Annotated in this window: 50 protein-coding genes and 1 riboswitch; of the genes, 17 read left to right on the forward strand and 33 right to left on the reverse strand. The window is 48.7% G+C overall.

Annotation, left to right across the window (positions count from 1 at the left end):
* Positions 1–173: 173 nt before the first annotated feature.
* The 8 genes from ACE41H_RS22535 to ACE41H_RS22570 all read right to left on the reverse strand — a co-directional run bounded on the left by ACE41H_RS22535 (position 174) and on the right by ACE41H_RS22570 (position 9,892).
* The gene (locus ACE41H_RS22535) at positions 174–2,480 is read right to left on the reverse strand and encodes a glycosyltransferase family 2 protein (RefSeq protein ID WP_375357812.1); all 2,307 of its coding nucleotides are present in this window, start codon (positions 2,478–2,480) and stop codon (positions 174–176) included.
* Positions 2,481–2,516: 36 nt separating this feature from the next.
* Positions 2,517–3,974, reverse strand: coding sequence for a glycosyltransferase (locus tag ACE41H_RS22540; RefSeq protein WP_375357813.1), 1,458 nt, complete (start codon positions 3,972–3,974; stop codon positions 2,517–2,519).
* A gap of 16 nt (positions 3,975–3,990) precedes the next feature.
* Positions 3,991–5,331 carry a glycosyltransferase gene (locus ACE41H_RS22545; protein WP_375357814.1) on the reverse strand — a complete coding sequence of 447 codons (1,341 nt, stop codon included), beginning with the start codon at positions 5,329–5,331 and terminating at the stop codon, positions 3,991–3,993.
* A gap of 26 nt (positions 5,332–5,357) precedes the next feature.
* Positions 5,358–6,164: a glycosyltransferase family 2 protein gene (locus ACE41H_RS22550; RefSeq protein ID WP_375357815.1), complete on the reverse strand. Its 807-nt coding sequence runs from the start codon at positions 6,162–6,164 to the stop codon at positions 5,358–5,360.
* A 197-nt stretch (positions 6,165–6,361) separates the two neighbouring features.
* Positions 6,362–7,078 carry an ABC transporter permease gene (locus ACE41H_RS22555; RefSeq protein WP_375357816.1) on the reverse strand — a complete coding sequence of 239 codons (717 nt, stop codon included), beginning with the start codon at positions 7,076–7,078 and terminating at the stop codon, positions 6,362–6,364.
* A complete protein-coding gene (locus tag ACE41H_RS22560) occupies positions 7,075–8,004 on the reverse strand; it encodes an ABC transporter ATP-binding protein (protein ID WP_375357817.1) in 930 nt (309 codons plus the stop codon). Before ACE41H_RS22560 ends, ACE41H_RS22555 begins: the two co-directional genes overlap by 4 nt.
* Before the next feature lie 149 nt (positions 8,005–8,153).
* Positions 8,154–9,221, reverse strand: coding sequence for a HAMP domain-containing sensor histidine kinase (locus ACE41H_RS22565; protein ID WP_375357818.1), 1,068 nt, complete (start codon positions 9,219–9,221; stop codon positions 8,154–8,156).
* Positions 9,218–9,892, reverse strand: a complete 675-nt coding sequence (locus tag ACE41H_RS22570; protein ID WP_375357819.1) for a response regulator transcription factor — start codon at positions 9,890–9,892, stop codon at positions 9,218–9,220. The genes ACE41H_RS22565 and ACE41H_RS22570 overlap by 4 nt, the downstream gene beginning before the upstream one ends.
* 147 nt (positions 9,893–10,039) lie before the next feature.
* Between ACE41H_RS22570 and ACE41H_RS22575 the strand changes: the two genes are divergently transcribed.
* The 4 genes from ACE41H_RS22575 to ACE41H_RS22590 all read left to right on the forward strand — a co-directional run bounded on the left by ACE41H_RS22575 (position 10,040) and on the right by ACE41H_RS22590 (position 14,138).
* Positions 10,040–10,630 carry a TetR/AcrR family transcriptional regulator gene (locus ACE41H_RS22575; protein WP_375357820.1) on the forward strand — a complete coding sequence of 197 codons (591 nt, stop codon included), beginning with the start codon at positions 10,040–10,042 and terminating at the stop codon, positions 10,628–10,630.
* A gap of 145 nt (positions 10,631–10,775) precedes the next feature.
* Positions 10,776–11,402: a DNA-3-methyladenine glycosylase I gene (locus tag ACE41H_RS22580; RefSeq protein ID WP_375357821.1), complete on the forward strand. Its 627-nt coding sequence runs from the start codon at positions 10,776–10,778 to the stop codon at positions 11,400–11,402.
* 152 nt (positions 11,403–11,554) lie between these two features.
* Positions 11,555–13,564 (forward strand): rhamnogalacturonan lyase, encoded by a 2,010-nt coding sequence (locus tag ACE41H_RS22585; protein ID WP_375357822.1) that lies wholly within the window; start codon positions 11,555–11,557, stop codon positions 13,562–13,564.
* 103 nt (positions 13,565–13,667) lie between these two features.
* On the forward strand, positions 13,668–14,138 hold the full coding sequence (locus tag ACE41H_RS22590; protein ID WP_375357823.1) for a hypothetical protein: 471 nt from the start codon (positions 13,668–13,670) through the stop codon (positions 14,136–14,138).
* Between the two features lie 623 nt (positions 14,139–14,761).
* On the opposite strand, the gene ACE41H_RS22595 is transcribed toward ACE41H_RS22590, so the two are convergent.
* The 3 genes from ACE41H_RS22595 to ACE41H_RS22605 form a co-directional block, all read right to left on the reverse strand.
* Positions 14,762–15,238: a hypothetical protein gene (locus ACE41H_RS22595; RefSeq protein WP_375357824.1), complete on the reverse strand. Its 477-nt coding sequence runs from the start codon at positions 15,236–15,238 to the stop codon at positions 14,762–14,764.
* 281 nt (positions 15,239–15,519) lie between these two features.
* The gene (locus ACE41H_RS22600) at positions 15,520–16,701 is read right to left on the reverse strand and encodes an MFS transporter (protein ID WP_375357825.1); all 1,182 of its coding nucleotides are present in this window, start codon (positions 16,699–16,701) and stop codon (positions 15,520–15,522) included.
* A 73-nt stretch (positions 16,702–16,774) separates the two neighbouring features.
* Positions 16,775–17,053, reverse strand: a complete 279-nt coding sequence (locus ACE41H_RS22605; protein WP_375357826.1) for an ArsR/SmtB family transcription factor — start codon at positions 17,051–17,053, stop codon at positions 16,775–16,777.
* A gap of 223 nt (positions 17,054–17,276) precedes the next feature.
* Here ACE41H_RS22605 and ACE41H_RS22610 point away from each other — a divergent pair, with 223 nt between their 5' ends.
* On the forward strand, positions 17,277–17,966 hold the full coding sequence (locus ACE41H_RS22610; RefSeq protein WP_375357827.1) for a FadR/GntR family transcriptional regulator: 690 nt from the start codon (positions 17,277–17,279) through the stop codon (positions 17,964–17,966).
* Positions 17,963–19,171, forward strand: coding sequence for a CynX/NimT family MFS transporter (locus ACE41H_RS22615; RefSeq protein WP_375357828.1), 1,209 nt, complete (start codon positions 17,963–17,965; stop codon positions 19,169–19,171). Before ACE41H_RS22610 ends, ACE41H_RS22615 begins: the two co-directional genes overlap by 4 nt.
* Before the next feature lie 76 nt (positions 19,172–19,247).
* On the opposite strand, the gene ACE41H_RS22620 is transcribed toward ACE41H_RS22615, so the two are convergent.
* The 6 genes from ACE41H_RS22620 to ACE41H_RS22645 form a co-directional block, all read right to left on the reverse strand.
* A complete protein-coding gene (locus ACE41H_RS22620; protein ID WP_375357829.1) occupies positions 19,248–19,400 on the reverse strand; it encodes a hypothetical protein in 153 nt (50 codons plus the stop codon).
* 90 nt (positions 19,401–19,490) lie between these two features.
* A complete protein-coding gene (locus ACE41H_RS22625) occupies positions 19,491–19,715 on the reverse strand; it encodes a hypothetical protein (protein WP_375357830.1) in 225 nt (74 codons plus the stop codon).
* The gene (locus ACE41H_RS22630) at positions 19,702–20,208 is read right to left on the reverse strand and encodes a hypothetical protein (RefSeq protein WP_375357831.1); all 507 of its coding nucleotides are present in this window, start codon (positions 20,206–20,208) and stop codon (positions 19,702–19,704) included. Before ACE41H_RS22630 ends, ACE41H_RS22625 begins: the two co-directional genes overlap by 14 nt.
* 288 nt (positions 20,209–20,496) lie before the next feature.
* On the reverse strand, positions 20,497–21,918 hold the full coding sequence (locus ACE41H_RS22635) for a helix-turn-helix domain-containing protein (protein ID WP_375357832.1): 1,422 nt from the start codon (positions 21,916–21,918) through the stop codon (positions 20,497–20,499).
* A gap of 199 nt (positions 21,919–22,117) precedes the next feature.
* The gene (locus ACE41H_RS22640; RefSeq protein WP_375357833.1) at positions 22,118–23,446 is read right to left on the reverse strand and encodes a helix-turn-helix domain-containing protein; all 1,329 of its coding nucleotides are present in this window, start codon (positions 23,444–23,446) and stop codon (positions 22,118–22,120) included.
* A 267-nt stretch (positions 23,447–23,713) separates the two neighbouring features.
* Positions 23,714–24,610 carry a helix-turn-helix transcriptional regulator gene (locus ACE41H_RS22645; RefSeq protein WP_375357834.1) on the reverse strand — a complete coding sequence of 299 codons (897 nt, stop codon included), beginning with the start codon at positions 24,608–24,610 and terminating at the stop codon, positions 23,714–23,716.
* A gap of 267 nt (positions 24,611–24,877) precedes the next feature.
* Between ACE41H_RS22645 and ACE41H_RS22650 the strand changes: the two genes are divergently transcribed.
* Genes ACE41H_RS22650 through ACE41H_RS22660 form a run of 3 tightly spaced genes read left to right on the forward strand, consistent with a single transcriptional unit; the run spans position 24,878 to position 27,954 of the window.
* A complete protein-coding gene (locus ACE41H_RS22650) occupies positions 24,878–26,179 on the forward strand; it encodes an ABC transporter substrate-binding protein (RefSeq protein WP_375357835.1) in 1,302 nt (433 codons plus the stop codon).
* Positions 26,180–26,198: 19 nt separating this feature from the next.
* On the forward strand, positions 26,199–27,071 hold the full coding sequence (locus ACE41H_RS22655; protein WP_375357836.1) for a carbohydrate ABC transporter permease: 873 nt from the start codon (positions 26,199–26,201) through the stop codon (positions 27,069–27,071).
* Entirely contained in the window at positions 27,061–27,954 is an 894-nt protein-coding gene (locus tag ACE41H_RS22660) for a carbohydrate ABC transporter permease (protein ID WP_375357837.1), read from the forward strand. Before ACE41H_RS22655 ends, ACE41H_RS22660 begins: the two co-directional genes overlap by 11 nt.
* Positions 27,955–28,112: 158 nt before the next feature.
* Here ACE41H_RS22660 and ACE41H_RS22665 read toward each other — a convergent pair whose 3' ends face one another.
* Positions 28,113–28,382 carry a hypothetical protein gene (locus ACE41H_RS22665; protein WP_375357838.1) on the reverse strand — a complete coding sequence of 90 codons (270 nt, stop codon included), beginning with the start codon at positions 28,380–28,382 and terminating at the stop codon, positions 28,113–28,115.
* Positions 28,383–28,441: 59 nt separating this feature from the next.
* Positions 28,442–29,290, reverse strand: coding sequence for an AraC family transcriptional regulator (locus ACE41H_RS22670; RefSeq protein ID WP_375357839.1), 849 nt, complete (start codon positions 29,288–29,290; stop codon positions 28,442–28,444).
* A 161-nt stretch (positions 29,291–29,451) separates the two neighbouring features.
* Here ACE41H_RS22670 and ACE41H_RS22675 point away from each other — a divergent pair, with 161 nt between their 5' ends.
* Positions 29,452–30,735 (forward strand): Gfo/Idh/MocA family oxidoreductase, encoded by a 1,284-nt coding sequence (locus tag ACE41H_RS22675; RefSeq protein ID WP_375357840.1) that lies wholly within the window; start codon positions 29,452–29,454, stop codon positions 30,733–30,735.
* Between the two features lie 309 nt (positions 30,736–31,044).
* Here the strand turns inward: ACE41H_RS22675 and ACE41H_RS22680 are convergent, their stop codons facing one another.
* The 3 genes from ACE41H_RS22680 to ACE41H_RS22690 form a co-directional block, all read right to left on the reverse strand.
* Entirely contained in the window at positions 31,045–31,434 is a 390-nt protein-coding gene (locus ACE41H_RS22680; protein ID WP_375357841.1) for a retropepsin-like aspartic protease, read from the reverse strand.
* On the reverse strand, positions 31,418–31,681 hold the full coding sequence (locus ACE41H_RS22685; protein WP_375357842.1) for a hypothetical protein: 264 nt from the start codon (positions 31,679–31,681) through the stop codon (positions 31,418–31,420). The genes ACE41H_RS22680 and ACE41H_RS22685 overlap by 17 nt, the downstream gene beginning before the upstream one ends.
* 93 nt (positions 31,682–31,774) lie before the next feature.
* Positions 31,775–32,116, reverse strand: coding sequence for a hypothetical protein (locus tag ACE41H_RS22690; RefSeq protein ID WP_375357843.1), 342 nt, complete (start codon positions 32,114–32,116; stop codon positions 31,775–31,777).
* Positions 32,117–32,243: 127 nt separating this feature from the next.
* Here ACE41H_RS22690 and ACE41H_RS22695 point away from each other — a divergent pair, with 127 nt between their 5' ends.
* A complete protein-coding gene (locus ACE41H_RS22695) occupies positions 32,244–32,456 on the forward strand; it encodes a helix-turn-helix domain-containing protein (protein ID WP_375357844.1) in 213 nt (70 codons plus the stop codon).
* A 173-nt stretch (positions 32,457–32,629) separates the two neighbouring features.
* Here the strand turns inward: ACE41H_RS22695 and ACE41H_RS22700 are convergent, their stop codons facing one another.
* Complete coding sequence (locus ACE41H_RS22700) at positions 32,630–33,058, reverse strand: hypothetical protein (RefSeq protein WP_375357845.1); 429 nt, start codon at positions 33,056–33,058, stop codon at positions 32,630–32,632.
* Positions 33,031–34,104, reverse strand: a complete 1,074-nt coding sequence (locus ACE41H_RS22705) for a transposase (protein ID WP_375357846.1) — start codon at positions 34,102–34,104, stop codon at positions 33,031–33,033. The genes ACE41H_RS22700 and ACE41H_RS22705 overlap by 28 nt, the downstream gene beginning before the upstream one ends.
* A gap of 261 nt (positions 34,105–34,365) precedes the next feature.
* Here ACE41H_RS22705 and ACE41H_RS22710 point away from each other — a divergent pair, with 261 nt between their 5' ends.
* The 3 genes from ACE41H_RS22710 to ACE41H_RS22720 all read left to right on the forward strand — a co-directional run bounded on the left by ACE41H_RS22710 (position 34,366) and on the right by ACE41H_RS22720 (position 37,601).
* Positions 34,366–34,632: an AbrB/MazE/SpoVT family DNA-binding domain-containing protein gene (locus tag ACE41H_RS22710; RefSeq protein WP_375357847.1), complete on the forward strand. Its 267-nt coding sequence runs from the start codon at positions 34,366–34,368 to the stop codon at positions 34,630–34,632.
* Complete coding sequence (locus ACE41H_RS22715) at positions 34,613–35,056, forward strand: putative toxin-antitoxin system toxin component, PIN family (RefSeq protein ID WP_375357848.1); 444 nt, start codon at positions 34,613–34,615, stop codon at positions 35,054–35,056. The genes ACE41H_RS22710 and ACE41H_RS22715 overlap by 20 nt, the downstream gene beginning before the upstream one ends.
* A gap of 790 nt (positions 35,057–35,846) precedes the next feature.
* Complete coding sequence (locus tag ACE41H_RS22720; protein WP_375357849.1) at positions 35,847–37,601, forward strand: DUF4365 domain-containing protein; 1,755 nt, start codon at positions 35,847–35,849, stop codon at positions 37,599–37,601.
* Between the two features lie 48 nt (positions 37,602–37,649).
* Here ACE41H_RS22720 and ACE41H_RS22725 read toward each other — a convergent pair whose 3' ends face one another.
* The 4 genes from ACE41H_RS22725 to ACE41H_RS22740 all read right to left on the reverse strand — a co-directional run bounded on the left by ACE41H_RS22725 (position 37,650) and on the right by ACE41H_RS22740 (position 39,314).
* Complete coding sequence (locus ACE41H_RS22725; RefSeq protein WP_375357850.1) at positions 37,650–37,805, reverse strand: hypothetical protein; 156 nt, start codon at positions 37,803–37,805, stop codon at positions 37,650–37,652.
* 144 nt (positions 37,806–37,949) lie between these two features.
* Entirely contained in the window at positions 37,950–38,141 is a 192-nt protein-coding gene (locus ACE41H_RS22730; RefSeq protein ID WP_375357851.1) for a HepT-like ribonuclease domain-containing protein, read from the reverse strand.
* A complete protein-coding gene (locus ACE41H_RS22735; protein ID WP_375357852.1) occupies positions 38,122–38,409 on the reverse strand; it encodes a nucleotidyltransferase family protein in 288 nt (95 codons plus the stop codon). Before ACE41H_RS22735 ends, ACE41H_RS22730 begins: the two co-directional genes overlap by 20 nt.
* Positions 38,410–38,528: 119 nt before the next feature.
* A complete protein-coding gene (locus tag ACE41H_RS22740; RefSeq protein ID WP_375357853.1) occupies positions 38,529–39,314 on the reverse strand; it encodes a helix-turn-helix domain-containing protein in 786 nt (261 codons plus the stop codon).
* Between the two features lie 106 nt (positions 39,315–39,420).
* Between ACE41H_RS22740 and pyk the strand changes: the two genes are divergently transcribed.
* Complete coding sequence (pyk, locus tag ACE41H_RS22745; protein ID WP_375357854.1) at positions 39,421–40,836, forward strand: pyruvate kinase; 1,416 nt, start codon at positions 39,421–39,423, stop codon at positions 40,834–40,836.
* A 99-nt stretch (positions 40,837–40,935) separates the two neighbouring features.
* Here the strand turns inward: pyk and ACE41H_RS22750 are convergent, their stop codons facing one another.
* The 3 genes from ACE41H_RS22750 to thiD all read right to left on the reverse strand — a co-directional run bounded on the left by ACE41H_RS22750 (position 40,936) and on the right by thiD (position 43,081).
* Entirely contained in the window at positions 40,936–41,319 is a 384-nt protein-coding gene (locus ACE41H_RS22750; protein WP_375357855.1) for a hypothetical protein, read from the reverse strand.
* 254 nt (positions 41,320–41,573) lie between these two features.
* Entirely contained in the window at positions 41,574–42,254 is a 681-nt protein-coding gene (gene thiE / locus ACE41H_RS22755) for a thiamine phosphate synthase (RefSeq protein ID WP_375357856.1), read from the reverse strand.
* On the reverse strand, positions 42,251–43,081 hold the full coding sequence (gene thiD / locus ACE41H_RS22760) for a bifunctional hydroxymethylpyrimidine kinase/phosphomethylpyrimidine kinase (RefSeq protein ID WP_375357857.1): 831 nt from the start codon (positions 43,079–43,081) through the stop codon (positions 42,251–42,253). Before thiD ends, thiE begins: the two co-directional genes overlap by 4 nt.
* A 102-nt stretch (positions 43,082–43,183) precedes the next feature.
* Positions 43,184–43,288, reverse strand: a riboswitch (TPP riboswitch).
* A 430-nt stretch (positions 43,289–43,718) separates the two neighbouring features.
* Between thiD and ACE41H_RS22765 the strand changes: the two genes are divergently transcribed.
* Both ACE41H_RS22765 and ACE41H_RS22770 read left to right on the forward strand, forming a co-directional pair.
* Positions 43,719–43,919 carry a cold-shock protein gene (locus ACE41H_RS22765; RefSeq protein WP_017813974.1) on the forward strand — a complete coding sequence of 67 codons (201 nt, stop codon included), beginning with the start codon at positions 43,719–43,721 and terminating at the stop codon, positions 43,917–43,919.
* Positions 43,920–44,023: 104 nt separating this feature from the next.
* On the forward strand, positions 44,024–44,239 hold the full coding sequence (locus ACE41H_RS22770) for a cold-shock protein (protein ID WP_375357858.1): 216 nt from the start codon (positions 44,024–44,026) through the stop codon (positions 44,237–44,239).
* Between the two features lie 118 nt (positions 44,240–44,357).
* On the opposite strand, the gene ACE41H_RS22775 is transcribed toward ACE41H_RS22770, so the two are convergent.
* Positions 44,358–44,777, reverse strand: a complete 420-nt coding sequence (locus ACE41H_RS22775; RefSeq protein WP_375357859.1) for an NINE protein — start codon at positions 44,775–44,777, stop codon at positions 44,358–44,360.
* Positions 44,777–45,148 (reverse strand): TM2 domain-containing protein, encoded by a 372-nt coding sequence (locus ACE41H_RS22780; protein ID WP_375357860.1) that lies wholly within the window; start codon positions 45,146–45,148, stop codon positions 44,777–44,779. Before ACE41H_RS22780 ends, ACE41H_RS22775 begins: the two co-directional genes overlap by 1 nt.
* Positions 45,149–45,853: the final 705 nt, after the last annotated feature.

Below are 45,853 nucleotides of genomic sequence, written 5' to 3' on the forward strand. Positions count from 1 at the left end.
ACGGGATAATCGTGCAAAGCTCCTGAAAAGCGAGTATCACATGTCTTGCCACGATCGGCTGGCGGCTTGACTGTCCAACACTAGAAGGGGATTCGAATTCCTAAGAACCCGGCAGTTACAAAGGTTGAAGTGGATTTGGGCTCTGCGAAAGTTGAGTTTTTAATATCTCCTCTTCATATCACGCGGTGGAACCATGCCAATGCATCCTGGTAATAAGGCTCATCCTTATAACATTCAACGAAAGTCTCCACCACGTCTGTCGTGTATTCAGGTGCAAAATGACGGAGATTCCATTCATACTGCGGCATTACGTAAGCGTGCAGGAGCCAATGCTTATCACGTTTGAACGCTTCCTCACTCAGACCCCTGCCGACAAAATAACCCAGAATGTTCAGATAGTTTCGGATAAAGACTTCACCCATGGTGTGTTCTCTTGGCTCGTTGGACGGACCGGCGAACATGACGGAATTGAAAATGGAAAACTTCGGATTGGTACTGCACAGAAGGAGTAATACAAAATAAAACTGACTCAGCGAGGTGCCGTTAAAACGCGTCTTGTCTTCAACCTTATGCCAATCCTCCCGCCGCAGAATCAAAGATGGAAGGTAGGTAGCGATAAAGCTGATCTGTCCCAGGTACGATTCCGCACCTTCTCCGCGAATGACATTGCCGTCTCCATTCAGCACATTAATATAGATAAGTCCGCAATCGGAGTTCCGCCGGATAAGGGACAGCAGCGACCAGATGCTGTTCTCCACAAAATAATTATCGTCTCCATGCAGCTTGATGAATAACCCGCGCGCCTCATCCAGCACCTTTAATATATTGCGGTCCGCCCCCAGGTTCTCATCATTGCGTGAATAACGCAAATTGGAGTACTGCTTCATATACCGCCGGACGATCTCAGGCGTCTCATCGGTCGAGGCATTATCGGACACATCCACTTCGATCAGCGGGGTATCCCCAATCTGCGAGAAAATCGACTGCAGACATTGATCCAGACAGGCGGCCCGGTTATAGGTAGGAATGCAGATCGACAAGAAGGGCTGGCCCCGGCGCTGCTCCAGCAGCATTTCAGCCTCTGCCTCATGGGCTGCGGTCACCCAGTCGCCCGGATGCGGCATGTAAACCCGGGTGATCCTGGCCGGATTGCCGGACACTTCACAATAATCGGGAATATCCTGCAGCACCACACTGTTCGAACGGATGATGCAGCCTCTGCCGATACGCAGACTGCCTTCCACCACCACGCCGCTGTCGATGAGTGTGTCTGCGCCAATGGTCAGTTCACCCGCCGGGCGGTCTTCATATCGCATGAGAAACGGATCATCCCGCAACTGAAACGGAATTTTATCCGTGATATACACGTTGGGGCCAATCATGATATTGCACTCCAGCTTGACGGAATGGGAAGCGTCCATGACCAGGCCGGAACTGATTTTGCATCCATCCCCAATCGAAAGCAGCGGCGGGGAAGTCTCGTTCCGGTCCGGGCCGACCCGCGCAGTCAACCAATAAGGAGCCTGCACCGAAACTTGACGGCCCATTGTTATATGCTCCGCCCCGTCCACCACACCGCCGGGCTGCACTTGCGTGCCTTCCCCAACCGCCTTGAATGCCGGCGGCGGACTCATCGCAGCCCCTTCTTCCTCTGCATCCTTTGAGGCCGGCTGGCTCGAATGCTTCACTTCCAGCGGCAAGCCTGCAAGCTCGTAAAAATTCCGTTCCACGTTCTTGGCCACAAAGTCTTCAACCGTGTCCACAAATGTGACTGCTCCGTTGCAGCGTCGGTTGTCGAGGTATTGGGGAACCCCGGCTTTTCTCAACCCATCGCTGAAAATCACATAATCATAGCGGCCGCTTTCATCGTCATAGCGCACATATCGTAAAAATTCGTTGCGGATGAAGTACGTGCAATGAATAACATCCACTTGAACCAATCCCTTGAGCGTCCCATAAAGGATTTCATAGTCCTGGGTGGACGGTTTCATATAACCGCTCTCATCGGCCTGATGATGAAAGTTGGCGTAGTGGCTTTGCGGTGTCTCAGCCACTTTTAATAAGGGTCCGATCACCGGCATTCTCGTAATCAGCAACCGTTCAATCGTATCCGGCGCAATGAAATTGTCGCAATCCGCCACAAAATAGTGAGTGCCCCGATCCATCGCCCACTGTACAGATTCTTGCCGGATCCTTCCCAACACTTTAAGCTTGAGGGGATTCCACTCACGGGGGCCGTAGTTCTGTACAGGCTCTTCCACATCACGATCGTCGAGGTAGACTTCATGATAAGCATCTTTCACTCGATCGATCCATGCTTTCAACATCTCTGTAGTGCAATCGTTATTGTTATTGGTCCGGATATAGAGATTTATTTGAGAGGAGGGATAAGTTTGCCGTTCAATCATATCCAAATACAAAGGCAGAACATGCGCTTTGTCCTTAGCCAATATGGCTACAGTTACGAATTCCTGAGACATGTAGCAATCTCTCCTTATTTAAGGTACGATTCCCGCTTATCCTACGCTGCGGAACCATGCCAGCACTTCTTGATAATAAGGCTCATCCTGATAGTATTCCGTGAAAATCTCCTCGAAGCCAGCCGTGAATTCCGGGGCAAACCGGCGGCGATTCGACGGATACGATGGCATCAGAAAGCTTCGCAGCGTCCGCTCTTTATCGTGTCTGATGCCTTCCTCGGTCAATCCTTTACCAGAAAAGAAACCTAATATATCCATATAATTTCTGACAAAGACCTCGCCCATGTTATATCCCTTCGGTTCATTGCCTGCATAGGTGAACATGCTAGAGTTCATCATAGCAAATTTCGGATTGACGCCGGACAATACAGCGAATTGAAAATAGAACTGGGTCAGTGAGGAGCCGATGAAGCGCGTTTTATCTTCAACCTGATGCCAGTCCGCTCGCCGCAGAATGATAGAAGTCATGAAGGTGGCGTTGTAGCTGAGGTGTGCCAGGAAGCAGTCCGCCCCCTCACCACGGATCACGTTGCCATCCCCGTTCAGGACATTAATAAAAATGAGCCCGCAATCAGAGTTCTGCTGGATGACGGACAATAACGGCCAAATGGTGTTCTCTACAAAAAAATCATCGTCTCCCTGCAGCTTGGTGAATGCTCCACGTGCTTCATCCGTGACCTTCAAAATATTGCGGTCCGCCCCCAGGTTCTCATCATTGCGGGAATAACGCAAATTGGAGTACTGCTCCATGTATCGCCGGACGACCTCGGGCGTCTCATCGGTCGAAGCGTTATCGGACACATCCACTTCGATCAGCGGGGTATCCCCAATCTGCGAGAAAATTGACTGCAGACATTGGTCCAGACAGGCGGCCCGGTTATAGGTAGGAATGCAGATCGACAAGAAGGGCTGGCCCCGGCGCTGCTCCAGCAGCATTTCAGCCTCTGCCTCATGGGCTGCGGCCACCCATTCCCCCGGATGCGGCATGTAAATCCGGGTGATTCTGGCCGGATTGCCGGACACTTCACAATAATCGGGAATATCCTGAACCACCACACTGTTCGGACGGATGATGCAGCCTCTGCCGATACGCAGACTGCCTTCCACCACCACGCCGCTGTCGATGAGTGTGTCCGCGCCAATGGTCAGCTCGCCTGCCGGGCGGTTTTCATATCCTATTAAAAGCGAATCTTTCTCCCATTGAAACGGAAATTTATCCGTGATATACACATTGGGGCCAATCATGACTCCACATTCCAGCTTGACGGAATGGGAAGCGTCTATGACCAGGCCGGAACTGATTTTGCACCTGTCCCCGATCGAGAGCAGTGGCGGAGAAGCCTCATTCCAGTCCGCGCTGGTCTGTGCAGTCAACCGATAAGGAGCCTGCACAGAGATCTGACGGCCAAGCGTTATCCTTTCCGCGCCTTCCACAACTCCGCCGGGTGCCAGTTGAGTGCCTTCCCCAAACCCCTTGAACGTTGGCAAACTCATCGCTTTCGCCTCTCCTTTACATCTCTTGGGCCCTGAGGGCGCGGATTTCTTGCAGAACCTGTTCGTAATATGGCTGATGATTGTAGCATGCCGTATAATAAGCTTCAAAGTCGGTAAAATCGGCATCCATCCTATTCTGCACAAACATTCTGTATATTGGCAGGATACTATGCAGCAACTGTCTGCTCATCTCTGCATCAATGTCAGCCCTGTCTAACCCGCCCCCCTCGAACTGGCTCAAGGCCTCCTCATAGTTGCGGATGCCTACCATTCCAATGTTATAACCTTCCGGTGAGGTGCCGGCGTACCAATATAGATTGAGGTTCAAGATACAAAATTTAGGATTCCGAGCCAGCATTCCATACTGCCAATAGATCTGGCTAAGGGAGGTGTATGCCCAGTGATCACGGTTCTCCAGGGACATCCAGTCCCTGCGGCGCATTGAGGTCTGGACCATGGCGATCGCATGAAGGGACGCAGCCGCCAAATACGCTTTCATGCCTTCCCCGGTCGTAACCTTTCCATCCGTGCCAGCGGGGTGCGTATGTATCAGGCTGCAGTCGGGATGGTTATGCAGGGTGGAGAGCAGCAATCGCAGTGTTCCAGGCAGAAAATAATCATCGTCTCCGTGGAGCTTAAGAAAGGTTCCCTGCGCCATCTCTCCTACCTGTACAATGTTTCGGTCGGCGCCGATATTAGTCGAGTTGCGGACGTAACGCATATTAGGGTATTGTTCCATGAAACGGGCCGCCACTTCGTGCGTTCCGTCGGGAGAGCAGTTATCCGATACAATCACCTCCACCAGATCGGTCGCTCCAATCTGGCTGAAGATGGAGTTCAGGCAGGCGTGCAAATGCCCTTCCCGGTTATAGGTGGGAAGACAGATCGACAAGAGGGGCTGATTCTTGCGCCGGGCAAGCGCTGCCTCTGCTTCCTGTGGGGTGCCCACATCCTCCCATGAGCATGTGGCTGGATCATAAACAGCGGTCACCACCGCCGGATTACCGGCTACTCTGCATGCCTCAGGCACATCCGAGACGACGACGCTGCCCGGCTGGATGACCGACCACCTGCCAATGTGAATGCTGCCGGCCACCGTTGCCCGCGCTCCGATACGCACGCGTTCTCCAATCCGCAGCAGGCTCTGAGCGGAAGAGGCCGGCTTCCCCGGCACAGGAATCCGTAACACTTCGTCAAGAGAGGCCGCATCACACAGCGAGACATAGGGTCCGATCTCGACATCATTCTCCATTTCAATGCGATTTGAAATGGAAATGACCAGCCCCGGTCCACTGCGGCATCCATTTCCGATCCTGATTCTGTCCTCATGCTCCGGTTGTGTGAGTGGAGCTAACATATCAACGCCTCCGTGTACAAATTATGTTATTTTATACATTCCATTCCCTGTAAGCCTGCAAACTCGTAAAAATTCGGCTCGACGTTCTTCTCCACGAAGTCTTGTGCTGTGTCCACAAACGTTAGTGCCCCGTAAACCCGTCGATTGTCGATATACTGGGGAATCCCGGCTTTTCTCAACCCATCGCTGAAGATCACATATTCAAAACGATAAGTACCATCATCATATTGTGCATATTGCAGAAATTCCTTGCGGATTACATAAGTGCAATGAATGACATCCACCTGAATCAGGCCCTTGACCGTTCTAAACAGAATTTCGTGGTACTGGGTGGATGGTTTCAAATAACCGTTCTCATCGGTCAGATGATGATAATTGGAGTAGAGGGCTTCCGGTGACTCAGCTATCCTTAATAACGGCCCGATTACCGGCATTCCGGTATTCAGCAAGGTTTCAATGGTATCCGGTGCAATGAAATTGTCGCTGTCTGCCACAAAATAGTGAGTGCCTCGATCCATCGCCCACTGTACAGATTCCTGTCTGATCCTTCCCAACGCTTTAAGCTTGAGTATGTTCCAGTCGTGGGGAGCGTAGTCCTGTACCGGCTCCTCGATATCGCTGTCGTCGAAGTACACTTCATGATAAGCGTCCTTCACCCGATCCACCCAGTTTCTCAGAACCTCTGCAGTGTGATCGTTGTTGTTGTTCGTCCGGATATAGAGCTTAATTCGGGAGGAGGGATAAGTTTGCTGTTCAATCATGTTCAAATACAGAGGTAAAGTATGCGCTTTATCCTTGGCCAGTATAGCTACGGTTAACAAGTCCTGGGACATTGGCTGTTCTCTCCTTATTTTAAGATGGGATCACCGGTTGATAATGCCTTAAGAGTTCATTATCACCCCTAATATATGCCCAGGATAAGGAGATGGTTCCCTGTTTCTGTATGGTCCGAACTCAGCCAACCTATATATGTCTGCCGACCGCATTCCGGGATGTTTTCATCAATCCGGTATTTCAGTTTTGCATTAATTTATCTCTGATCCGTATAACGCCACCATGCCAAGGTGCCGGCGAATCCGGCAGCTCCGGCCACGCAAAGAACGATATAGCTCATCATGTTCAATATCTCGGCTGCGGTTCCCCCGGAACTGAAATACAGCGTTTGCAGCGCCGGAATGGCCCATGGCACATAGGGACCGACCGGGCTCGGCCCAAGACTTAACGCCAATATTAATGTCAGGAAAACAAACCCGATCGGAGCCAGCCACCCGCGTGACCAACAAGCTATAAAAGCGACAGGTGTACACAGCAGCATATTGAAAACAGCAGTTGAGGCGAACATGCCAAGAGCTTGCCATAAGATGTCCCCTGAAAATCCCGGTAATCCTACAACAGCTCCTAAACCAAGTGCATAAACAAATACGATGATGGTGATCAATGTACACGCTAAGCAGACGGTTGCATATTTCGCGAGCACAATGTTTAATCGCGACACAGGCAAGGCCAGCAGATCTTTTATCGTGCGTTCCGCATATTCACGGCCGAATAACCAGCTTGTCAGAAAGCCAAAGCCGATGGACCCCAAAATCGTAAACCGGTAGACCGCTCCGCTCAGATAGGAATGCCAGTCCGCTTGGCCTGCTTCTTGTGAAACGACGGCCATGACAAACAGCAGCGTCAACCAGGGAACCAAAGAACGGCGTAATTTGTAAATCTCAACCCTGAAAGCAGCAATAAAATGGCTCACTTCGCATCACCTCCAATCATTCCGACACTTCTCAAAAAGTACGACTCCAGACTTTCTTCTTCTACCTTCAATAGCGATGGTGGCAGATCCGCATGCACCAACAGCTGCGCAATCTGTTCCGGATGCCGGATGGCTTGCTCACTCGTGACTTCAAGCCATCCATTTTCGGACAAATGAACGGTATAGCCTTCATCCGCCAGCCTTGCTCTTGCCGCTTCTTTTTGCCCGGTTTCTACCAACAGGCGCCTGTGGAATGCCTGGTTCAGCTCGCTTGCGCTCATTTCCTGAATCAGGCGGCCTTGATGGATAATGCCGATACGGGACACCATCTTGGACATCTCCTCCAGAATGTGACTGGATATAAAGATAGTGACGCCATGATTGCGGGCCAGATCCTGAAGCAATTGCCGAACTTGAAAGATGCCGGCCGGGTCCAAGCCATTGGTAGGCTCGTCCAGAATCAGAATATCCGGATTATGGATCAGCGCTTTCGCCAAGCCGAGCTTCTGCGCATTTCCCAGGGACAGGTCCTTCGCCTTCGTATGCTCATAGTAAGTCAGCTTCAGTTTCTCAAGGACTTCGTCAATGGGTTTCGTACCGGAAAGCTGCCGCAGACGGCAGATGATCTCCAGGTTCTCCCGCACGGTGAATGAGGGATAAGCATAAGGCGTTTCTACTAGATACCCCACACGCTGCCACAAGCTATGATCGCCGGTATCCACCGGTTTGCCGTTCAGCAGGACAACTCCGGAAGTAGGACGGATCATGCCCAATAAAAGACGAATGATCGTCGTTTTCCCTGCGCCGTTGAGCCCCAGAAAGCCGTAGATTTCGCCTTTTTTGACGGAAAGGGAAATGCTGTCAAGCACCTTCCGATCTCCATATTGTTTAATTAAGTTGCGGGTTTGAATCATGATTTCTGACATCGATCAGCTCTCCTTGTTGGTATTGGTATCTCTCCCGAATTCATCCTACAACAAGCGAGTAAACTGAATTTAAATCAAAATTTCCAAATAATTCATAATTATCACTCCTGTATGACTGACACTCTACATGACCGGCACTTATGTGGCGTTTAATTCGGCAAAGTGACCGTGAATGTTGTACCCGCACCTGGGGTGTTGCGCACACGAATATCGCCGCCATGCAAATCCACAATTTTTTTGGCGATGGACAGACCGAGCCCGCTGCCTTGATTCGAACGCTCTCTGGATTGGTCCGCTTTATGGAAACGCTCGAAAATACGCTGTTGATCTTGCTCAGAAATGCCTATGCCCGTATCCGCTACTTGCACCTCGATAGCTTCGCCGTGCTGATGTAATTCAACCCGTATCTTGCCGCCCTCGGGCGTAAATTTGATGCTGTTGTGAAGCAAATTGATCCACACCTGGCTTATCCGGTCTTCATCCAGCGTGCAGGTGACTTCGTCGAGAAAAGCCTCCATAACGACTTTTTTGCTTCTCCATAACGGTTCGCTGGCCAGAATCAAGTCCCTGAGCTGCTTATCCAGACGATAAGGCCGAGGCTGCAGGCGCATACTTTCCGATTCCAGAACAGCAAGCTGGAGCAGGCTGTCGCTTAGCTTGGACAAACGTGCGCTTTCGCTTTCAATAATGCTCAGATAGAGCTTTTTCTCCTCGGGGCTTAATGGATCATTGCTCTGCAGGACCTGGGCAAACCCGCGGATGGACGCCAGTGGGGACTGGATTTCATGGGATACATTGGAGATGAACTCCTGCCGCATGTTCTCCAGTTGCTCCAGGTCCGCAGCCATGTTATTCACGCTTTTTACCAGCTCGCCAAACGATTTGTGTTCATTGAATGGTTCCTTCAGCCTGGCTTTGTAGTCGCCTTTGGCGATTTTATCTAATACGTGGATGACGGTGTTAAATGAATCGATATGTTTGGTGATGTTTCCGTATTTCAGATAGTATCTGACCAGCAATAAGAGGGCTATCAATATCAGCCAAGTGAGGCTCTGTCCATAGATAGGTTCATCTGCCGGATCATGCCCTGTTGTAAATAAAATGATGCGTGTAAAAAGTCCAGCCAGCGCGCCGCAGCCAATGATAATGGCGAAAATGACAATGAACAAAACGAACCCCCGAAATATCGTATCTTTTCGCGAAAGCTTTTTTTTCACGAATGGACCTCCAAGCAGTAGCCAAGCCCCCGCACGGTTCGGATGGCAAACGAATGATCAGTGTCTGGAAAACGCTGCCGCAGCCGGTTAATATGCACATCCAGCGTCCGTTCGTTGCCTTCAAACGCGTATCCCCAGATATCCGTAATGAGTTGTTCGCGCGAAAATGTTTTGTTCGGATGGCTGGCCAATTTGAACAATAGCTCGAATTCCTTGAGCGGCAGAAACACGATGGTTTGACCTACGGTAATTTCATAGTTTCTGCGATTTATAAACAATTCACCAATTTGCACCGTTTGGGACGATACAATCTGATAACGCCGCAGCAATGCCTTGACCCGCATCACTAATTCCAGCGGCTCGACAGGTTTGACCAGATAATCATCGGTTCCTGATTGGAAGCCCTTCACCTTCTGAGAGATTTCCCCTTTGGCCGTGAGCATAAGCACCGGGAGGTCATAGTGAGTCCGCAGCTCCCGGCACAACTGCCAGCCATCCATATTTGGCATCATCACATCGAGAATGACCAGGTCAACTTTCAGGGTCTCCAGCAGGGCCAGCGCTTCGATGCCGTCAGAGGCTTCATACAGGTCACAGTCTTCCTTGTCCAAGACCGCTTTTACCAGTCTGCGAAAGTGAGGATCATCGTCGACGACCAATATTTTATTCATAATGGCTTGCAGCTCCTTTCTGTGATGCTATAAAGTACAAATTGTATGTTATTTCGAATGGATTATACACCTCGGATAAATAAAGTACAAGTTGTATGTTAAATGGTGTTATAGTGATTTCCAGAGACTGATTGGGAGGGTGTATGTATGGTCATGGAACGAAGAAGAGGAGAGAAGCTGGAGAAAGCGATTTTGGAGGCAGCCTATGAGATTATGCAAACTTCAGGTTATGAGCAGATGACCTTTCAAAACGTTGCCAAACAAGCGAAAACCAGCAGAACCGTCATCTACGGGCGTTATCATAACCAGGTGGATCTCCTGTATGCGCTGGTGCAATACAGATTGACGCAAGCGCTCGGCGGGAAAATGATTGATTTGGTGCAGGAAAAAGGGAGCCTGAGAGAGGACTTATCGGCTGTTTTAGAGCTGTATCAGCAATTTCTGGAGGCTGTCGGTCCGGAAATTATGAGCGCTATTTTGTTTGAGTTGAGCCAGAAAAATGAACAGTTCCAGCAGCTCTCGGTCCGGGGGCGTGAAAGTAATATTGCAGTGATGAAGAAAGTACAGGAATTTGCCAGACAACGAGGGGAAATCAGTCATGAATTTTCGGTCATGCAAATGAGTTTGCCGTTTGATATTCTGCGTTTTGAAAATATGGTGCGTGGCGGGAGAGTATCGAAGGAGTATCTGAGTCAGTTGGTTGATGAGGTGCTGATGCCGGTGTATGTGAAAGAATGATATTTGACAATTGGCGTATGTGTATATGATCGAAGGTGGTATCATAACGAAGAATAGTGAGACTGATATAACGTCTTGCGTTTGAAGCTTGCCGGGTGAACTCGTATACGAGCTTTGCACAGTTTGCACACTGAGGAGGGAATTTATGAACATGACGATAGCAGGACCCGACGGTCATCCTCGCTGCCGCTGGTGTGGTACCATGCCGGAGATGCTGCATTATCACGATACCGAATGGGGATTTCCGGTCAGCGACGATCACCGGTTGTTCGAGAAGCTAAGCCTGGAGGGCTTTCAATCCGGCCTGAGCTGGCGCACGATCCTTGTGAAACGCGAGAACTTCCGTGCAGCGTTCCATGATTTTGATTTTGACCGGATCGCGTGTTATACCGAGCGCGACATCGACCGTCTGCTTGGCGATGAAGGCATCGTCCGCCATCGCGGCAAGATCGAGGCGGTGATTAACAATGCGCGGAGAGCACAGGAGCTCGTCAAGCGGGAAGGCTCGCTGGCTAACTTTATCTGGCGGTACGAGCCTGACCGGAGCCAACTGGCTAAACCGCAGTCTGTATCCACTTCGGCGCAATCGATCGCGCTGTCGAAGGAGCTCAAAAAGCAGGGCTGGAAATTCGTTGGACCGACTACGATGTACGCCTTCATGCAAGCGATGGGGCTGATCAACGATCATGCCGACGATTGCAGCATCCGGGAAGAGGCTGAGCGTGTGCGCCAGCAGTTTCAGCGTCCCACGCACTCCATGTCGGATTTTTAAAGGAATTGGCCGGATTTTTAAACAGACAAGCGTAGCGAAGCATGTCTACAATGGATATGTAAGACTATTCCAATTACAGGTGAAGGGAGGAACGTTTGTTTTCCCTGATTTTGAAAGCGCTTTATTAACTCTTTTTAAGGAGGGAATAATCAATGCAAGGGAAGAAAAGGGGGCTCCGCTTCATATCCGCTATGCTTATATTGGCATTGTTGGCTCCGGCGCAGGCCGGATTGGCTTCAGGCTCAGCTACGATGCCCGAGGATCAGGCTGGTTCAGCCGATACAGCGCAGAATACGGTCACCGATTCGGTGTACGGACCGGGAATCAATGCTGCACCTTCAGCATTTCCCGCAAGACAAATGGAGCGGCTGAACCGCGCTCTTGTCGCCATCGCTACCGATGGTGGCGTGTTTGTCAGTTGGCGTTTGCTCGGCACAGACCCTGACCACGTCTCGTTTCATCTGTACCGGGACGGGGAGCAGGTAACAGAAAGCCCGATCACAGACAGCACGAATGTCCTGGACCCGGATGGTACAGCCGACTCAACCTACACGCTGCAGGCGCTCGGTGCTGGCAATGAGGAGCGGCTGACCGGTCCGGTCAGCGTCTGGGAAGCAAATTATCTTACGGTGCCCATTCAAAAACCGGCAGGCGGGGAAACACCCTCCGGGGCTTACACCTACCGTGCCAATGATGCGTCCGTCGGCGATCTGGACGGTGACGACCAGTACGATATCGTCCTGAAATGGGACCCGACCAACTCGAAGGATAATTCCCAATCCGGCTATACGGGCAACACTTTCATTGACGCCTACAACATAGACGGAACACGCCTGTGGCGCATTGACCTGGGCCGAAATATCCGTTCCGGCGCGCATTATACGCAAATGATGGTGTATGATCTGGATGGCGACGGCAAGGCCGAGGTTGCGGTCAAAACGGCGGACGGCACCATCGACGGCATGGGCAAAGTCATCGGGGACGCGGCTGCCGACTACCGAAATGGAAGCGGATACATTTTGTCTGGTCCCGAATATTTTACGATCTTTGACGGGGAGACCGGGGCGGCGCTTGTTACCGAAGGCTACGATCCGCCGCGTGGCAAAGTCAGCGATTGGGGCGACAGCTACGGCAACCGTGTGGACCGTTTTGGTGCGGTGATCGCTTATCTGGACGGGGAGCGTCCAAGCCTTGTCTTCCAACGCGGGTATTACACACGAATGGTCCTGGCTGCTTATAACTGGCGTGATGGAGAACTGACCAAGCTGTGGACGTTTGATACGAAATCACCGGAGAATGCGTCGTACTCCGGGCAGGGTAACCATCAGCTGAGTGTGGCGGATGTTGACGGTGACGGCAAAGATGAGATTGTGACAGGACCTGCCGCGATTGACGACGACGGAACAGGGTTATGGAATTCCGGTCTCGGTCACGGCGATGCCATGCACCTGGGCGACCTGGACCCGGACCGCCCCGGTCTGGAGCTGTTTGCCGTGCAGGAGAACAAGTCGGCCCCTTACTCAAATAACTTGAAGGACGCTCGTACCGGCAGCGTGCTGTGGGGGCTGCCGCAGCTTGGCAAGGATGTCGGGCGCGGGCTCGCGGCGGATATCGATCCGCGCTATAAAGGCGCGGAAGCCTGGTCGGTCGGCGGTGGCTGGGACAGTCCGAACGGTTTTCTGTTCAATGCCAAAGGGGAGCAGATTGCCAGCAGCATCCCGTCCGTCAACTTCGCCATCTGGTGGGATGGCGACCTGAGCAGGGAACTGCTCGACCACCGGTGGCTTGGTGATCCGCTGCGTGTCGGCATTCCGAAGATCGACAAATGGAATTACGCAACGAACCGGCTGGACAACCTGCTGACGATGGACGGCACGTATTCGAACAATGATACGAAAGGCACCCCGTCGCTGCAAGCCGATCTGTTCGGCGATTGGCGCGAGGAGGTGATCGTCCGCACGGAGGACAGCACCGCGCTAAGAATTTACTCGACCACGGATTTAACAGATTACCGGATTCATACGTTAATGCATGATCCGGTCTACCGCCTTGCAATTACGTGGCAGAACACGGGCTACAACCAGCCCCCGCATCCCGGCTGCTACCTGGGAACAGGTATGGACATGCCACCGCGACCGAACATCTACCTGGCTGGCAAGTAACCATAATATAGATTTGGATGACGGCTTTCGGCGTTTCCGGGAGCCGTCTCTTCATCAAGTCTCCTTCAATTACTATCTTTATGTCCGGGCACACATAGATAAGATGGCCACGATCGGTGAGCCTGAGTTTCATGTAGAAGCATTTAGGGCAAAGCGTCCAAAAGAGTATGAAAAAACTTGGGCACAGCTTGTTAACAAAACCGATTTCACATTCGAAGGATTGTACGATATCGTTAATACCGTTTTCAGTCAGAATAATCACGACCCGTCCAGTGTTGCATACATCGCAGCTTATTCTCAAAGTCAACATGAATTTATGCAGAGTACCATCTCTGATCTAAAGAACATGATTCACGAAAAGGAAGGGGCCATCGAGTGGCTGGCAGATGAACTGGTTAAATCCGAGAACGCAGTGTCTTATCTAATTGGAATCATTAAGAAGGTGAATGAGAATCTCTACCGTTATGTAAATGATAGACTCAGCTTTACCGTAAAGATGGGAACTCCCTTAAACTCATACTGGACAAGGGTACTTCTGGAAATAATCGTGATCTCAATTTGGACAGCGATGTAAATTATGCGGCCGTTGTCGCGGCGAAAGATGAAAAAGAACAGGCCCACTATAATACACCATATCCTGAAAGGAATATCGTAGCTTTCCGTATGACCATGCTGGAAGGGGAAACATGGGTGTGGTGTTTTCACTTCGATGATGATGACGAGCGCGCCTTGTCTCTGACACTAGGGAATGATATCTTGGAATCAAGACAGATTCGTAGAGTTATACATGCGTTTTGCTTAACTCTTCAAAAACGACTTCGGCGGAACCAACGGTGTAACTAGTTTGCTTCGGCAGAATATTGAGCGACTTGTTCAATTAACCAAATAAATAGACTGCGAAGCCCTTGGTTAAAACCAGGGCTTTCTTGTTTGATTAAGTGATTTTTAGGGCACACTTCATGGTCTCATGTCAGCCTCCTGGGCAGGTGGAATTGTTGGTATATTGCCCCAAATTTCGGTAAATATGCAGGTGGAGGGTCCTGATCATGGAAGATGTCAGGGATTTCGGTTTGGCAGTCCAGACAACTCCCATACATACAAATGACAGGTCCGGCTTGGACCTGTCACTCTTGTCGCTTTATGTTTTCAACCACCATTCAGTACAGCAGTTACACCTTTAGGAACAGGCGGTAAGTATTAATCTATGTCTTTGTATACTGTTCCACTGTAGGTTACTCTGACATAATTGCTGTATTGGACTACGTTCGTTCTCTGCAGCGTACCTCCCCAGCGTCCAGCTGAACCGTTGTCTTCCGCATACACAATTGAAGCGGGGATACTTTCATTTAAACCAAAATCTCGATATACCGAGACAAATTTTTGCTGATTCATAGTTGTAAAGCTGCTGTCTGAAGAAGTTTCCACCTTAGTAACATCGTTTTGCGTAAAGTGGGGAATCGGTGGAGCTGGAGGCTCTGTAATCGTAATAATGGGAGATTCAAGTGATGACTCGGCCGTTTCTCCTACAACAACGTATTCTGCGGTTTGCGATGATGGCTGAAGATCTGATTCATCAGATGCCCAGGCTACCCCGCCTGAGACGGAAACCGCAAGCAAGGATACGGCTAGCAGGCTCTTGGATGTTTTAATAGCATGTTCGCGTAAAAACTTCATAAAACACCGCCTTATATTATTATGAGTTACAATTCAGATGGTATACCATAATTTATGGAGAGACAAGCTTTTTTTACTTTTTTTGGGCCTGAATATACTGATATTTCACAAATTTGTGTCATGGAGGGGCATGTATTTACAGCGATTTCGTTCAGCAATTCACCTATCGTTGCAAGGTAGTGCCTAGTCCAAACCCCCAGGCCAAAACAAGAAGTCCAGGAGAGAAGGGATACACTCATTCCTTGGACTTCTTGTTGCTTACCCCTGACACACGGGAATATTCATTTACTTACAGAGCTGGAAAGGGACGACCTGCCAGACAGCATACGACTCAGAATGACGACTCCCACCGCGGCAATTGCTACGCCAAGGGCTGCAAACCAGGTTACTGAAGCGAGCGATACCTGCTCGATCAAGACTCCCCCCAGCCCGGCGCCGACAGCCATGGACAGCTGCATGGTGGACTGGTTCAGGCTGAGCATCACCCCGGAGGATTCGGGCACGAGGGAAGCCAGGTTATACTGCTGCGTAGGCCCGGTAGTCCAGGCTGCAAACGACCACAGGATCAGGAAAGCAAAGATGCTGACAGCCGAGTGAGCCATTGTAAGCAGAATCAGAGAGATGATGTGCAGTGTCATGCCTCCGATCAGGGTAAAAGAAACCCCTCGCTTATCTGCAGAGTAACCGCCTGTCTTCGAGCCGACCAGACTGGCGATCCCGAACACCAGCAGGGCTACGCTGAGCAAGGATTCATTTAACTTGGACACCTCAAGCAGATAAGGTGAGATGTAAGTATACGCCAGGGAGTAACCGCCCAGCCAAAAGAATGTAATCCCGAGTCCAAGAGCTACATCGGGTCTGGCAAGCAGGGCAAACTGTTTGCGAAGCGGAACCGGCTCATCCCCTTTGATTCTTGGGATGGTCAGGGCAAGCACGATCAGGGCGAGCATACCCGCGAGCGCAATGCCCAGAAAGACCGCCTTCCATCCAAACTGGGACGAGACGACCCGGCCGATAGGCACACCGATGATCAGCGAGGCTGTAAAGCCCATGATCACAGTGGCGAGGGCGCTGGCTTGCTTGCCGGGAGCGGCAATTTTGGTGGCAATACTCATTGCGGTGACAACGACAACCCCTGCTCCGAGCGCCATTACGATACGAGCCGCAATAAATGTGCCAAACCCGGGCAGAACAAAAGAAAGAACGTTAGCCACAATGAACAGGCCGAGGGCGTACAGCAGCAGCTTGCGCCGGTCCAACTGCGCGGTTATGGCCATCAGGATCGGGGTTCCGATCGCGTAAGTCAGGGAAAACACGGTGATGAGCTGGCCTGCCGCAGCAACGGATACGCCCAGCGTCTGTGCAATCTGATCCAGAATACCGGAGATGATATACTCCGAGGTTCCTACCAAAAAGCTGACCAACGCCAAAATGTACACCTTCCATGTGCTGTGGTTTACCACGTTGCAATTCACTCCTTCAAAATATTTGAATTAGTATATTTCTAAAAATATCGAAATATTAACGAAAAAAATTTTAGCTTAACAAGTAAGGGGCGTATTTCGCCGCCGTTTCTCTATCCAGGCTGTAATATATAAAGGTTCCCTCTTTACGGAATGTGAGCAGTCCGCATTCAGCCATCTGCTTCAGATGATGCGACAGCGTGGAAATGGCAACCGTTTTAAGCTTGTCACCGAGCACGGAGCAGCATTGGTCGCTTTCTTCTTTTAGCAGGAGCGCAATTTTGAGGCGGGTAGGTTCTCCGAGCGCCTTGTATATTTTCACGGCTTGCTGCATGTCGGCTGGTTCGTTCATAAGTGTTACCCTCCTCGCTAATATTTCGATATTTGTAGAAACATGATAGCACATCTATCTGAAGTAGTAAACCTGCTTTTTTGGTTACTGTTCCATTTACCAATAAACAGTACTTTAGATGATAACGAATGGGCTGGGAGTTGTCTCAATTAAATAAGTGTGATAGAATTCCAATTAACCAAACATCCTATGTTTGATAAATAGATGAAGAGAGGGTAGACATATGCTTCAGAAAACAAAGCGGCTGACGCTGGTTGAGCAAGTCGCACTGCAAATGGAAAGTCTGATCGAATCCGGCGAGTGGGCTGTCGGGATGCGCATTCCGGCCGAGCCGGAGTTGATGGCTGAGTTGAATGTTAGCCGCAATACATTAAGGGAAGCCATTCGGGCATTGATCCATGCGGGACTCTTGAAGACGAAGCAAGGGGACGGAACTTATGTCTGTTCTGCGAGCGTTTTGGGGGTCGTGCTGCAAAAACGCATTTTACGCTCTGATACGCTGCAAACGCTGGAAGTCCGGCATGCGCTCGAACGTGAGGCAGCCCATCTGGCTGCGCAACGCAGAACGAGCGACGAGGCGAATGAACTTCTTCTCCAACTGGAACGCTGGGAGGCGGCGGCACGCGGAGACATGGATGGCTTTGTAACGGAGGATATTCGACTTCACCAAAGCATCATCGCGGCGTCTCATAATGAAATCCTGATCGAATTATACAACCATATCACTGAAGCGTCACAAGATTTGATTACAAGCCTGACTCGTTATGAAGCCGGTGCGGATTTCTTGGAGATGCACCGGCAGCTGGTCGAAGCGATTGTCGATCAGGACGCCGATCGTGCTGTGGCAGCGGTTCACCGTTATATTGCGGAATCGAAAGCTGTTCTCGAAGTCAAAGGAGGGGAACGGCTATGAGCGTACAAAGCAATACAAAGGCAACGATCATGAAGAAGTCGTTATCGTCGGGTTGGCCGATTATCCTGGGCATCGTCCTGATCGCACTGACCATGCGATCACCGCTAACGTCGGTAGGCCCATTGGTTGGCTCGATTCGTGAATCCCTCGGACTGTCGAACACTGCGGCAGGTTTGCTCACAACCTTGCCGTTGCTTGCTTTCTCGCTTCTTTCCCCGTTCACACCCATTCTGGCACGCCGCTTCGGGGTGGAACGGATGATGCTTTATGCGTTGGTACTGCTCATGGCGGGTATCGCTATCCGCTCGCTCGGCGCAACCGTTCCTTTAATGGCAGGCACCGTTGTGCTCGGGCTCGCAATAGCAGTATGCAACGTGCTCATTCCGAGTCTGGTTAAACGGGATTTTTCTCATAATGTTGGCCTCATGACAGGGGTGTACTCCGTGTCGATGAATTTATTCGGGGCGATAGCATCCGGTGTCAGTATTCCGCTCGCCCACAATCTCGGTTTCGGCTGGACTGGCGCACTCGGAATCTGGGGCGCGTTCGCTCTGGTAGCCACGCTATTCTGGTTTCCTCATGCCCGTGCAAGTCACGCGTCTGTCAGGGCAACAACTAGCGGTGTGTCGGCACGACGAAGCCTGTGGCGTTCGCCGCTGGCATGGATGATCACGCTTTTTATGGGGATGCAATCTCTCATTTTCTATGTTTTGATCGCTTGGTTGCCTGAAATTATGACAAGCCGGGGCTTGAGTGAAAACAGCGCTGGTTGGATGCTGTCGTTGTTTCAAATCGCTGCGCTGCCCGTATCGTTCATCGTTCCCATCGTTGCGGGACGCATGAAAAACCAACGTTTACTGGTCATCATCATGACGATCCTGTTGTTTGTTTCTTTGGGAGGCCTTTATTTCGGCGGAAATGCCTTCATTTCGTTATGGACCATTTTACTCGGAATTGGCGGGGGATGTGCGTTCAGCTTGGCCATGATCTTTTTAAGCTTGCGGACGCAAGATGCCCACGATGCAGCTTCTTTGTCCGGCATGTCACAATCCGTTGGATATTTGCTGGCAGCAACTGGACCGACTTTATTTGGTTTGTTCCATGACATCACGGCAAGCTGGAACCTGCCTCTGCTGCTGTTGCTTGTGGTTACCGCTCTGCTGTTCATATCCGGCTTGAGTGCCTCAAAAAATCACACGATATAAGGGAGCGATTTTGGAGAACTTAATACTGGTACAAAAAAACGGTTCATAGGAAAGGCCATATCCGATTTTTTGGGGCCTATTCTCGATCTCCTTTCTTTTTTTGAACGGATTTACGGTTAATTCTTTCTACATCACGCATGATTTTTTCCCGTTTCTCTTTTGATGATGGAAAGGCATTTTCCCCAAACCTGAATTTGCCTCGAATAACCTTTCTATGATTTTCTTTCACTACTATCACCCCTTGAGTGGTAATAGCAGCATTATTGTCAAATCTATGAATAAATAAACAATAAAAGAGGCCTATGATAGGCCTCTTTTATTATGCTCTCTCCGCAATAGTTACAAGTCTATTAAAATTATCTTCTTGTTTTATAATCAATTCATCCAAATTGTCTTGTAATTCTTTGGAGCGGACCTGAGTAAACTTAACAGCAGCCCATGTACGCAAACTTTTTTCCTGAATGCGACCAATATCTTTTGTTATGGCTTGAAGTCGTTCATTACTAGCTTTTAATCGATTGTTCAAGCGTTTAGAATGCGACATCGGTTTGTCCCTCCTTAATTAAGAAACCTTTTTCTTCCAAGTGTAGACATATACCTTTAATATAACGGTACATCTCTTTCATTTCTATTATATCATCCATTCCTTGGTGTGTAGAATCATAATGGAAATTATAGATCAGTGTCCTCCCGGATGGCAAGTCAATCCAATAACTGGCCACCGTTCTACCTTCCCGGTCACTGGTAGCATATTCAATTGTGTTTTCACCATGAACCAGCACTACAGATGAATAGTGTGAGTATGTTGGATCATGGATGTCGATGACTTTAGGTGTTTCGGTTGTCCCTTGTTCACAAAGCCTAATTAGCTTCGTATCTACTAGTTCAAATAAGGAAAAATCAGTTACAACCCTTAGATCTGAGGTGTTGAACAACGAATCGCTTAGACGAAGACGGTAGATCGTGCTGATTGCAGCATTATACCCATCTTCATTGATCTTAGCCAGCTGCTGTAACATGTCGATTTTACGATTCAACAGCTTTACCGCAGGTATTAATCAACCTTCCCAAAATGTCATGATCAAAATCGGTATGAAGTTTCTTAAAACCTTCAATCACCCGAGAGTTGATAGTGACATTTCTTTAAGCAAGCATGTTCTATATCATATCAGTAAATCGGATTACGAAAGAGTGCAGTAAAAAAGACCAGCTATAAAAGCTGGCCTGTCCGGTACGCTTATGTAACATTTCTTTATGCATCTCCCCTATGGTCTAATACCTGGCTAAAAGTTACCGGCTCGTGTGCTCCTATAGTAAATACAAGGCTAACGGCGAATAGGAGTAAGACGATTGTTCTTTTCATTCTGGTACACCTCTCTAAATAATTTTTGATAGTCTGACTGTATTTCGGGACTTGCATAGTTCCGATAATTTTCAAACAATCCCACACATTTTACTGTGTTGCTATCATAGTTTATTGTAGCCGATTTTTCCAAACTATTTAACAAATACTTAAATCCAACCATATATTCACCTTTCTGTAAAAAATATTCAGATAATTCGCTGAATAAACGTGTAAGCCGTTCTACGATTAATCTTTGATTATAATAGTTCCCTGGTATATTTTCTCCCTCTGTTAAAAGTAGAATTTCTGGCCTAAAATGCTCGAAAATTTGATCGACATTGACATTAAACCGGTTAGCCAACTCAGCGATGTTAAGTAATGATAAGAGAATGTCATCCTTTATTATCTTAATATGTTCTACATATTCCGGCAGCACGCCTAAATCTCCGGAATACAATTTAGTTACATACGTATTTGTTTTTGCCCACTCCTGAAAAAGTCCCTTCCAACGCAGAACCTCTTCATCATTTTCCTTGACCCAGCTCAAATCTGTATAATTTAAAATAAATTGCAGCGCATGTCCATATTCCGCCAGCTCATGACACACCTCACCACGAAGCAAATCACTATAGGCTATATACACAAACAACGGTCTGCTCAGCTTAGAATATGGATCTCCCACTTTACGATTGTGCCGGTTCTCTGCAAAGTAATGCATCCTTGCCTTGGTGCCCATCTGCTCGGCAAACTTGTCCACCTTGTTCCACTCACGCAGGGAACGATAAACATTTGCTAAATCCTTGAGCGCATCAAGCTGCAGGACTTCATCCAATCGATCTACATATAGCTCGAATTGGGCCGCTGCCTGTAAGTTTTGCGCCTGATCGTCACCCAGCTTGATCGTAAACAAACGATATTGACAGAGCGCCAGACGTTCGGAATGCTGGGAATGCTCGGTTACGGCCACACCTTCATATAAAATGGCGGCGGCATCCTTTTTTCCTGCCTGCAGCAGCTCTTCCGCCGCATCAAACAGCACAGGACAGTACACGATGTTATCCAGCAGCCAACTCGTGACTTGTCGAATGCAGTCCAGCTTGTTCAATTCGGCACATTTGAATATAAAGGGCCTGAGCCGCCGCCAATTGGGCTGGGCGGCAGCTATATTATCTTGTATGTATAGGTCGTAGAAATGGCCTTCCGGAAGTTCCATCAGCTCGGTGATGCGGTCAAGCTGGTTCACCGACATGATCCTCCCGCCCGTGATGATTGAGCTAAGACTTCCCACATTGAGCCCCGTTTTGCGCCCTAAATCACTAAGAGAAAGCTTTTCAAGCTCCATAAACTTTTCCACTTCTGACCGTATTGTGGTTGAATTGACCAAAGTGAACCACTCCTTCATAAGTTGACACTTCCCGCAAATTCTTGATGTCAAACAAATGATAAAAAGCCTGTAGCAAGCAAGTCTAGAATTTTTTCCTATCTAAACTATTATACTACTTTCTCGTATGTATGTGTATCACGCATTGATCACAAAACAGTAAAAAACCAGCTCTAGAAGCTGGCCACAAAATGAGCATGTCCTTTATGCCGAAATTTTGTCAACCTTCTTTAAAAGCTTTGTTTTGAGGTGTCCCCAATAACCCGACGCGTTTTCCAATGTTATGATCGACGATGATTGAAGCTGACTTTGCTAGGCTCTCTAACAAGTACTTAAATCCAACCTGAATCTCGCCCTTTTGTAAATAATATTCAGATAATTCGCTGAACAAACGAGTAAGTCGTTCTGCCTTTAATCTATTATCATAATAACTTCCTGGCGCATTTTTCTCTTCTGTTAGATATTGTATTTCAGACTTGAAATGTTCAAAAACCTCATCGACATTGATATTAAACCGGTTGGCCAAGTCAGTAATGTTGAGCAATGACAAGAGAACGTCATCCTTTATTGTCTTAATATGCACTACATATTGCGGCAGTACGCTTAAATCCCCGGAAAACAGTTTTGTTGAGTACGCATTCGTTGTTGCCCATTCCTGAAATTGTTCCTTCCAATGCAGAACCTCTGCACAATTCTCCTTCACCCAACTCAAATCCGTATATTTTGAGATAAATTGCAAAGCCTGCTCAAAATCCTCCCGCTCATGACATACCTCGCCACGAAGCAAGTCACTATAAGCAATATACACAAACAGCGGTCTGCTTAGCTTGGCATAAGGGTCTTCCCCTCTACGATGTTGCCTGGAATCTGCAAAGTAATGAATTCTGGCCAGGATGTCCATCTGCTCGGCAAACTTATCCACCCTGTCCCACTTGCGCAGGGAACGATAGACATTCGCCAAATCCTTCAGCGCATCAAGCTGCAGCACCTCATCCAACCGTTCCGCGTATGGCTCGAACCGGGCCGCTGCATGCAAATTTTGTGCCTGATCATTTCCCACCCTGATCGTAAACAAACGGTATTGGCAGAGTGCCAGACGTTCGGAATGCTGGGAATGCTCGGTTACGGCCACACCTTCATATAAAATGGCCGCTGCATCCTTTTTTCCTTCCTGCAGCAGCTCTTCCGCCGCATCAAACAGGATGGGGCAGTACACCAGATTGTCCAGCAGCCAACTGACGGTCTGATAAATGCAATCCAGCTTGTCCAAATCGGCACATCTGAATATAAACGGCCTGAGCCGTCTCCAATTGGGCTGGGTCGCAGTCATATTATCTTGTATGTACAATTCGTAAAAATGACCTTCCGGGAGCCCCATCAGCCCGGTGATGCGGTCAAGCTGATTTACCGACATGGTCCTTCTGCCAGTGATAATTGAGCTAAGGCTTCCTACATTGAGGCCTGTCTTGCGTCCCAAATCACTAAGCGTCAGCTTTTCGCGTTCCATAAATTTCTCGACTTCTGAGCGTATCGTGGCTGTCTCGTCCAATCTAACCACTCCTTCATAAGCTGACATTCTTCGCAATTTCTTGATGTCGAACAAATGATCATTTAGCCCTTTAGTAAACAAACCTAGAATTTTATTCCTGACTGAATTAGTATACTGCTTTCTGGTATGCATGTATATATTTTTCAGGCGTTTTTTAGCTGAAAATTTGCTAAAAATCTCGCAATTAAGTCACCAACCGGAAATGGCGCTAAAAAACTCGAACTATGCTGCCTGCTGCGGATTCTTTCCCAACCGGCATAGTCCCGATTAATCAAAAATAAACCGGTTTGCGGAAGCCAGATCCTTACCGAGCCGGAACTCACCGGGAGAAAAGCCGATCCAGCGCCGGAACACCTTAATAAAATAGCTGGCGTTCGCATATCCGACCTGCTGGGCAATCTCCTCCAGTGTAAGCTCTGTCTCGCGGAGCAGCCGCACGGCCTTGGCCATACGGATTTTGGTCAGATATTCCATCGGGGTTGAGCCTGTCGCGCTCTTAAAAGCCCGTGTGAAGTAATATTTCGACAAACCGGCCTCGTTCGCTATTTCCTCCAGGCTTTGCAGCGTATTATATCGCTCCTCAATCGACAGGACGGCCTGCCTGATTTTAGGGGGCCACGTCTCTTTCTTCTTTCTGTGCAGAGTGCTGAACCGGTACAGCTCCATTACAAATTGATATACGATGGACGACGCGCGGAATCCGTCGGTGATATGATTTCTGGCTGCAGCGTGATAGGCTTCCTGAAGCAGCTGCACGACAGGGCTGTCCGGGGGGATATGGACCACATGGCCCATGCGGGAGATGAGATCAAGCCATTTTCCTTGCAGGTTGGCCGGGCGGATTAAAATAAAGTAGAACTCCCAATGATCGCTGGACGAGGGAAGATAGTATTCGTGGGCGCTGGGGATATCGACCATGAAGGCCTGACCGGGACCGACCCGGTGCAGCTTGCCGCCCAGCTCCAGATGGCCGTACCCTGACACGGTGTATTGGAACAGATGCAGGGGCCCGTCGATTCGGGTCAGCCCGTTCCAGTAGTAGGCAGGATCCGTTATGTTGTCAAAGCCTACCGCCGAGAGCTGGCAGAAGGCGTCATTATGAGTTTCAAAGAAACGAAATCCGTAGGTATCATATCTGGCATGTTTCCTGCTGTGTCCGCTCATTTTCTTCTCCCCAAAGGTTATTGGCAGTGCAAGCGAGGACAGGGAAAGGGTAAACATTATAATCATTACCATCATAAGCGAAGAAATCAGGGCTTTCCACCGCAAATAATTGCGCGAAATGCCCTGATTTTCAGTAGTCGAGGGCAATATTTTACACCTCAGGGCAAAACATTATCATGGCCTGGTTCACAGAATAACCATAAGATGAAATATTGAAAGCGCTTTATATACGAATAAAAGGAAAAATTCATGCGAGGAGGATCAGTGATGAGGCAATGGAATAAAGCGGTCCGTAAAGCCATACTGGCTGCAATGGCGCTTCTGCTTGCTGCGGGATGCAGTTCCTCGTCTTCGTCGGGAGGCAGCACGGAAGGAGAACGTGTGCAGCTCACGATGCAGGCGTGGGGCAACCCCGCTGAATTGAAGGTCTACCAGAAAGCGCTGGACGCTTTTACGAAAGAGAATCCGCAAATCCACGTCAAGCTGGTGCCTGTGCCCGGTGATCAGTATGAGCAAAAACTGTTGACTTCCCTCCAGGGCAACCGGGGGCCGGACGTGTTTTACTCCAGTGAGCCGACTATGGCCCGCTTGATCGAAGCCGGTCAGGTTCAGCCGTTGTCCGAATTTTTGCAGAGTGAAGAAAGCTATGTCCAAGCCGATGAGTTTCCGGAAGGATTATGGGGACCAGCGAGAAAAGACGGGGAAATATACGGGCTGCCGCCGGATGTCAACCCGTTTGTCATTTACTACAACAAAAAGGTGTTCCAGGAAGCTGGCGTCAAATCGCCGCAGCACTATTACGATGAAGGCCGCTGGAACTGGGAGGCGTTCAGGGAGGTTACCGGGCAGTTGAAGGCGGCAGGCAAGCAGGGCTACATCATGGAGAACTGGTGGGCACACTGGTACAGTTGGGTGTGGTCGAACGGGGGGCGCATTTTTGATGAGCAGGGCAAGCTTGTGCTGAATGAAAATGAACCCGCCAAGGAAGCGTTCGGCTTCATGCATGATCTCGTGCAGGATGGTAACGCGGTGTACTCGGGCTCGCTTCCCAAGGGACAAGGCGCGGATGCGATGTTCATGTCAGGCCAGGTTGGCATGCTGGCTGCCGGACGCTGGCTGGAGCCGCTTTTCACCCAGAATAAAAGCATAGAATTCGATTATATTGCCTTCCCGTCGAACACGGGGAAAAAAGAGCCTGTAGCTGTACCGGGCGCCTATTTTGCGGTGAACAGCAAAAATCCCCATGTGAAGGAAGCGATGAAATTCGTATCCTTCTATGTATCCAGGCAAGGGCAGGAAATCCGGCTGGCGGATGGCGGCAATGCGCTTGCTGCGATTCCCGCCGCGGACGAGGCCATTTTGAGCAAGAGCACGATTGAGCATACGAGCTACCTTTCCGAGGCGCGTGACGACGGTTATACCCATGGCTCGAACATGGCCTATGACGCCCAGATTCCGGGCCTGAACCCGGATATTACGGAGATTATCGACCTGATGCTCCTTGGCAAGCAGGATGCGAAAACCACCGTGGCCAGGGTCACGGAGACGATCGCCGCCGCGCTGAAATAAACGGAAGGAGGTGAAAGCCATGCAAAGGAAGCATCACGCGTTATGGGGCTACCTTTTTATTACCCCCCAACTGATCGGTCTGCTGTTCTTTTCCCTGCTGCCCTTGCTGTATGCGCTGTCCTTAAGCTTTATGAACTGGGACGGGTTTGGCACTCCTTCCTTCGCGGGTTTGTCCAACTTCGCCGGTCAGCTTGCTGATCCGCATTTCTGGAAGGCCATGGTCAACACCGTGTATTATATGGTGCTTGTCATCCCCGTCGGGATGCTGCTGGCACTGCTGGTGGCGTTGGCGCTGAATAAAACGGCCGGCAAAGAGCTGTATCGTCTCTTTTTCTTCATGCCAGTCGTTACAAGCTCTGTATCCGTAGGCGTGATTTGGATGTGGATTCTGAACGGGGAATTCGGCATTCTGAATCAGCTGCTGGGGTACATCGGCATCACCGGACCGCAATGGCTCACGGATACCCGCTGGGTCATCCCGTCCATTGCCCTGCTCAGCATCTGGTGGGGGCTGGGGAACAATATGGTCATTTTCCTGGCTGGTCTGCAGGGGATATCGAAAAGCTATTATGAGGCCGCCCAGATCGACGGGGCAAGCCGCCTGCAGCAGTTCCGGCACATCACGCTGCCGCTGCTGTCCCCGACGACGTTCTTTGTGACGATCATGTCGATCATCGGCTCGTTTCAGGTGTTCGATCAGGCTTTCGTTATGACCAACGGTGGTCCGGCCAAGGCCAGTTATACGCTTGTATATCATATTTACGATCAGGCCTTTATTGATTTTACCATGGGCGAAAGCGCGGCTGCTGCTATGATTCTCTTCCTGATCATTCTGGTGTTTACGCTCATTCAGTTTGGCATGCAGAAGAGGTGGGTGCATTATGGCGACTAAAAGCGTGCATGTTCATAGCAGGGGAAGCCGGGTGAAGGATCGTTCCGCCAGCCTTGCTTCATCTCTCGGAGTGAGCGTTTGGCTGCGGCATCTGCTTTTGATAGCGGGCTCTCTTCTGATGATTTTCCCGTTCTTGTGGACGATCCTCAGCTCGCTGAAGGATATTTCGCAAATTTTCGTTATCCCGCCACAGTGGATTCCGGACCCTGTCGTTTGGAGCAATTACCCGGATTCCCTGCAGGCGATGCCTTTCGTGCAAGCTTACGGGAACAGCTTCTATATTACTGCCCTCGTTGTGCTTTCGACCCTGTTTACAGCCTCGATGGCTGCATATGCCTTTGCGAAGATCCGTTTTCCAGGACGTGATGTTCTGTTCATCCTCTTTCTGTCCACCATGATGATCCCGAAGCAGGTCACCATGATTCCGCTGTATCTCGTCATGAATAAAGTGGGGTGGCTGGACACGCATTGGTCGATTATCGTGCCGGGCGCTTTATTTAATGCCTTCGCTGTTTTTCTCTTGCGCCAGTTTGTCATGGGCATTCCGCGCGATCTGGAGGAAGCGGCGGTGGTGGACGGGGCGGGGCATATCCGGATTTATTGGAACGTCATTCTGCCCTTGATTCGCCCGGCGCTGGCGGCGGTTGGCATTTTTACCTTCCTGGGGGCGTGGAATAGCTTTCTTGATCCGCTCATTTACCTGAACACACCGGAGAAATTCACGGTCCCCCTGCTGCTGAACAGCTTCAAGGGGCTGTACACCGCAGACTGGGCCCTGATGATGGCGGGCACGACCATTTCCGTGATTCCCGTGCTGGTGGTGTATATATTTGCCCAGAAGCAAATTATTGAAGGCATTACGATGACGGGTATTAAGGGGTAATTAGCGGCAATAAATGAAAAGCCCGGGGAAGGAGAGGTCTTCTCCGGGCTAGTGCTAAAATTCGCAAATATCTCAGCGAAATAGGTTAATCTTGCGAAGAGATGTATACACTTGGCGAACTAAAAAAAGAAAAAAGCCCTATTTCCAGGACTTCATGCTTATTTCTGGAATTTCAATTCCGTTATATCGCTATCATGTTCATTTATTAGCCTTTTCATTTTAGGCATTTCAGTTTTGATAATTTTTATATCCTTTTCCAGTCCGTTGAGTCGTTTGTCCAAGTTGTCGGCCTTTTTATTTGTTTCGCCTACAATTCCGATGAGTTGGGTTAACATGTTTTCCATCCGGTCAAACCTTGCATCCATCTGGTCAAACCTTGCGTCCATCCGCTTTTCCATTTCATCGAGACGATTCTCCACTTCTTTCAAATTTGTCACGCTCCATTAACAGCCTTTGAGAGTATTTTATCATCTGACTTGTCCTCTGCTCAAGTAGCGGCTTCATCAGCATTGTTTTCCCGCAAAAACTGCTTCCGGTACTGCAGCGGAGAGCGTCCGGTCAGCTGCCGGAATACCCGCCCGAAATGGGCGATGCTGTCAAAGCCCGCCAGCTCCGCAATGCGGGTGACCGGCCAGCGTGTCTCCCTCAAATATTGCTGGGCCTGGCGGATGCGGACGTAACGGATGTATTCCACGACTGTGAAGCCGGTGGTCTGCTTGAATATTTTGCATAGGTATGTGCTGCTGATGTAGAAGGCGGAGGACAGCTGGTCCAGTGTCAAATTCTCGGCAAAATGAGCTTCAATATACTCGATGATGGCATACACCCGCTGCTGCTTTTCGCTGCCCTCGGGAACGATGGGCACATACTGCACGTTGTGCAGGCGCCGGATATATACCAGCAATTGCACGAGCACAGAGCGCTGGCAGATGGGCCGGAACGAATCGTTCCGGTCATTTTCCGTCAGCAGGACTTCCAGCATGCCCAGGATTGCCGCCCGCTCCCGCTCGCCGGGACGCAGCAGAAAATGCTGCTGTATCAGCAGCTCCTTTGTCTCCTGCATATTGAGGGAAGGGGATATAAATGCTTCATCAAAATTGATCAAAATCCGCTCATGAGAGGCGTCCCCTTTGTTGGTCGTGCGGTGCAGCCCATGCTTATGAATAAAAATCAGGTCACCGGCCTGCAGGGCGTACAGCCTGTTGTCGATATAATAGTATCTTTCGCCGGATAACAGATAATAAATTTCATAGGAATCATGCATGTGATCAAAGGCCATGCTGAAGGGCTCCGTCCGTTTGATCCGTTCGATCGAGAAATGGGGCTCGGTTGCCATGAGAAGCGCTCCTTTCCTAAGGGCAGATTCAATTCTGTAAGCGCAATCAAAAGAGAATAAAATATGCATAGTTTTATGTAAAAAGACCAATAAATGCTTAGAACTTGATGTTTTCTATACTATATCATGGAAGCATTCGACGAAAGGGTGTGAACCGTGAAATGAGCAAAAAATATGCACTTGTAGGCACTGGAGGACGTGCCGAGTTTTTTTACAGAGAGCTGGCCACCGTGTATAAGGAGACCTCTGAGCTGGTGGCTTTTTGTGATGTGAACCAGATCCGCATGGATTACGCCAACCGGCTGCTGCAGGAGAAATACGATTATCCCGCGCTGCCGACCTATAAAGCGCATGAGTTCGACCGCATGATCGAGGAGACTAAGCCGGACACCGTTATAGTAACGACTGTAGACCGGGTGCATCATAAATATATTATCCGTGCCATGGAGCTTGGCTGTGATGTGATCTCCGAGAAACCGATGACCGTGGATGAAGAGAAGTGTGAGGCCATTCTGGACGCGATCGAGCGGACGGGGAAAAAGCTGCGGGTAACCTTCAACTACCGTTACGCTCCGCATAATACGAAAATCAGGGAGCTGATCATGGACGGCGCCATCGGTGAGGTCATTTCGGTGAACTTCGAATGGCTGCTAAATACGCAGCATGGTGCGGACTATTTCCGACGCTGGCACCGCGACAAGCGCAACAGCGGCGGGCTGCTGGTGCACAAATCCACCCACCATTTCGACCTCATGAATTTCTGGCTTGGCTCCAAGCCGGATTTGGTATACGCGCAGGGGGATTTACGTTTTTACGGCAGAGAAAATGCGGAGAACCGCGGCATCACCGAGTTCTACCAACGGGCGTTCGGCAGCAAGGCGGCGGAAAATGACCCGTTCGCGCAGCATCTGGACAGCAATGAACATTTGAAGCAGATGTACCTGGAGGCTGAGAAGGAGGACGGGTACCTGCGCGATCAGAGCGTGTTCGGCGATAACATCAGCATCGAGGATACGATGAGTGTGATGGTGAAATATCAGAATAAGGCTGTCATGAACTATTCGCTGAATGCTTTTATGCCATGGGAGGGCTTCATCATTGTCTTCAACGGCACCCAAGGCCGCATGGAAGTGAAGGTGACGGAGCAATCCTACGTGAACTCCGGAGGAGATAAGGACAAGGAAGGGGCGCTCAAGTCAAAACAAATCCGCGTTTTCCCAATCCACGCAGCTCCTTATGATGTGGAAATTGAAGAGCAGTCCGGTGGTCACGGCGGCGGGGACCCGTTGATGCTGCGCGACATTTTCGACAAGCCGGCGGAAGACCGCTTCAAGCGGGCCGCCTCGCATCAGGACGGCGCTTGGTCGATCATGACAGGCATTGCCGCGAACCGGTCGATACAGACAGGACAGCCTGTAAGGATTAAGGACTTGATTCAGCTTTAATCGACGTACCTTCAAAGAAGGTAGACCGTATTTAGCGGAAGTTTTCTTGCGATTCTTTCTTTATTCTAAAAAACTGGCGTTGCTCTTGGAGAGCGCCAGTTTTTTTGTTCATCTTTGTTGGGAAAACACAGGGTCCTAAACCCGACGCCGTTTAAGCGTATGACCGCAAGAAATAGTTAAAGACCCAGCAGGATCGATGATTCGAGCTTCTTTTGTACCAGCTTCAATATAAGCTCGTTTATGGTGAGTGCCACCTCCCAAATTGGATTTATCGACACCCTTTAGGAACAACAGCCATTTACGTCTGACTTAGTCATTCATCGCGGTATAAATCTCCAACCTATTCAGGTCAATAATAAACCGACCTGGGATCAAAATATCCAGCCCTATCAGGCCATCAATTCTGTTATCATCACCAATACGCCCGAAATCAATGGGAAAATGAACACCCTGAAAGGAATGAAACTCCACTTCGTGAATTCTTCTGCGCACGGCAGCCTCTCTTCCGCCAATACCGGTCATAAACCGAATTTGGTCCTCTGGTTCGTATGCATTGAATAACTCCGGGGCAACGTCAATAGAAAGAATGGATTCAGCCGCCCCAGTATCAATGACAACATTTTGGAATTGGATTGTTTTCCCACAATGTGTAATAGTAATATTGGAAAATAATAACCCCTCTCTATATTCCAGATTCATGTTTACGAGTTCTCCTGATCATAGGTTTGTCCCGTACTTCTACAATAATCGCTTCGTTAGAAGTATGATAAACAAAACGTTCATTCTTAGCGGAAAATAATTCTTTTAACGCTTCCTGCGGATCAGGTATAGGTTTGATTACAGCTACTTCTTCCACATGAAGCTTATTGTCTTCGTAATGAGACTTTAATTCTTCGACCAACACAAACTGATCAGGAAAAAGTTCCCTAACTTCCCCCCACAACATCGAGAATCGCCTCCTTTTGAATTCTATTTTACCATTTTTAATTGCCTAGAAACTATCAGATAAGGATGAATTCGAGGCAATCATGGATGCATTCTAAGGTGAACTAACGTTAAAAAATATATCCCCGGTAACCAAACTATGTAACTCAGAAATAATAAACTCTAATGCATTCATCGTGGTGAGTTTGTTGTGAACTTTAACTAAAAAATCATCGTCTAATTGCACAACATTTGAAGCCAAAATTAATCCGGCAGCACTGGGATCGTCTATATATAGACCGTTATGCCTAGCTGCCTGGTTAACCTTGCGAAGCCATAAATAACCTTCAGCTACATACATAACATGGTGATCATCAACCAAAAATCCTCGGGTCAGATTATAACCAAGCTCATTCTCATCATACGGGCCTAATACAATACAAACGGGTTCAAACATGAGACCACACCCCATGATAAATTTTATTCTACTATTTGTACGCTTATGCGTACGTCATTTGAAATGATTATATCGTACGCTTATGAGTACGGTCAATATCGTAAATCATAAGCTTGGGGTGTTGATAATGAAAAAAGTAGAAGTGACATTAGGTGCGTTATTGAAGAAAAATAATATTACAATGAACGAATTAGCCCTGAAATCGGATGTCCGAAGGGCAGCGATATCCGAATTGATCAGTGGAAAGCGGGAAAACATTAATTTCAGGCATATTGAACGGATTGCAGATGCACTGAACATTACAGACATCCGTGACATCATTACTATTGTTGAAAAATAAGACAAAGAAGAGTAAGAACGGGGGAAATGCGTGTAACGTACCAGGCTTCCTCCCGAGAAGTGAGGTAGGGCGCCGGTTACTTAATCCGCGAGCGTTCATGCAGGAAGATTGACAGAGAGATACTGATCATTTTTGAAAATTTTAAAATACTTGACAGTGAAAAGTTCTCACGTTTAAGAAGCAAGCGAATCCGCGTCCGGATGGGCCGATTTCTGCTTGGAACGAATAATTTGGGTTAGCGCCAGATGCGGGTTTTGAGCAAACAAGCGAAAAAGCGATTGGCGCAAGTAAACCGCGATCGTCGCCTCCGACACGATAGATTTGGACGGCGTGCGAAGATAGCGGAAGAATAGCGCAGGCGTACGACCGGAAAAGCGCAATGCGAGAAGCTGCACGATGCCCGTCGCGATGACGCTGCACATGACAAAGCCTTCGATGGCTCGGAGGGTCAACCGAATCCGTTCCCGATCCGACTCGTTTGTCACCTGCTCCAGCGGATCCGGCTCTCCTTTGCGACGGTAGCGGTTCAGCTTCGGCATCGACGCGCTCCAGAAGCGATAGCCGAACGCACCGATCACTTGCTCATTTCCCGAAACGTGCATTCGATCTTGAAACGGTATCCGTACAGCGCGATGATCTCCGCCGCCTCCAGCGTCAGATCGGTGCTGACGAGAATGGAGAGGCGATCGCCGTGCCGAACGAGGACGAAGCGCAACTCTTGATACAGGCCCTGTCCCCATAACAAATCCAGACACAGGAAGGAGACGGTTTCCTCCTTGCCATAGATCGTTACAGCAGCGGTTTGAAAATCGGTCGTGCGTGACTGGAACAACTCGGCAAGCTTCAGCGTCTTGCCTTTCTTCGGCGGGCGGCCGCGGCCCGGCTTCTTCGGTTCAGGCCTTTCGTAGGCTACGGCATTCATCTTGGCTTTGGTGACGATCTGCAGACGTCCATCGCCGGCCCGATCTCCTTCGGCCAACCGCTGTAGCGCGGGGATGGACAGAAAATACCGATCCAACAGAAGCAGCGCCCCGCCGAAGGTGCGAGCGGAGACGAAGGCTTGCTCAATCATTTGCACGACATGGGAAGCCTGACGCTCCTTGGAATGGCCTGTCCATCCGAATATGGCTTTCACGCCGTCCTGCAGATTCATGAACAGGGGCAGGCAAAACCACTTGTTCGGTGTGCCTGCCAGAATGCCGATCGCGCCGAACAAATGGCCAAAGATGTACTCGCCCTTGGAAACATTTTCGGATTCCTGATGCAGCTTCTTGACGCCAGGCATCTGCCGTCCCTCCTTGGCTTGTTTCATGCCGTCGCCGACGAGCACGACCTGTCCGCGCACGTACAGGAGCGGAGCGAAACGGCGAACGGCTTCCTGCCAGGCAAGCCGCAGCGATTCCAGCGACCAGGCGGAGGAGCGGAAGAAATGGATCATCGACTCGTAATGACGCGGATCCAACGACAGATCCCGGACAATAGAGGTCACACCGAGATGGTCGGAACGAACCATCAGACCAACGACGATGACCACGAACCACTGGAAGGCGGCCGTGCGGGTGAAGCAAGCTCGAAATGCACACAGAATTTCATTCATTAATTTCAACATGGACTGGTCGATCGTAAGAAAAAAGAGTACACTATTCAAGTAACCCTCTCTTGCGATCTGCTCTCCTTTCTGGCCTGAGAACCTTAAGGATACTACAGATTCGCTTGATTGGGTTATTTTACTATTCGTCGATTTTTCGACAAGAACTTTTCACTGTCCAGTAAAATAGAAGAGAAAAATATGTATGAAAAACTGGTGTGCTCTGGAGTGCTAGTTTTACTTTTAAATATTGATGACATGTGGTAAAGTTGAGTAAAGAAAGTAAAGAAAACAAAGAAATAAGAAAGGTGGTGTGAAAGTGTGGAAGTTTCAAGAATCAGTTCCAAAGGACAAGTCACCATTCCAAAAAGCATTCGCGATGCCCTTAACTTGAGCGAAGGTGATAGGGTTGCTTTCGTTCAGGACGAGGGAAAAGTCATCATAACAAAAGCTAGCTTATTGGCGCTTCGGGAGTTGCAAGATGCACTTAGCAAAGATGCCAAAGAGCACAGTATTTCTGAACAGGATGTGCTAGATGAATTGAAGCGGGTGCGGGAGGAACTTTGGAATGAGCGACAAGGGAAATAAGAGTTTAAGGATTTTTATCGATACGAATATCCTGATTTCAGCTGTTTTGTCCGAAAAATCCATTAGCGCCAAGCTCCTGCGCTATGTTATTGAAGAACATGAATTGGTTATCTGCAGCTTTACCCTAACCGAGGCTTCGAAGGTCATTGAACGGAAATTCCCAAATCGCCTTTCTCAGTGGGACAAGTTCCTCACTTCATTAGAATTTGAGCTTGCGTACACGCCTTCAGACCTTTCTTTGGTGGAGGCTCCGCCGATTCGTGACATCGCCGATCTTCCGATCCTGGTTTCCGCCATTGTTGTCCAGCCTGACTTTTTAGTCACCGGCGATTACGATTTTCATACTTCGGAGATTCAGGAATACTTCACTGTAGTTACGCCTGCTGACTTTTTAAGAAGCTTCAACCAAGAAATAAACCACTAGCATATATATGATTGTGATTTAATCCGCAACCGACTCTCGTCCAGAATTGTTTACCCCCGACGGCTTTGGCCGCCGACCTGAAGGAGTTGTGGGAACTGCGACAGAGTATCTACCACCGTAGCCCGGTCAAGAGTGCCGTAATTGATTTTACCGATGGCTGGACGAAGACCTGCTATAAGATCCAACCCGTGATATAAAGAACCCGTCGCGACCGGTGCTGGGTCCCCGATCTTCATGCCGGATCAGCGAGAAGACACGGCCCGAAGAAGCGGCGTTGTTCGCACTGGGGTAGTACTGGGCTGGCTGTTGGGACAGTGATGTGTCTTGGCTGTGCATGGAGGACTCGCAGATTTTTCGAAAGTTGGGCGTGGGGGCGGTTACAAAAGCAACAAGCAGCGGGTGATTGACTTTTCGAATGAAGTGCGTTGACCACTTATGACTTATCTACGGCGAGCGGGCAAAGAGTAGCCCGTATGTTTTTGTTACACTACGTGCGGGGACCGCCTGACCGAACCCAGGCATACAATTGGCTCCGGTCGCTCAAGAGCACCGCGACCAGGGACGAATGAGAAGAATTCAGGATATTACTTTCTATGCCTTGCGATATGATTTTTCGCACCGGACGCGGGAAACCGGTTGGTAGATTGAATATATCTCTTTCTACATAGGTCAAATCAAGAAAAAGGGTACGCTGGCGTTTAAAACCTCGGTTCTTAATACGCAACCGAGCCGGGGAAGCATTAAAGCAAGACTGAGAGAAATTAAGGGTTAAAGGAAAAGGAGATTAAATATGGCTGAACTATCCAATTCAAAAAAAGAGCGACTTACTGTTAATACCATCAAAAGTCTGGCCGATGCGCCAGGATCTTATTTGATACCTGAGATATCTGTTGGGGACAAGGGAATCTCGTTCGACGGTCATATTTCTGTTATGTCAGATGACACAGAAACTAAAGAATCGCTTATTGGCAGGGTTCCGGTCCAAGTAAAAGGAACAGAAGTTGAAGAATTTTGCGAAGGATTGATTACGTTTAGCTTTGATATCGCTGACTATCGTAATTTTTTAAGTTCGGATGGTGTGCTTTTATTAGTGGGTGAAGTAAAACCAAGCGGGGAAACCAAGCTGTATTATAAGTCACTTCTGGCACTTGAAATTCATGAGTTACTTCAGAGATATGGAAAACAGAAATCAAGGGTCATTGAATTGAGACCCATAGGGGAAACAAGACTTTATGATATTTGCTGTAAGTTTCTTGCTGAGCAGGAGCATCAACCAAGGGAATTGATTCGCCATAGACCATTTAATATTGATGATTTTCAAAAATTTAAATTTTCAAGTCTAACATACTCACTTAATCCTACCGAGCCGTTACGCAAGATCTTTGACCACGACTTTACAATGTACGGCATTCTAAATCAAACTCACTTTCCTTTAGTACAAGTTAGGTTTAACTCTATTGGGGCCAGTCAAATAGTAAAGTTTACTGATGGTGATTCTGAATATGATATTTTCACAGAAAACATTTTTAAGGAATCTGTAGATACCTTGATTTTAGAGAATTCATTTATTTTTGAGTTCAGCAGAAATGATGTAAGTTATAGGTACTTGAATTTTAACTCACTTGCAGCGCAAAAAAGAATAATTCCAATGCTAATCAGTCTTTTCTCTGGTCAGAAGTTAAGCTTTGAAGAGAATATAATACAAATGTTACCGCAGAATGACATCTTAGTAGAACTACGGTGTTGGCAGAGCTTTTTAGAAGATTTGGAATATACCTTTGATTTACTTGGAATCAATCCGGAATTTGTTATAGAAGAGAGTAAGGATATAGACACAGGAAGAGAAATGGAGTGGCTTGTTCATAGAGTGTACATCAAGAATTACGCAGGATTGACTATGCCTGATAACAAAGGTTTTGTTAACTATAAATTGGGAAACAAGTGTGTAGTTCTTTTTTATAACCCTTTTGCAGAGGATAGATTCCTAAACGCTTTTGCTCATGAAGTAGCAGAAATTGGGGTTTATGTTCAAGGAGAGAATGATAATAAGCATTTCCATAGCATATATGTACTTCTGACTGAGGAGTCCTTAGTAAAAGGTGTAAATCTGAATATTCAAAAGATTAAATACTCTTTTGATAGATGTGATCCCTTTTCTAACGAGCTAGTTGCTGACTATACAAATAAATTTTGTTTGAGCTGTATCAATGCTTACGTGCAATCCGGTAATAGAGAGCTCCTAGATCTCGCAAATTACATTTATGATAGAACTATTGGAACTGAAAGTGAAGGGGAAGATTACATCTTGATAAATAAACTTCAAATAAAACTTTGGAGAAACGAGGATCTAACAATTGATGAGAGCAATATTCTATACCAAAAAAAAATACTTGCGATAAAAGATAATAATCTTAATCTTCTTTTTTGCGTGAATGTTCTTCTAAGAAATCGAGTTGAAAGCACCCTTACTTTTGAGCAAATGTTTCCAGAAAAACAAGAGTATTTTAAAACACTTCCTATATTTAAGTTTTTCGAGAAATTATAAGATGAATTAGCCCTCGAATATAATAAAGGATATGTTGACCATGACCTGCTAACGAAATAAGGAGCTTCTAAGCAAAGACTGTGCTCTTTTATTTCTTCCAATAGCAGCTTCAGAAGGTTTTTTTAGGACTTCAGCTACAAAGTCTTTTGCGAATTTTCCAGAAAGTTCTGGAGTTTCTTGAATTGGTTTCAGCATTGATGCCATTTTTTCATCTCTCCTTTTTCTATAATTGAACCAAAGTTTTCAAAGAGCGTCGGATGTACGAACGCTATCAAGCAATCTTTTTACATTGAAAGGACATTTTACGGCCAAGCATAATAGGACACTGCCTCGCAGTGTGAATACAGTTTAGGTGAAGTCTCTCGCTTCCTGGATAGCCTTCATAATTAGTGGTTTTATTTCTTGTAAGTTTCTTGTGGCTACTTCCCAGATGATGCTTTCATCAATTCCAAAATATTCATGAATCAAAATGTTTCTTAGTCCGATCATATTCCTCCACGGAACTTCTTGATATGCCGCTTCATTGATATTGTACCTCACTGAGTATTTCTTCCTTCATGTAAGGTTTGATGGCATTAGGCGTAACAAGATCAATTGGACGGTTAAATATAGCTTCCAAATAATGCTTCAAATCCAGGAATTCAAATCCAACAGGCCGAGAAAATTCAACTAATAAATCGATGTCACTCGTTTCTGTCTGTTCATCACGAGCAAAGGAACCAAATAAGCCAATCTTCTCGACATAAAAATGTTCCTTTAAATACTGCTTTTCAGTTCTCAATTTACTTTCAATGTGTTCTCGCTTCACTGAACTTCCCTCCTATGAATCATTATTTTGCTTTCATTATAACCTAAAGAGTTATTTTTTTGATATCAGTCGAACCGGACGAATGCCGTTGTTCATGGCCAGGAGAGGAAGGGTGCCATTTACTTAATCCGCGAGCGCTCATGCAGGAAGTCGGACGGGGAGGCACCCGTCATTTTTTTGAAAATTCGGTGAAAATACGTGGCGTCCCGGTAGCCGAGATACTCCGACACCTCCTGCACGGTAAGCCGGGATTCCGTGAGCATGTACATAGCCGTCTTCATTCTGCGGCTGTGCACATACTCGCTGATCGTCTGGTTCGTGACGCTGCGGAAGAGTGTGGCGGCATAATTGGGCGTTCGCTGAATCACCTCGCCCAGCTCCTCCTTGGTCACCTTTTCCCGGTAGTGCGCTTGAATATAGTCCTTCATTCGTTCCACATGCCTGTGCTTCTCATCGGCAATCATTCCCCGATCCCATTCCTGGTTAATATAGATCAGGGCCTCTGTCAGCAGTGCGTTTGTCATATGTTTGTAATACGACGGTTTATCCTCCCACTGATGAAGAATACTCCGCAGACGTTCCCGCACCAGCTCATAGCAGCCCAGCTTCAGCTTCACGATTTTGGTCCGGTCCAGCAGAGGCAGTCCTTCTTCTTCAGCACATGATTTTCGAAAAATGATCACATACTTGCTATGGAACAGGGTGGGGATGCTTTTGCCATAAAAGCCTAAACGGGGTGGGATCAGCAGCATGCTGCCTTTGTCAACGATTGTCTTCTGCCCTTCTACCCAATATACACACTTGCCGTAGGTGACGAGACACAGCGTATAGCTGTCCGGGCATGATGTGCTCTCCGTGTACCAGTCCATTCCCTGATGATGCTGTACATCTGCAACTGTGATCATATGACGGCTCCCGTGATTGTACTATAGTCTATTTACTATACTATATTTCATAGTCTTAACGAAATGGAAACGCTACAATGAAGAAAAAACGGAGGAGAGATCAATCATGCTGAAAACGAAAATTATTTGTACCATCGGCCCTGCCAGCGACTCGGTTCCGGTGTTGAAGGAAATGATTCAGGCGGGGATGACGGTGGCTCGCTTGAATATGGCGCACGGGGAGCTGGATGAACATGTGCAGCGCATGAAAAATGTGCGTCAGGCAGCGTCCGAGCTGGGAACGTACGTGCCGATTATGATGGACATCAAAGGGCCCGAGGTACGGATCGGCAAGCTGAAGGAAGAGTCCTGTGAGCTGAAAACCGGGGAAGAACTGGTTTTGACGACAGAGGAGATTCTTGGGGATGCCAAGCGCATTGGCGTAAACTACCCGGATTTGACCCGGGACGTGAAGGCGGGAGACCGGATTCTGATCGATGACGGTTTGATTGACCTGACCGTGCTTGCCGTTGAAGGAACGGAAATTCGCTGCCGCATTGTGAGCGGCGGGAAGCTGAAGCCGCGCAAGGGCGTCAACCTGCCGGGCATTCATACCTCCCTGCCTGGTGTCACCGAGCGTGATGTGAAGCATATTGAGTTCGGCATTCAGAACCAGGTGGAAATTATTGCAGCCTCTTTTGTGCGTAAAGGCGAGGACATTCTGGAAATCCGCCGCATTCTGAAGAGCCATAACGCAGGCCATGTGCAGATCATCTCCAAGATCGAAAATCAGGAAGGCATGGAGAATCTGGACGCGATTATCAAGGCTTCTGACGGAATTATGGTGGCGCGCGGTGACCTGGGGGTAGAGGTTCCGATTGAGACAGTGCCGATGCTGCAGAAGGAAATGATCGACAAGTGCAATCTCGCAGGTAAGCCGGTTGTTGTTGCAACACATATGCTGGAGTCGATGCAGGTGAATCCTCGTCCGACCCGGGCGGAGGTAAGCGACGTATTTAATGCGGTTACACAGGGCGCCGACGTGGTCATGCTGTCCGGGGAATCGGCTGCTGGCAAATATCCCGTTCCGTCCGTGCAAACGATGGCATCTATCGCCAAGCAGGCGGAATCTATTATCGATTACATGGAGCAGTTCAATAAGAAAAGAGCGGGTCAACTCACCAATATTACCGAGGTCATCAGCCAGAGCGCGGTAAGCGCGTCGCTGGAGCTGAGCGCCAGTGCGATTATTATAGCGACCGAAAGCGGCTTTACGGCGCGCATGATCTCCAAGTACCGCCCACAGGCGCCGATCATTGCCGTCACCCAGCATCAAGAGGTGCTGCCGAAAATTTGTCTGCTGTCCGGTGTCATTCCGGTTCTGGGCGGCAAAATGACGACCACGGATGAAATGTTCGAAACGGCGACTCGCAACGCCATTGAAACAGGCTATATTTGCCCGGGAGACACGGTTGTTCTGTCCGCCGGCGTACCCATCGGTCAAACTGGCAACACGAATCTGATCAAGGTACAGCAGGTGTAGCATTTGTAGATAAAGCGCTGACAAAATCCATAATACATTCTGTGGAACAATGAGTAAAAGGCACGGATTCTTTTAAAAAAGTCCGCGCCTTTTTGCTGTTTAACTCCCGTACACACTGCGTTTCACAACTTCCGTCAATTCGGATTTTTGCGCCTCATACTGCTCGCGCGTAATGCTGCCTTGGGTAAGCCGCTGATTCAGCTGGTCCGTCAGCTCTGCCACCTGCAAATGGATAATCCGGTTCATATCAGCGCCGGTTTCACCGGCAATATCGGCCATCGTTTTGCCGTCATACAATGCATGATATAATTCTTCGTCTGAGGAAAGACCCAGTATCTGTACAATGTCTTCTTTAACAACCTTTGCTTCCTGCTGTTTGGGTTTGACGGCTGTGCTTGCGGACGCCGTGCTGCTGCCTATGGATTCGCCGATGGAAATGGCAAGGGCCAAGGTGCTGAATATAAGTATTCTTTTCAAATTCATAAGAGGTCTCCTTCTTCAATTGCATGAACTTATGTGCTTGGCGGCATGTGTCCATTGATGATGTTGGAGTGGAAGGTTGCTTACATGTTGTATTGTAACCGATCAATCTTAAATAAAGCTTAAAGCAGGTTAAAAATCTGCCCAAAGGATCACCCAGGTTCAACGATAAAAAATCCCCTTCAAGCGGCACATATAGCCATGTCTTTGATCAACCTCTCCTTAACGCAAAGGGAAAGGGGAACAACGCATTCTTTCTAGGTGGTCTTGCCGTACAGAGCGGCAAAGGCCGCTGCCGCCCGCCCTGGCTCTTCAGCCTGGGAGATTGCTGAAATGACAGATATCCCGTCCGCTCCGGCGGAAAGAACAGGCGATGCCTTTGCAGGCGTAATCCCGCCGATGCCGACGAGCGGAACGGTGATGCCATGGCTGCGCAGCTCCTGTATCAGGTGTGGGCCCCGTACAGGGCGGACATCGCTTTTGGACAGAGTCGGATACATGGGACCAACGCCGAGATAATCCGCTCCGTCGGCGATAGCGTGCCGGGCTTCTTCCACCGAGTGCGCGGACACGCCCACAATGGTGTTATGCCCAAGCCTGCTGCGCAGGGAGGAGGCCGGGCTGTCCTCCTGTCCGACATGAATGCCGTCGGCACCGAGCGCAGCCGCCATCTCCACATCGTCATTGACGATAAAGGGCACACCGCCTTCCCGGCAGACCGCCTGCAGCTCCCGCGCCAGCTCGTAAGCCGCCTTCCCGGTCAGGGCGCCTGTACCTTTTTCCCTGAACTGAAACATGGTGACCCCACCCGCGATCGCCTCGCGCAGAACTATAACGGGATTTTTGCCGCCACAGTTGATGCTGCCCATAATGAAATACACGGCAAGCTGCCGGCGCAGCTTCGCCGGGTCGATCCGTCTATCAAAGGAGCTGCTCATTTCAGCTCACCCCCATTCTGCGAACGTCTTCGCCGGTAGGCAAAATGGTTGGTCGGTCCATGTCCTGATCCGATGTCGAGGCTGTCCTCAATCGCAGCCTGAATGAAATCCTTGGCCACACGCACCGCTTCAGTCGTGGTAAGCCCCTTGGCGAGACCCGCCGTTATCGCTGCGGAATACGTGCAGCCCGTGCCATGTGTCGCCATCGTATGTATCCGTGGACTTTCGAACACCGTGAATTCCGTGCCGTCATACAGAAGATCCCTGGCCAGATCGCCGCCGGCATGCCCGCCCTTCATGATGACCATATCCGGCCCCATGGCGTGGATGCGCCGTGCCGCTTCCCTGATGTCTTCCGCTTTGAAAAGCTTCGTGCCGGTGAGCATTTCCGCCTCGGGCAGGTTCGGGGTAATGATCATTGCAAGCGGAAGCAGGTCGCGGATCAGGGTGACTGCCGCGTCGGCCTTCAGCAGAGGTGCCCCGCCCTTGGCGACCATAACGGGATCGATGACGAGATTGCGCCACCCATAATGGGCGATTCTGTCGGCGGTGGCCTCAATGATGTCTGCGCTGAACAGCATGCCGGTTTTTACTGCATCAGGTGTGAGGTCTTCGCCGATCGAATCCAGCTGGCGGGCCACCGCTTCTGCCGTGAGCGGGAAAACCCCCTGCACTCCAAGTGTATTCTGTGCAGTGGCGGCTGTAAGCACGGACATCCCGTAGACGCCGAGCTCCTGAAAGGTTTTGAGATCTGCCTGAATGCCTGCGCCGCCGCCGCTGTCAGAGCCGGCGATCGTTAATGCTTTTGCTGTTTCTGCTGTTGTCATAACCGCTCATCCCCTCCTTGTACATACAAAAGACCCGCCCTTTTCCGGAGGAAAGGGGACGGGTCCACGATAAGAAGCAGTAAAAGGCCGGTTGATGCCGCTGGACGTATCGTCTCACTTTCCTCCGCTGGTATGATCCAGATCAGGTGCAAAGGGTCCGAAGCAGACAGCTTCGTCTCAGCCGGGAAGGCTCCCCTAGTGATTGAACAAGTCTCTTATTCGATTGAATGACTGCATATAACTATATACATGATGACAGGGGGATTGTAAAGGTTCAAAAATAGGCGGAACATTTTTTTGCAGAGGAGGGTATAGAAACGGAAAAGCAGGAAATAAATAAGGTAGGCAAGTGTCCCCTGAAACTTGATGATAACCAGACATGATGGCGATACAGGAAAAATGCCGCTTACGTTAGCGTTCTCCCTTACCCCCGATACATAGGAGAAAATGTTATTTCGCCGTTAGCTGGTAATTGTATTCTGAATGTGCTATAATGCAATTACTGGAATACGGATCTTCATTCGCATATTGTAGAGGGTTATTGTCTCAGGTTAAGGGTAACCTTGTACAATATGTGAATTTTTATTTTGAACAAAAATAAGAGGTCATATAAATATTTATTTGGAGGTATTTCCACATGCAAACAGGAACAGTTAAGTGGTTTAACGCAGAGAAAGGTTTTGGATTCATCGAGGTTGAAGGTGGTAACGATGTATTCGTACACTTCAGCGCAATCCAAGGCGACGGTTTCAAAACTTTGGACGAAGGCCAACGTGTCGAGTTCAACGTTGTTGAAGGAAACCGCGGACCACAAGCTGAGAACGTTGTAAAACTGTAATTCTGCCATGCTGCCCCGAACTCTGGTTTGGGGCTTTTCTTTTCTGGCGGAGGAACAGATGCTTTTATATTGCTTTACAATTCATAGGAAAAGAGGGGACGCTCATGTACAATTCGCGCAAAAAGCCAATGGAAGAGACTCCTGAGGAGATCACTGTAATTTGGTCTTGCACCAGTGATACGTGTAAAGGCTGGATGAGAGATAATTTCGCATTCTCTGCTCAGCCAACCTGTTCTCTATGCGGTTCCGTGATGGAGAAAAGCGAGAAAAAGCTAGTCGTGCTCGTTAACAGCAGCTTCCCCCCCACCAAGAGCAGTTAGGTTTACAGCCATCATTAGTTTATTCAAGGTACTGGCCCATGGCTGGTGCCTTTTCGCTGCGGTCCCGCAGACAACAAAAAAACCTGTGTGCCTGAGTTTTCTCAAGCGCACAGGTTTTTTACACTTCTATACCTTGCTGTTTATTAGTCAGACGCAGCTGATAAAGTTGAGCCATAATATCCGCTTCCGCCCGCTGGTTCCATTCACGCACCATACGGGGCATCAGGAACAGATCGACAATGACCCACACGGTCAGCGCCCCTCCGAACAGCACCAGAAGAATTCCTGACAGCATCATGAACGGTCCGGTTTCAAACTCCACCGCAACGTAAAAGCCTACGTAAAAGATAAAGGCCAGAATAAACAAGACAAGCTGCACGAGAGCGGTGGCAATTCTTTTCAGATAAAAGCGGTGTACGCCCAAATGCCCTCCGATCAGCATGAGGTAGGCGAGCGCCAGAGATTTTTCCGTGTCCCGCATGGCCGAGTTCAAAATCAGCATCTCATTGACGGTTAACTGTTCTCTGGTCAGCTTCATTAGAACACCACATGGTTATCATGGTTGTTATAGTTATTATGGCTATCAAAGGATCTTCTGGACGTAATTTCATGGATCAGCCGGTCTTCCACTCTTTCGTTGTGATCTTTAACCCAGGTGTGCAGAAGGAATGCATCTACCACCCACCAAATCGAAGTGACAATCATTCCGATCACGGTGATCGAAAGGATCAGCTGTGCGACGGCGCTGCCGGTTTTCTTCATGTAAAACCGGTGTCCTCCGAACATGCCGAGGAAATACCACAGCACGTAGGCGACGACCATATTTTTGCCCCGGGCTTTGACTTCGGACTCCAGCAGCATCAGCTCTCTGGTATCCAGTTGACTTTTTCTAACAATATTATAGCTCAATTGACATAACCCCCGTTGATATGACAGTAAAAATCAAATCTATCTTATCAGATTTTGTAAAGGGTGGCGAGGAAAATTTTGTATTGTGCTTTGACTTGTTGTCTATGCAGCACCGTTAGAATATTATATGGAACCCTGGCTTGTCTCAGTTCCGCAATCCCGCTCATCACTCGATTGTAAGAGCCGGTTCCGAAGCCGGTTAACCGGCGTTTGTCATGAATAGCCTTGGGCCCGTCCACGCTGTGAATCTAATTGCGGAGAACCCATACCGCATGGGAGAAAAAGATTGTCACAAGAGACGGAATCATCCATGCATGGAGCATGGCTTATGCTTGTAAAAATCCAGACTGCGCACACGCAGTCGTATTACGGGACTTCGTAATTGGAACAGTTACATCGTACGCAATGGTGAAATGATGCGCTGCGCCAAGAACATGTCATTTCACGACTGCGCTCGGTTTGCTTTACTCGCTATAAATCTCGAAAAACATTGTGGGATCAGCGTTTAACCAGCGTTATATTACGCAAAAAATTTAATCGCAATAGCGCAGGCTACCTCAACGGCTTAGAGCAAAAAAGGAATTCACTTATAAGTTACTCAACTTTCGCAGCATGATCGGCAAACAGGCTTGATGTAACTGGGCAAAACGGAGATCTACTGCTGGAGCTGACGCTGAATCAAAGCAGACAGCTTTTTGCTAACTT

This window comes from Paenibacillus enshidis (genome assembly GCF_042136365.1).
Classification (GTDB): domain Bacteria; phylum Bacillota; class Bacilli; order Paenibacillales; family Paenibacillaceae; genus Paenibacillus; species Paenibacillus enshidis.

Coding starts and splice junctions, on each gene's coding strand:
- ACE41H_RS22595 (WP_375357824.1), bottom strand. CDS start 15,238: ATGAAGTTTTTACGCGAACATGCTATTAAAACATCCAAGAGCCTGCTA.
- ACE41H_RS22715 (WP_375357848.1), top strand. CDS start 34,613: ATGAGCGACAAGGGAAATAAGAGTTTAAGGATTTTTATCGATACGAAT.
- ACE41H_RS22765 (WP_017813974.1), top strand. CDS start 43,719: ATGCAAACAGGAACAGTTAAGTGGTTTAACGCAGAGAAAGGTTTTGGA.
- ACE41H_RS22570 (WP_375357819.1), bottom strand. CDS start 9,892: ATGAATAAAATATTGGTCGTCGACGATGATCCTCACTTTCGCAGACTG.
- ACE41H_RS22575 (WP_375357820.1), top strand. CDS start 10,040: ATGGTCATGGAACGAAGAAGAGGAGAGAAGCTGGAGAAAGCGATTTTG.
- ACE41H_RS22685 (WP_375357842.1), bottom strand. CDS start 31,681: ATGTTGTGGGGGGAAGTTAGGGAACTTTTTCCTGATCAGTTTGTGTTG.
- ACE41H_RS22680 (WP_375357841.1), bottom strand. CDS start 31,434: ATGAATCTGGAATATAGAGAGGGGTTATTATTTTCCAATATTACTATT.
- ACE41H_RS22750 (WP_375357855.1), bottom strand. CDS start 41,319: ATGAATTTGAAAAGAATACTTATATTCAGCACCTTGGCCCTTGCCATT.
- ACE41H_RS22655 (WP_375357836.1), top strand. CDS start 26,199: ATGCAAAGGAAGCATCACGCGTTATGGGGCTACCTTTTTATTACCCCC.
- ACE41H_RS22615 (WP_375357828.1), top strand. CDS start 17,963: ATGAGCGTACAAAGCAATACAAAGGCAACGATCATGAAGAAGTCGTTA.
- ACE41H_RS22590 (WP_375357823.1), top strand. CDS start 13,668: ATGGCCACGATCGGTGAGCCTGAGTTTCATGTAGAAGCATTTAGGGCA.
- ACE41H_RS22770 (WP_375357858.1), top strand. CDS start 44,024: ATGTACAATTCGCGCAAAAAGCCAATGGAAGAGACTCCTGAGGAGATC.
- ACE41H_RS22585 (WP_375357822.1), top strand. CDS start 11,555: ATGCAAGGGAAGAAAAGGGGGCTCCGCTTCATATCCGCTATGCTTATA.
- ACE41H_RS22695 (WP_375357844.1), top strand. CDS start 32,244: ATGAAAAAAGTAGAAGTGACATTAGGTGCGTTATTGAAGAAAAATAAT.
- ACE41H_RS22645 (WP_375357834.1), bottom strand. CDS start 24,610: ATGAGCGGACACAGCAGGAAACATGCCAGATATGATACCTACGGATTT.
- ACE41H_RS22775 (WP_375357859.1), bottom strand. CDS start 44,777: ATGAAGCTGACCAGAGAACAGTTAACCGTCAATGAGATGCTGATTTTG.
- ACE41H_RS22545 (WP_375357814.1), bottom strand. CDS start 5,331: ATGTTAGCTCCACTCACACAACCGGAGCATGAGGACAGAATCAGGATC.
- ACE41H_RS22690 (WP_375357843.1), bottom strand. CDS start 32,116: ATGTTTGAACCCGTTTGTATTGTATTAGGCCCGTATGATGAGAATGAG.
- ACE41H_RS22725 (WP_375357850.1), bottom strand. CDS start 37,805: ATGGCATCAATGCTGAAACCAATTCAAGAAACTCCAGAACTTTCTGGA.
- ACE41H_RS22635 (WP_375357832.1), bottom strand. CDS start 21,918: ATGAAGGAGTGGTTCACTTTGGTCAATTCAACCACAATACGGTCAGAA.
- thiD (WP_375357857.1), bottom strand. CDS start 43,081: ATGACAACAGCAGAAACAGCAAAAGCATTAACGATCGCCGGCTCTGAC.
- ACE41H_RS22535 (WP_375357812.1), bottom strand. CDS start 2,480: ATGTCTCAGGAATTCGTAACTGTAGCCATATTGGCTAAGGACAAAGCG.
- pyk (WP_375357854.1), top strand. CDS start 39,421: ATGCTGAAAACGAAAATTATTTGTACCATCGGCCCTGCCAGCGACTCG.
- ACE41H_RS22560 (WP_375357817.1), bottom strand. CDS start 8,004: ATGTCAGAAATCATGATTCAAACCCGCAACTTAATTAAACAATATGGA.
- ACE41H_RS22660 (WP_375357837.1), top strand. CDS start 27,061: ATGGCGACTAAAAGCGTGCATGTTCATAGCAGGGGAAGCCGGGTGAAG.
- ACE41H_RS22650 (WP_375357835.1), top strand. CDS start 24,878: ATGAGGCAATGGAATAAAGCGGTCCGTAAAGCCATACTGGCTGCAATG.
- thiE (WP_375357856.1), bottom strand. CDS start 42,254: ATGAGCAGCTCCTTTGATAGACGGATCGACCCGGCGAAGCTGCGCCGG.
- ACE41H_RS22610 (WP_375357827.1), top strand. CDS start 17,277: ATGCTTCAGAAAACAAAGCGGCTGACGCTGGTTGAGCAAGTCGCACTG.
- ACE41H_RS22670 (WP_375357839.1), bottom strand. CDS start 29,290: ATGGCAACCGAGCCCCATTTCTCGATCGAACGGATCAAACGGACGGAG.
- ACE41H_RS22625 (WP_375357830.1), bottom strand. CDS start 19,715: ATGTCGCATTCTAAACGCTTGAACAATCGATTAAAAGCTAGTAATGAA.
- ACE41H_RS22580 (WP_375357821.1), top strand. CDS start 10,776: ATGAACATGACGATAGCAGGACCCGACGGTCATCCTCGCTGCCGCTGG.
- ACE41H_RS22540 (WP_375357813.1), bottom strand. CDS start 3,974: ATGAGTTTGCCAACGTTCAAGGGGTTTGGGGAAGGCACTCAACTGGCA.
- ACE41H_RS22700 (WP_375357845.1), bottom strand. CDS start 33,058: ATGCACGTTTCGGGAAATGAGCAAGTGATCGGTGCGTTCGGCTATCGC.
- ACE41H_RS22605 (WP_375357826.1), bottom strand. CDS start 17,053: ATGAACGAACCAGCCGACATGCAGCAAGCCGTGAAAATATACAAGGCG.
- ACE41H_RS22550 (WP_375357815.1), bottom strand. CDS start 6,164: ATGTCCCAGGACTTGTTAACCGTAGCTATACTGGCCAAGGATAAAGCG.
- ACE41H_RS22740 (WP_375357853.1), bottom strand. CDS start 39,314: ATGATCACAGTTGCAGATGTACAGCATCATCAGGGAATGGACTGGTAC.
- ACE41H_RS22675 (WP_375357840.1), top strand. CDS start 29,452: ATGAGCAAAAAATATGCACTTGTAGGCACTGGAGGACGTGCCGAGTTT.
- ACE41H_RS22720 (WP_375357849.1), top strand. CDS start 35,847: ATGGCTGAACTATCCAATTCAAAAAAAGAGCGACTTACTGTTAATACC.